The sequence below is a fragment of the Arthrobacter sp. 05T420 genome (genome assembly GCF_056396305.1).
This window is the reverse complement of sequence record NZ_JBFTLG010000024.1, coordinates 1-54,956: the sequence shown is the minus strand read 5'-3', so window position 1 is coordinate 54,956 and position 54,956 is coordinate 1. Positions and strand designations below refer to the sequence as shown.

Annotated in this window: 54 protein-coding genes (1 of these 54 running past the window's edge); 26 read left to right on the top strand and 28 right to left on the bottom strand. The window is 67.9% G+C overall.

Annotation, left to right across the window (positions count from 1 at the left end):
- The 4 genes from AC1DEM_RS20055 to AC1DEM_RS20040 all read left to right on the top strand — a co-directional run.
- Positions 1–1,382, top strand: partial view of an amidase gene (locus tag AC1DEM_RS20055; RefSeq protein ID WP_476886045.1) — the 3' portion only. Its footprint begins 94 nt before the window's first position; only the last 1,382 of its 1,476 coding nucleotides appear in the window; its start codon lies beyond the left edge, outside the window; its stop codon occupies positions 1,380–1,382.
- A gap of 375 nt (positions 1,383–1,757) precedes the next feature.
- Positions 1,758–2,879 (top strand): alcohol dehydrogenase catalytic domain-containing protein, encoded by a 1,122-nt coding sequence (locus tag AC1DEM_RS20050; protein ID WP_476886044.1) that lies wholly within the window; start codon positions 1,758–1,760, stop codon positions 2,877–2,879.
- A gap of 194 nt (positions 2,880–3,073) precedes the next feature.
- Complete coding sequence (locus tag AC1DEM_RS20045; protein WP_476886043.1) at positions 3,074–4,579, top strand: peptide MFS transporter; 1,506 nt, start codon at positions 3,074–3,076, stop codon at positions 4,577–4,579.
- A 4-nt stretch (positions 4,580–4,583) separates the two neighbouring features.
- Positions 4,584–5,438: a phosphotransferase gene (locus AC1DEM_RS20040; protein WP_476886042.1), complete on the top strand. Its 855-nt coding sequence runs from the start codon at positions 4,584–4,586 to the stop codon at positions 5,436–5,438.
- 41 nt (positions 5,439–5,479) lie between these two features.
- Here the strand turns inward: AC1DEM_RS20040 and AC1DEM_RS20035 are convergent, their stop codons facing one another.
- Complete coding sequence (locus tag AC1DEM_RS20035) at positions 5,480–6,139, bottom strand: DUF4190 domain-containing protein (RefSeq protein ID WP_476886041.1); 660 nt, start codon at positions 6,137–6,139, stop codon at positions 5,480–5,482.
- 148 nt (positions 6,140–6,287) lie between these two features.
- Here AC1DEM_RS20035 and pgm point away from each other — a divergent pair, with 148 nt between their 5' ends.
- Positions 6,288–7,937 (top strand): phosphoglucomutase (alpha-D-glucose-1,6-bisphosphate-dependent), encoded by a 1,650-nt coding sequence (gene pgm, locus AC1DEM_RS20030; RefSeq protein WP_476886040.1) that lies wholly within the window; start codon positions 6,288–6,290, stop codon positions 7,935–7,937.
- On the opposite strand, the gene AC1DEM_RS20025 is transcribed toward pgm, so the two are convergent.
- The 3 genes from AC1DEM_RS20025 to AC1DEM_RS20015 all read right to left on the bottom strand — a co-directional run bounded on the left by AC1DEM_RS20025 (position 7,927) and on the right by AC1DEM_RS20015 (position 10,701).
- Entirely contained in the window at positions 7,927–9,087 is a 1,161-nt protein-coding gene (locus AC1DEM_RS20025; RefSeq protein ID WP_476886039.1) for a GGDEF domain-containing protein, read from the bottom strand. The genes pgm and AC1DEM_RS20025 overlap by 11 nt on opposite strands.
- Positions 9,088–9,253: 166 nt before the next feature.
- Entirely contained in the window at positions 9,254–9,823 is a 570-nt protein-coding gene (locus AC1DEM_RS20020; protein ID WP_476886038.1) for a hypothetical protein, read from the bottom strand.
- Positions 9,824–10,095: 272 nt separating this feature from the next.
- Positions 10,096–10,701 (bottom strand): malonic semialdehyde reductase, encoded by a 606-nt coding sequence (locus AC1DEM_RS20015; RefSeq protein WP_476886037.1) that lies wholly within the window; start codon positions 10,699–10,701, stop codon positions 10,096–10,098.
- Positions 10,702–10,949: 248 nt separating this feature from the next.
- Between AC1DEM_RS20015 and AC1DEM_RS20010 the strand changes: the two genes are divergently transcribed.
- On the top strand, positions 10,950–12,305 hold the full coding sequence (locus AC1DEM_RS20010) for a uracil-xanthine permease family protein (protein ID WP_476886036.1): 1,356 nt from the start codon (positions 10,950–10,952) through the stop codon (positions 12,303–12,305).
- Positions 12,306–12,470: 165 nt separating this feature from the next.
- On the opposite strand, the gene AC1DEM_RS20005 is transcribed toward AC1DEM_RS20010, so the two are convergent.
- Together AC1DEM_RS20005 and AC1DEM_RS20000 are read right to left on the bottom strand one after the other, a co-directional pair.
- A complete protein-coding gene (locus AC1DEM_RS20005; protein ID WP_476886035.1) occupies positions 12,471–12,995 on the bottom strand; it encodes a hypothetical protein in 525 nt (174 codons plus the stop codon).
- A gap of 57 nt (positions 12,996–13,052) precedes the next feature.
- Positions 13,053–14,003: an SDR family oxidoreductase gene (locus AC1DEM_RS20000; RefSeq protein WP_476886034.1), complete on the bottom strand. Its 951-nt coding sequence runs from the start codon at positions 14,001–14,003 to the stop codon at positions 13,053–13,055.
- A 223-nt stretch (positions 14,004–14,226) separates the two neighbouring features.
- Between AC1DEM_RS20000 and AC1DEM_RS19995 the strand changes: the two genes are divergently transcribed.
- Together AC1DEM_RS19995 and AC1DEM_RS19990 are read left to right on the top strand one after the other, a co-directional pair.
- On the top strand, positions 14,227–14,727 hold the full coding sequence (locus AC1DEM_RS19995; protein ID WP_476886033.1) for a DUF6328 family protein: 501 nt from the start codon (positions 14,227–14,229) through the stop codon (positions 14,725–14,727).
- Positions 14,724–15,443, top strand: a complete 720-nt coding sequence (locus AC1DEM_RS19990) for a DUF6766 family protein (protein WP_476886032.1) — start codon at positions 14,724–14,726, stop codon at positions 15,441–15,443. The genes AC1DEM_RS19995 and AC1DEM_RS19990 overlap by 4 nt, the downstream gene beginning before the upstream one ends.
- A gap of 40 nt (positions 15,444–15,483) precedes the next feature.
- On the opposite strand, the gene AC1DEM_RS19985 is transcribed toward AC1DEM_RS19990, so the two are convergent.
- Positions 15,484–16,608: a glycerate kinase gene (locus tag AC1DEM_RS19985; RefSeq protein ID WP_476886031.1), complete on the bottom strand. Its 1,125-nt coding sequence runs from the start codon at positions 16,606–16,608 to the stop codon at positions 15,484–15,486.
- Positions 16,609–16,763: 155 nt separating this feature from the next.
- On the opposite strand from AC1DEM_RS19985, the gene AC1DEM_RS19980 reads away from it, so the two are divergent.
- Positions 16,764–17,528, top strand: a complete 765-nt coding sequence (locus tag AC1DEM_RS19980; RefSeq protein ID WP_476886030.1) for a histidine phosphatase family protein — start codon at positions 16,764–16,766, stop codon at positions 17,526–17,528.
- On the top strand, positions 17,512–18,438 hold the full coding sequence (locus AC1DEM_RS19975; RefSeq protein WP_476886029.1) for an NAD(P)H-hydrate dehydratase: 927 nt from the start codon (positions 17,512–17,514) through the stop codon (positions 18,436–18,438). Before AC1DEM_RS19980 ends, AC1DEM_RS19975 begins: the two co-directional genes overlap by 17 nt.
- A gap of 32 nt (positions 18,439–18,470) precedes the next feature.
- On the opposite strand, the gene AC1DEM_RS19970 is transcribed toward AC1DEM_RS19975, so the two are convergent.
- The 9 genes from AC1DEM_RS19970 to AC1DEM_RS19930 form a co-directional block, all read right to left on the bottom strand.
- Positions 18,471–19,331 (bottom strand): glycerophosphodiester phosphodiesterase family protein, encoded by an 861-nt coding sequence (locus tag AC1DEM_RS19970; RefSeq protein ID WP_476886028.1) that lies wholly within the window; start codon positions 19,329–19,331, stop codon positions 18,471–18,473.
- Positions 19,332–19,441: 110 nt separating this feature from the next.
- On the bottom strand, positions 19,442–19,690 hold the full coding sequence (locus AC1DEM_RS19965) for a hypothetical protein (RefSeq protein WP_476886027.1): 249 nt from the start codon (positions 19,688–19,690) through the stop codon (positions 19,442–19,444).
- Between the two features lie 188 nt (positions 19,691–19,878).
- Positions 19,879–20,697: an HAD family hydrolase gene (locus AC1DEM_RS19960; RefSeq protein ID WP_476886026.1), complete on the bottom strand. Its 819-nt coding sequence runs from the start codon at positions 20,695–20,697 to the stop codon at positions 19,879–19,881.
- A gap of 256 nt (positions 20,698–20,953) precedes the next feature.
- On the bottom strand, positions 20,954–21,466 hold the full coding sequence (locus tag AC1DEM_RS19955) for a YbhB/YbcL family Raf kinase inhibitor-like protein (protein ID WP_476886025.1): 513 nt from the start codon (positions 21,464–21,466) through the stop codon (positions 20,954–20,956).
- A 13-nt stretch (positions 21,467–21,479) separates the two neighbouring features.
- On the bottom strand, positions 21,480–22,433 hold the full coding sequence (locus tag AC1DEM_RS19950) for a carbohydrate kinase family protein (RefSeq protein ID WP_476886024.1): 954 nt from the start codon (positions 22,431–22,433) through the stop codon (positions 21,480–21,482).
- An 86-nt stretch (positions 22,434–22,519) separates the two neighbouring features.
- Positions 22,520–23,881, bottom strand: a complete 1,362-nt coding sequence (locus tag AC1DEM_RS19945) for an MBL fold metallo-hydrolase (protein ID WP_476886023.1) — start codon at positions 23,879–23,881, stop codon at positions 22,520–22,522.
- Positions 23,882–23,911: 30 nt separating this feature from the next.
- Positions 23,912–24,214, bottom strand: coding sequence for a rhodanese-like domain-containing protein (locus AC1DEM_RS19940; protein ID WP_476886022.1), 303 nt, complete (start codon positions 24,212–24,214; stop codon positions 23,912–23,914).
- Between the two features lie 160 nt (positions 24,215–24,374).
- Entirely contained in the window at positions 24,375–25,727 is a 1,353-nt protein-coding gene (nhaA, locus tag AC1DEM_RS19935; RefSeq protein WP_476886021.1) for a Na+/H+ antiporter NhaA, read from the bottom strand.
- Positions 25,728–25,876: 149 nt separating this feature from the next.
- Complete coding sequence (locus tag AC1DEM_RS19930) at positions 25,877–26,674, bottom strand: alpha/beta hydrolase (protein ID WP_476886020.1); 798 nt, start codon at positions 26,672–26,674, stop codon at positions 25,877–25,879.
- Between the two features lie 259 nt (positions 26,675–26,933).
- Between AC1DEM_RS19930 and AC1DEM_RS19925 the strand changes: the two genes are divergently transcribed.
- The gene (locus AC1DEM_RS19925; RefSeq protein WP_476886019.1) at positions 26,934–28,040 is read left to right on the top strand and encodes a GTP pyrophosphokinase; all 1,107 of its coding nucleotides are present in this window, start codon (positions 26,934–26,936) and stop codon (positions 28,038–28,040) included.
- A gap of 207 nt (positions 28,041–28,247) precedes the next feature.
- Here the strand turns inward: AC1DEM_RS19925 and AC1DEM_RS19920 are convergent, their stop codons facing one another.
- Positions 28,248–28,532: a DUF1540 domain-containing protein gene (locus AC1DEM_RS19920; RefSeq protein WP_390201628.1), complete on the bottom strand. Its 285-nt coding sequence runs from the start codon at positions 28,530–28,532 to the stop codon at positions 28,248–28,250.
- 192 nt (positions 28,533–28,724) lie between these two features.
- Between AC1DEM_RS19920 and AC1DEM_RS19915 the strand changes: the two genes are divergently transcribed.
- Positions 28,725–29,780 carry a bile acid:sodium symporter family protein gene (locus AC1DEM_RS19915; protein ID WP_476886018.1) on the top strand — a complete coding sequence of 352 codons (1,056 nt, stop codon included), beginning with the start codon at positions 28,725–28,727 and terminating at the stop codon, positions 29,778–29,780.
- 8 nt (positions 29,781–29,788) lie between these two features.
- On the opposite strand, the gene AC1DEM_RS19910 is transcribed toward AC1DEM_RS19915, so the two are convergent.
- From AC1DEM_RS19910 to AC1DEM_RS19900, 3 genes are all read right to left on the bottom strand, one after another.
- A complete protein-coding gene (locus AC1DEM_RS19910) occupies positions 29,789–30,361 on the bottom strand; it encodes a LacI family DNA-binding transcriptional regulator (protein ID WP_476886017.1) in 573 nt (190 codons plus the stop codon).
- Positions 30,362–30,529: 168 nt separating this feature from the next.
- Positions 30,530–31,132, bottom strand: a complete 603-nt coding sequence (locus AC1DEM_RS19905; protein WP_476886016.1) for a GNAT family N-acetyltransferase — start codon at positions 31,130–31,132, stop codon at positions 30,530–30,532.
- Positions 31,129–33,165 (bottom strand): FAD/NAD(P)-binding protein, encoded by a 2,037-nt coding sequence (locus AC1DEM_RS19900; RefSeq protein WP_476886015.1) that lies wholly within the window; start codon positions 33,163–33,165, stop codon positions 31,129–31,131. Before AC1DEM_RS19900 ends, AC1DEM_RS19905 begins: the two co-directional genes overlap by 4 nt.
- Before the next feature lie 243 nt (positions 33,166–33,408).
- On the opposite strand from AC1DEM_RS19900, the gene AC1DEM_RS19895 reads away from it, so the two are divergent.
- From AC1DEM_RS19895 to AC1DEM_RS19865, 7 genes are read left to right on the top strand one after another with little or no spacing between them, the layout of a single operon-like run.
- Complete coding sequence (locus AC1DEM_RS19895) at positions 33,409–34,506, top strand: amino acid ABC transporter permease (RefSeq protein ID WP_476886014.1); 1,098 nt, start codon at positions 33,409–33,411, stop codon at positions 34,504–34,506.
- Positions 34,503–35,354, top strand: coding sequence for an amino acid ABC transporter ATP-binding protein (locus AC1DEM_RS19890; RefSeq protein ID WP_476886013.1), 852 nt, complete (start codon positions 34,503–34,505; stop codon positions 35,352–35,354). The genes AC1DEM_RS19895 and AC1DEM_RS19890 overlap by 4 nt, the downstream gene beginning before the upstream one ends.
- A gap of 9 nt (positions 35,355–35,363) precedes the next feature.
- Positions 35,364–36,413 carry an ABC transporter substrate-binding protein gene (locus AC1DEM_RS19885; RefSeq protein WP_476886012.1) on the top strand — a complete coding sequence of 350 codons (1,050 nt, stop codon included), beginning with the start codon at positions 35,364–35,366 and terminating at the stop codon, positions 36,411–36,413.
- Positions 36,410–37,588 (top strand): LLM class flavin-dependent oxidoreductase, encoded by a 1,179-nt coding sequence (locus AC1DEM_RS19880; RefSeq protein WP_476886011.1) that lies wholly within the window; start codon positions 36,410–36,412, stop codon positions 37,586–37,588. The genes AC1DEM_RS19885 and AC1DEM_RS19880 overlap by 4 nt, the downstream gene beginning before the upstream one ends.
- The gene (locus tag AC1DEM_RS19875) at positions 37,572–38,516 is read left to right on the top strand and encodes a DUF1684 domain-containing protein (protein WP_476886010.1); all 945 of its coding nucleotides are present in this window, start codon (positions 37,572–37,574) and stop codon (positions 38,514–38,516) included. The genes AC1DEM_RS19880 and AC1DEM_RS19875 overlap by 17 nt, the downstream gene beginning before the upstream one ends.
- Positions 38,513–39,709, top strand: a complete 1,197-nt coding sequence (locus AC1DEM_RS19870) for an LLM class flavin-dependent oxidoreductase (protein ID WP_476886009.1) — start codon at positions 38,513–38,515, stop codon at positions 39,707–39,709. Before AC1DEM_RS19875 ends, AC1DEM_RS19870 begins: the two co-directional genes overlap by 4 nt.
- 10 nt (positions 39,710–39,719) lie before the next feature.
- The gene (locus AC1DEM_RS19865) at positions 39,720–41,153 is read left to right on the top strand and encodes an NtaA/DmoA family FMN-dependent monooxygenase (protein WP_476886008.1); all 1,434 of its coding nucleotides are present in this window, start codon (positions 39,720–39,722) and stop codon (positions 41,151–41,153) included.
- A gap of 194 nt (positions 41,154–41,347) precedes the next feature.
- Here the strand turns inward: AC1DEM_RS19865 and AC1DEM_RS19860 are convergent, their stop codons facing one another.
- Complete coding sequence (locus AC1DEM_RS19860; protein WP_476886007.1) at positions 41,348–42,331, bottom strand: ABC transporter substrate-binding protein; 984 nt, start codon at positions 42,329–42,331, stop codon at positions 41,348–41,350.
- Between the two features lie 284 nt (positions 42,332–42,615).
- Between AC1DEM_RS19860 and AC1DEM_RS19855 the strand changes: the two genes are divergently transcribed.
- Together AC1DEM_RS19855 and AC1DEM_RS19850 are read left to right on the top strand one after the other, a co-directional pair.
- The gene (locus tag AC1DEM_RS19855; protein ID WP_476886006.1) at positions 42,616–43,155 is read left to right on the top strand and encodes an SRPBCC family protein; all 540 of its coding nucleotides are present in this window, start codon (positions 42,616–42,618) and stop codon (positions 43,153–43,155) included.
- Positions 43,156–43,758, top strand: a complete 603-nt coding sequence (locus AC1DEM_RS19850) for a DUF6919 domain-containing protein (RefSeq protein WP_476886005.1) — start codon at positions 43,156–43,158, stop codon at positions 43,756–43,758.
- A gap of 56 nt (positions 43,759–43,814) precedes the next feature.
- On the opposite strand, the gene AC1DEM_RS19845 is transcribed toward AC1DEM_RS19850, so the two are convergent.
- Positions 43,815–44,144, bottom strand: coding sequence for an antibiotic biosynthesis monooxygenase family protein (locus tag AC1DEM_RS19845; RefSeq protein WP_476886004.1), 330 nt, complete (start codon positions 44,142–44,144; stop codon positions 43,815–43,817).
- A gap of 231 nt (positions 44,145–44,375) precedes the next feature.
- Between AC1DEM_RS19845 and AC1DEM_RS19840 the strand changes: the two genes are divergently transcribed.
- Entirely contained in the window at positions 44,376–44,696 is a 321-nt protein-coding gene (locus AC1DEM_RS19840; protein WP_476886003.1) for a GYD domain-containing protein, read from the top strand.
- Positions 44,697–44,757: 61 nt separating this feature from the next.
- Positions 44,758–45,333 (top strand): hypothetical protein, encoded by a 576-nt coding sequence (locus AC1DEM_RS19835; RefSeq protein WP_476886002.1) that lies wholly within the window; start codon positions 44,758–44,760, stop codon positions 45,331–45,333.
- A 247-nt stretch (positions 45,334–45,580) separates the two neighbouring features.
- On the opposite strand, the gene AC1DEM_RS19830 is transcribed toward AC1DEM_RS19835, so the two are convergent.
- Entirely contained in the window at positions 45,581–46,624 is a 1,044-nt protein-coding gene (locus AC1DEM_RS19830; protein ID WP_476886001.1) for an NAD(P)-dependent alcohol dehydrogenase, read from the bottom strand.
- Positions 46,625–46,768: 144 nt separating this feature from the next.
- On the opposite strand from AC1DEM_RS19830, the gene AC1DEM_RS19825 reads away from it, so the two are divergent.
- The gene (locus AC1DEM_RS19825; RefSeq protein WP_476886000.1) at positions 46,769–47,662 is read left to right on the top strand and encodes a helix-turn-helix transcriptional regulator; all 894 of its coding nucleotides are present in this window, start codon (positions 46,769–46,771) and stop codon (positions 47,660–47,662) included.
- Positions 47,663–47,685: 23 nt separating this feature from the next.
- Here the strand turns inward: AC1DEM_RS19825 and AC1DEM_RS19820 are convergent, their stop codons facing one another.
- Positions 47,686–48,105 (bottom strand): DUF7793 family protein, encoded by a 420-nt coding sequence (locus AC1DEM_RS19820; protein ID WP_476885999.1) that lies wholly within the window; start codon positions 48,103–48,105, stop codon positions 47,686–47,688.
- Positions 48,106–48,580: 475 nt separating this feature from the next.
- Between AC1DEM_RS19820 and AC1DEM_RS19815 the strand changes: the two genes are divergently transcribed.
- On the top strand, positions 48,581–49,423 hold the full coding sequence (locus AC1DEM_RS19815; protein ID WP_476885998.1) for an alpha/beta hydrolase: 843 nt from the start codon (positions 48,581–48,583) through the stop codon (positions 49,421–49,423).
- Between the two features lie 262 nt (positions 49,424–49,685).
- Here AC1DEM_RS19815 and AC1DEM_RS19810 read toward each other — a convergent pair whose 3' ends face one another.
- Genes AC1DEM_RS19810 through AC1DEM_RS19795 form a run of 4 tightly spaced genes read right to left on the bottom strand, consistent with a single transcriptional unit; the run spans position 49,686 to position 53,614 of the window.
- Entirely contained in the window at positions 49,686–50,807 is a 1,122-nt protein-coding gene (locus AC1DEM_RS19810; RefSeq protein WP_476885997.1) for an ABC transporter ATP-binding protein, read from the bottom strand.
- Between the two features lie 9 nt (positions 50,808–50,816).
- Entirely contained in the window at positions 50,817–51,644 is an 828-nt protein-coding gene (locus AC1DEM_RS19805) for an ABC transporter permease (protein WP_476885996.1), read from the bottom strand.
- A complete protein-coding gene (locus AC1DEM_RS19800; protein ID WP_476885995.1) occupies positions 51,631–52,518 on the bottom strand; it encodes an ABC transporter permease in 888 nt (295 codons plus the stop codon). The genes AC1DEM_RS19805 and AC1DEM_RS19800 overlap by 14 nt, the downstream gene beginning before the upstream one ends.
- 1 nt (position 52,519) lies before the next feature.
- Positions 52,520–53,614: an extracellular solute-binding protein gene (locus AC1DEM_RS19795; protein ID WP_476885994.1), complete on the bottom strand. Its 1,095-nt coding sequence runs from the start codon at positions 53,612–53,614 to the stop codon at positions 52,520–52,522.
- A 587-nt stretch (positions 53,615–54,201) separates the two neighbouring features.
- On the opposite strand from AC1DEM_RS19795, the gene AC1DEM_RS19790 reads away from it, so the two are divergent.
- Positions 54,202–54,956 (top strand): M20/M25/M40 family metallo-hydrolase (locus tag AC1DEM_RS19790; protein ID WP_476885993.1); only part of this gene is annotated, 755 nt, incomplete at its 3' end.

Here is a 54,956-nt window from a genome sequence, read left to right as displayed (position 1 = left end):
ACCGAATCGAAGCCCAAAACCCGCACCTCGGGGCCTTCATCACGGTCACCGCGGAACAGGCACGGAAGGACGCGGCGGCAGCGGACCAGCTCCACGCCCTCCGGAGCCGAAACGGCGGCGCCTTGCCCGCGCTGCATGGGATACCGGTCGCCTTCAAGGACCTGACGGATGTGGCAGGGGTGGTCACCACGCATGGGAGTGCCGCCCTGGAGCGCAAACCGGCGGTGGCCGACGGTGCGCTCCCCGTCGCGCTCAAGACTGCTGGGGTCATCTCGCTGGGCAAGACGCAGGTCCCGGAGTTCGGCCTGACGGCCTACAGCGAGAACCGGGTCGCTCCGCCGTCGCGTAATCCGCATGCACTCAGCCGCAGTTCTGGCGGCTCCTCTGGCGGCAGCGCTGCCGCCGTGGCGGCGGGAATGGTGCCGTTCGCCCCCGGGTCCGACGGCGGCGGCTCCGTACGGATCCCGGCCGCGGCGTGCGGGCTGGTCGGGCTGAAGCCCGGCCGGGGCCTCGTGCCGGCCGGGGAAAGCACCGGCGATCCCGCCCAGCTCGTGGTTGCCGGACCGCTCGCCCGCTCCGCCGCCGATGCCGCCCTGCTGCTCGATGCCTTGATACCCGGCGCGGCCCCTCGCGGTGCGGATCACGTAAGTGCGGACGGTCCGGCATCGGCCGGCGGGGCGCACGCCAGCTATCTCGAACTGACCGCCAGGGAGCCGCGTCGGCTGCGGATCGGGATAAGCCTCGACAGCCCCTGGGAATCGACGTTCCCGTTCATCCCGGACCGGGAGGCGCTCGACGCACTGGCCGACGGCGTCGCGCGACTTGAGGCGGCGGCCCACGAGACCTCGGCGGCCGCGATTCGCTACGACAACCGCTACCCGGACGCCTTCACCACAGCCTGGACCGCCGGGATTGGCAGCGCCCGAATCTCACCCCAGCGCGAGGCGCTCCTCACCCCACTGACCAGGACTTTCCGCAAGCGAGCGCAGCAGCGCAGCGCGGCCAACCTGAACGAATCCGTCGGATTCCTCCGGCAGTTCCAGCAGGACACGATCGCCCAGTACGCCCAATGGGACCTCATACTGACGCCGGCCCTGGCGCAAACGCCCCGCCCCGTGGGCTGGTTCACGGGCGCGACCCACGGCGGGGGCTACTGGCCGGCCGCAGAGTGGGCGGGCGACGCCGACGACGATTACCGCAAACAGTGCGAATACGCGCCGTGGTCGTCCATGGTGAACGTCTGCGGGCTGCCGGCCATCAGTATCCCGGTGCACTGGACCGGCGGCGCCCCCGGTTCGGGCCTGCCGATGGGTATCCAGCTGATCGGGCCAATGGGCTCCGAAGGTTTGCTGCTGCAGGTGGCCGCCCAGCTGGGATTCTAGCCAGGGATCCGCCGCTCACCCGGGGGACATGCCCATGCCTCACTCACGGCACGGCACATGCTCGGAGCGCAGGCCAAGCACGGGAGATGTCCGGTGCTCACCGGGGGCATGCCCATTTCTCACACCGCACCCAGGACATGGCCAGCGCTCGCTCGGGACATGCCCACCCGCTGCCACGGCCGCTGGACGTAATGCCATGATGTCCACCCGCGGGCGCCAAGAATGAGCATGTCCCCCGGTCTGGGCCCAGAAAACCCAACCGCCCGGTCACTCCGCCCGGCGTGAGCGCGGCCGCCGTCGGGCGCCCCAAATGGACGCTGGCTGCACCGGCGGCTATCGTTCACTCAAACCCGACCAGGTCGCGAAAGAGGATCATTGAAGATCACCGGTGCAGTACTTGAGGAAATCGGCCGCCCGCGCCCCTTCGCGGAATCCAGGCCCATCAGCATCTCCGAGCTGGAACTCGCGGCTCCCGGCCCCACCGAGATCCTCGTCCGGATGGAGGCCGCCGGAATCTGCCACTCGGACCTGAGCGTCGTCGACGGCAACCGGGTCCGGCCGGTCCCCATGCTGCTGGGCCACGAAGCGGCGGGCCGGATTGTGGAGGTCGGGTCCGGCGTCACGGACCTGGAGCCCGGACAGCGCGTGGTCATGTCCTTCCTGCCCCGGTGCGAGAGCTGCGCGAACTGCGCCGAGGACGGCCGGCTGCCCTGCACGGCAGGCTCGCAGAGCAACAACGACGGAACCCTGCTGCACGGATCCAGGCACCTGAGCCGCGACGGCGAGCGCGTCCACCACCATCTGGGCGTCTCAGGCTTCGCCACCCACGCCGTGGTGGACCGCGCTTCCGCGGTCCCGGTAGACGACGACATCCCCGCAGACATTGCGGCGGTTCTGGGCTGCGCCGTGCTGACCGGCGGCGGCGCGGTGCTGAACGCGGCCCGGCCCCGCCCGCAGGACAGCCTCATGGTCGTCGGCCTCGGCGGGGTGGGCATGGCGGCGCTCATCACAGCCGTCTCGCAAGGAATCTCGCGGATCATCGCCGTGGACACGCTGGATCAGAAACTCGAACACGCCCGCCGCCTCGGCGCGCACGAAACGTACACCCCGCAGCAGGTCCTCGACGCCGGAGTCAAGGCCAGGTTCGTGATCGAATGTGCCGGGAATCCGCGCGCCTTCGAGACCGCGTTTGCCGCCACCTCCCCCGGCGGCACCACAGTCACCGCCGGGCTGCCCTCCCCCGAGGCCCGCGTCCAGCTGGCGCCGCTCACCATTACGGCCGAAGCCAGGACGATCGTGGGCAGCTACCTCGGCTCCGCCGTTCCGTCGCGGGACATCCCGAAATACGCCCAGTTGTGGCGGGACGGGAAGCTGCCCGTCGAGGAGCTGATCTCGGACCGCATCGCCCTGGCCGACATCAACCGGGCCATGGACCAGCTGGCAGACGGCCACGCCATCCGGCAGATCATCATGTTCGACGCCGGCGAGACCGTCTAGGAGCCGCCGGCGACCCGATCGGCGGCGTCGGCGGCGATGCCCGGGGGAACGCCTAGGACACGGCCGCCCCGCCCAACACGACCCGCGGAATCCGCCGAAAGAGAGGCGAAAGAGAGGCAAAACACTATCCGGGTTGCTTGCCTCGGGCGTGCCCGAATGTGACAATCGCGCGTCACAATGTCACCATTAAGTAAATGAGCACAACTCATTTATCCAATCCCCCCGCTATAACGCCGGGCGATCCCTCGTTACGTCCCCCCACTAAAGCGCCGGGCGACACCTCGTTTTTTGGCCACCCAAAGATGCTGGCCAGCCTTTTCTCCGTGGAAATGTGGGAGCGCTTCTCCTTCTACGGAATGCAGGGGATCCTCCTCTACTACATGTACTTCACGGCCGCCCAGGGTGGCCTTGAGATTCCGCAAGCCTTGGCGGCCGGCCTCGTCGGCGCCTACGGTGGCGGCGTCTACCTCTCCACCATCCTCGGCGCCTGGCTCGCGGACCGGCTCTTCGGGTCCGAGCGGGTGCTGTTCGGCGCGGCCGTCCTGATCATGGCCGGCCACGTCGGGCTGGCACTCGTGCCCGGCATACCCGGCCTGATCGCCGGACTCGTGCTGGTGGGCGTCGGCTCCGGCGGCCTGAAGGCCAACGCCACCGCCCTCGTCGGCAGCCTGTACGGCGAGAAGGACGAACGCCGCGACGCCGGGTTCTCCATCTTCTACATGGGCATCAACGCCGGTGCACTGATCGGCCCGCTGGTCACCGGCTGGCTGCAGGAAAGCCAGGGCTTCCACTGGGGCTTCGGCGCCGCCGCAGTCGGCATGGCCATTGGCCTGGTCATCTACTCGCTGGGCCGCAAGAAGCTGCCCGAAGAAGCACACCGGGTACCGAACCCGCTCCCAGCCGCCCAGCGCACCCGCTACGGCCTCGTCTTCGCCGGCATCGCCGTGATCATCGCCGTCCTGCTCGTGACCGGCACCGTGAACCCCGAAAACCTGGCCATGTCCATGGCCTACGCCGCAATCGGCGCGTCGGTGCTGTACTTCGCCCTGATTTTCAGCAGCAAGAAGGTCACCCCCACCGAGCGCGGACGGGTGGCGGCGTTCATCCCGCTGTACATCGCCTCTGCCGCGTTCTGGGCCCTGTTCCAGCAGCAGTTCACCTTCATTGCCGTGTACTCGGAGGAGAAGCTGGACCGGAACCTCTTCGGCTGGGAAATGCCGGCCGCCTGGGTCCAGTCCATTAACCCGGTGTTCATCATCATCTTTGCCGGCATCATGGCCGCCCTGTGGACCCGGCTGGGCCGCAAGCAGCCCGGTTCGGCCCTGAAGTTCTCGATCGGCCTCTTCGTGATGGGCCTTGCTTTCCTGGCCTTCATCCCGCTGGCCGGCGGCGGCAAGACACCGCTGCTGGCTCTGGTTGGAATCCTGCTTCTGTTCACCCTCGCAGAGCTGTTCCTCTCCCCCATCGGCCTGTCTGTGACCACCAAACTGGCGCCCAAGGCCTTCCACACACAGATGGTGGCACTGTTCTTCCTCTCCGTGTCGCTGGGCACCACCCTGGCCGGCATCCTGTCCGGCCTGTACAACCCGCAGGACGAGCTGCCCTACTTCATCGGCATCGGCGGAACCGCGATGCTGCTGGCTGTGGGCCTGGCGGTCGCCTCGCCGGCGATCAAGAAGCTCATGGGCGGCGTACGCTGACCCGATGAATCCCGCACATCGCGTCCCGGTTGCTTCGCGCGTCTACACCCCCGCCCCCGGCGAGGCGTCCGACGTCGAACATATGCCGGCAGGCGATGTCACCCACGGTGTGGTGCGGGTTGGCGGAACCATCCGCCGCCCGCACCAGCCGCAATCATTTGCTGTGGGCGAATACCTCGACTGGCTGGTCGACGCCGGCTTTGAGGGCTCCCCGCGGTTCCTTGGCCGCGACGTACAGGGCCGGGATGTCCTGACCTTCGTGCCGGGACAATGCGCAGGGGCCCGCCCCGAAGCCTGGGCACAGTCCGAGGACCTGTTGGTCTCCGTGGCCCGCCTGGTCCGGCGGCTGCACACCGCGTCGGCGGGCTTCGTGCCGCAGGCCCACCCGTTCCCGCCGCGGCCGGTCAGGCCCAACCCCACCGACGCCGCCGGGCTTATTTGCCATCTGGACATCACACCGCAGAACGTCGTGGTCCGGGACGGCCTGGCCGCGGGTCTGGTGGATTTCGATCTCGCCGGACCCGCCACGGCATTCCACGATTCGCTCAATACCGCCATGCACTGGGTGCCGCTCCGCGACCCCTCAGACGCCTGGCCGGGCTGGGCACACCTGGACCCGTTCCACCGGCTGCGCGTCTTCGCCGACGCCTACGGCTGGACCGAGGATGAACGACGCCGGGTGCCCGGCGCCGGGACCGACGCCGCCGCGCTCAGCTACGAGCGGATGCGGCACAACGCCGCGGCTCTGGGCGGCGGCTGGGCCCGGATGTGGCAGGACGGCGTGGGCGGCCACATCAACCGCCGGCGCGCTTGGTTTGAGGCCAATGCCGGACCCCTTGTGGCCGCGCTGACACGCTGAGCCGGCGCGGCCCTCAGCCCTCAGCCCTCAGCAGGGCAAGGCTAGACGCCGTATCCGTTGTTGCGGGCGGCGGTTCCGATGACCAGCCCGAATATGACCAGAACCAGGATGGTGACGGCGATGCCCACGTACCCCATCACGAGGCCTGCGATCGCCATGCCCCGGCCTGCGGGTTCGCGCCGCAGGGCCAGGTGTCCCAGGATGACGGCGGCCAGCTGCGGGAGCAGGAAGAATCCGAATCCCACCAGCGCGGCGATGCCGCAGCACATGCTGGCGATGCTCAGGCTCTTGGGCGCCGCCGGCGCGCCGTAGTACGCGGGCTGGCCGTAGGCGTTGGGGCTGCCCGGCTGAGCGTACGGCGACGGTTGGCCGTACGGCGACGCCGGCTGGCCGTACGCCTGCTGGCCGTATGCCTGCTGGCCCGGCGAGTATGGCGTCCGATCGTTTTCGCCGTAGATCGGCGGGTACGGGCTTGAGAACTGGCCATGGTCTGGTGCCGTCTGGCCAGGCCCCTGCTGGCCCGCGTGGGGCTGCTGGGGCGACTCAGGCTGCGCGAACTGCTGCGTCGCCGATTGTCCTTGGTCCTGGCCGGCTGGCGGCGCCTGCTCTGGCGGAACGTCCGGTTGGTTGTCCGGGAGTCGCAGGGTGGGCTGGTAACCCTCCGGAGTCTCGTCTTTGCCTTGTTTTGGCTGTTCAGTCATGGCCTGTCCCCTCACGAAGTCTCTGGATCCAGCGTACCGCCGCAGGGTTGGCTTGCGACCGGGCCGTTCGGCGCGTTTTCTTTCGTCATAGGAACGGGTTTGACGCGAAACCGTGTTGCGCTCCGCCCTCGTCTGGCATGCTGGTGCCATGGCTAGCCGCGCGGGCACTGTTGCCCAACCCCAAGACCTTGTTGACCTCACTGCGCTTTTGGATGCGTACTACGACGTTTCGCCGGACCTCTCGGACCCGGGCCAGCGGGTGGCCTTCGGCACCTCCGGGCACCGGGGATCGAGCCTGAAGGCGTCCTTCAACGAACCCCACATCCTCGCTATCACGCAGGCGATCGTGGAATACCGGGCGGGCCAGGGCATCACCGGCCCCCTCTACATGGCGAAGGACACCCATGGCCTGAGCGAGCCCGCACAAAACTCCGCCCTTGAGGTGCTGGCGGCCAACGGCGTGCACGTCCTCATCGACGCCCGCCACGGCTACACGCCCACCCCCGCCCTGAGCCACGCCATCCTGACGCACAACCGGAACGCCGCTCCGGGCGCGCCGCAGGCCGACGGGATCGTGGTGACCCCGAGCCACAACCCGCCGGGTGACGGCGGATTCAAGTACAACCCCCCGCACGGCGGCCCCGCGGACACCGACGCCACCGGCTGGATCGCCAACCGCGCCAACGAGCTCCTCGAAAACGGGCTGCGCGGCGTCAAGCGGATCCCGGTGGCCGACGCCCTCGCCGCCGGGACCACCGGCAAATTCGATTTCCTCAGCAGCTACGTGGACGACCTTCCCTCGGTCCTGGACCTGAATGCGATCCGCGAGGCCGGCGTCCGGATTGGCGCCGACCCCATGGGCGGCGCGTCGGTGGACTACTGGGGCGAGATCGGTGAGCGCCACCACCTGGACCTCACGGTCGTGAACCCGACCGTAGACCCGCAGTGGGCCTTCATGACCCTCGACTGGGACGAGAAGATCCGGATGGATTGCTCCTCGCCGTCGGCGATGGCCTCCCTGATTAACCGCATGTCCGACGGCGCCAAGTTCGACGTCGCCACCGGCAACGACGCGGACGCCGACCGCCACGGAATCGTCACTCCTGACGGCGGCCTGATGAACCCGAACCACTACCTCGCCGTCGCGATCGATTACCTGTACCGGCACCGGACCGGCTGGAACCCGCAGTCTGTGATCGGCAAAACCCTGGTCTCTTCCTCGATCATCGACCGCGTGGCTGAAAGCCTGGGCCGCAAGCTCGTGGAGGTGCCCGTGGGCTTCAAGTGGTTCGTCCCCGGGCTGCTGTCCGGAGAAGGCGCGTTCGGCGGCGAGGAATCCGCGGGTGCGTCCTTTAACAAGATGGACGGGAGCGTCTGGACCACCGACAAGGACGGCATCCTGCTCGCCCTGCTGGCCTCGGAGATCACTGCGGTGACGGGCAAGTCACCGTCACAGCTGTACAAGGGCCTCACCGAGCAGTTCGGTGACCCCGTCTACGCCCGGATCGACGCCGCGGCCACCCGGGAGCAGAAGGCCGCCCTCGGCAAGCTGTCGCCGTCGGACGTCACCGCGACCGAGCTGGCCGGCGAGACGATCACGGCCAAGCTGACCGAGGCGCCGGGCAACGGCGCTGCGATTGGCGGCCTCAAGGTTGTCACCGAAAACGCCTGGTTCGCGGCCCGACCCTCCGGTACGGAGGACGTCTACAAGATCTACGCCGAGTCCTTCAAGGGCGCCGAGCACCTCAAGCAGGTCCAGGCCGAGGCGAAAGCGCTGGTGGACGGGGTTATTTCGTAGGTCCGTTGCCGGTGGCCAACTCGGCGCGGTCCCTGCCAAGCGTCTTTGCCTGGTAGAGGGCCGCGTCGGCCGAAGCCACCGCAGCGTCGAGGCCGCCCGTTCCGGAGCCGGTGCACGCGATGCCGTAGCTCACGGTGGGCAGCCGGGGAATGATTGCCGAGCCGGTTCGATGGAGCCGGGCGCTAATGTCGGCCGTGATTTCCTGCGCCCTGTCCGGCGTGACGCCAGGCAGAAGAAGGATGAATTCCTCGCCCCCGTAGCGGCCCACGAGGTCGGTGGAGCGCACGGTACCGGAGCATGCCCTGGCAAATGCCTGCAGGGCGGAGTCACCGGCCGAATGGCCGAACTGGTCGTTGATCGTCTTGAAGTGGTCCAGGTCCGCCAGGATGAGCGCCGCCGTGGTCCCGGTCCGGCGCAGGCGGCGCAGTTCGTTTTCCGCGAGATCCAGGAACGCAGAGCGGTTGAGCAGGCCCGTGAGTCCGTCCACAGTGGCGCGTGCCCGCAGGTCCCGGGTCTGTTGTTCGTAGCTGAGTTCGGCCATGGTGAAGGACGCCACCACGAGCGTGACCATCGATAAGACTGTCATGGGGACAGAGCCGAAAACTGACGTGAATACCGCACCGTCCGGTCCCTTAATCAGATAGGCGAACAGGCGGCCCAGGTAGAAAACGGCCAGGATTCCGGCGCCCACGGCGAGGGGACGGTGGACGCGGGAGTAGTCGCGGTCGAGCAAGAACAGCTCCCTGGCTCCCATGCCGATCAGCAGGCCCATGAATCCCAGGTACACCGGGCCTCCCGCCCAGACGTTGGTGGCCGGGTGGTCAAGAACTGAGGCGACGGCGGTGGCAGCAGGGCCGGCCGCGAGGAACCAGGGACGGGGTGAGGGCGCCCGCAGCGATCGTCCGCCGGCCCAGATGCTGGCCGCACCGGCCACCAGCAGGACGCTGCCGGCAGGGTTGGCCCAGACCTGGTGCACCGTGCCGTCCATCAGATACGCGGCGTTGCCGGCCAGGAACAGCGAGAGGGCCGTGCACCACCAGCCGCTGTACGGGGACCGGGTGCGCCGGAAGGTGATGAAGTAGAAGAGCATGAGCAGTGTGAGATCGACCAGCGCCAAAGCCACCCGCAGCGTCGCGGTGTCAAGCATCATTTAGTGGTCCCCCCCGGTCCGCCGTGATTTGCCCGAAATACGTCACTCCGTCGAATAAACCGTGGAATAAACCGTCGAAGCTGACCCAAGTATGGCACCCGGCCCGAGGAAGCGACCGCCGGAGTCCCGGATATGACGTGCAGGCCCTTCTATGAGCCCTTCCGGCTTACACCGGGTCTTCGGTCCACAACTTCAGGATCCGGCGGGTGGCGTGCCCGCCGTCGGGCGCCATGTCCACCAGCGCTACCCGGTCCAGCGCGAAGGTCTCGCCCTGCCGGAGCCGTTTGTCGCCGTGGTGCGAGACGTGCGGCCGGTACCCTTCCAGTGTGTAGGCGGGTGTGGAGATCCTGCCTGGCAACTGCTCCACGATCCGGACCAGCTCGTTGTGGAGGATCTGCAGCTGTTCGCTGGATTCAATCAGGTTGACCGGGATCGACCCCGCGCGCCCGAACCCGGCTTCGCCGGCCACGCTGAGCCGGCTGCCCAGGGCATCGGCCACCGGCCCGGCCATGAGGATGGCGATCTGTTCGGCAAGCGGATCACCCGACGCCGGTGGCGCGCCTGGTTCGCGTTCCGTGCCGGCTTTGTGGCGGGGTTCGGCGACGGCGAACTTGGCGACGTCCGACTTAGCGACGTCGAATTTAATTAGGGTGAGGTGCAGCGGCCAGTCATCTCGGGGAAACTCGAGCCCCTCGACGACCGGTTCCACGAAGGCCACCGCGATCAGGTTCCGCATGAGAAAAGTGTGCCACGCCGCGGCGTCCGCGAAACGGGGGGGCTGCCGCAAACAGGCAGTGCCGGCGGCGAAGGCACGGACTAAAATGGGAAGTGGCCTTGGATGTGGGCCTTGCGCTGAACCGCAGAATCACGTCCCGCGTGCCTCCGGCCTGTCCCCCATGGTGCCGGAGGCACCTCCGCGGGTGGACAGCGCCGGAGGCACCTCCGCGGGTGGACAGCGCCGGAGGCACCTCCGCGGGTGGACAGCGCCGGAGAACGGCGCCAAGGCAACTAGACGGTACGGACGACGTCCTCGTAGGCGAATTTCGGCTTGGCGGCGCCCCAGGCGTCTTCTCCGGGCTGGCCGATGTTGACCACCAGGAAGCTCTTCTGGCTTCCCTCGGGGAAGAAAGCGGTGTCGATTTTGGCGAAGTCGGCACCGGTCATAGGGCCGGCCGCGAGGCCGAGTGAGCGGACCGCAAGGATAAAGTAGCCGGCCTGCAGGTGAGCGTTGTTGTTGCCCGTGGCCGCGGCAAGGTCCGGCGCGGCGTCGTACATGGCCTTCGGGGCGTTATAGCCGGGAAGGAACGTATCCCACTGTTCCTGCCAGGCGGTGTCGTAGCTCAGGACCGCGACCAGCGGTGCCGAAGCTGTCTTGGCGCGGTTGCCGGCGGAAAGTGCGTCCACGAGCGTGGCCCGGGCTTCGTCGGAGCGCACGTAGGTGACGCGCAGCGGCTGGGAGTTGAAGGCGGTGGGGCCGAACTTGGTCAGTTCGTAGATGGCGCGGGCCTGCTCGTCAGTAACGTCGCCGGTGAAAACGTTGGCGGTGCGGGCTTCGGCAAAGATGGCGTCGACGGCAGCTGCCTCGATTACTGCTTCATCGTGGGCGATTGTCATGGGCATCCCTTTCGCTGTGGCGGCGCACTCTCGTGTGGCCGGCTTCTCCTGGTGTCCATAGTTGCAACTTCAACAGCCCGCGTCTGCTTCCCACTGCGTCCTATGACGTGCGGCACACCGCGCCGCCAGCCGGGAGGGCAATGGCCGGAAGCCAATCGCACGAGGGGACGGCCGGCAATACCCCGCGCGGTAAAGTTGCTCCGGAAGATTCCTTCCCCCTCCGCCCACATTCTCTGAAAGGCCCCGGCATGAGCATGCTCGGCACCAAATGGAAGCTCCACGGCAACGGCAAGTCCGTCCGCCCCGGTGAGGTCGTCAGGCCTGATGAGCGGCTCACCTGGCCCTTGACGGTAGGGATCGGGATGCAGCACGTTGTTGCCATGTTCGGTGCCACCTTCCTGGTCCCGATTATCACAGGCATGCCGCCAGCCACCACCCTGTTCTTCTCCGGCATCGGCACCCTGCTGTTCCTGGTCATCACGAAGGGACGCGTGCCGAGCTACCTCGGTTCGAGCTTCGCTTTCATCGCGCCGATCATGGCTTCCCAGCAGCAGTTCGGTATTCCCGGGGCGCTCGGTGGAGTGGTGTTGGCCGGCGCGACCCTCGCCGTCGTCGGCGCCGTGGTGCAGAAGTTCGGCGCCGGCTGGATCAACCGGGTCATGCCGCCGATTGTGACCGGTGCGATCGTGGCTTTGATCGGCCTGAACCTGGCGCCCGCGGCGAAGGCCAACTTCGACCTGGCCCCCGTCACGGCCTTCATCACCTTGGCCGTCATCATCGTGGTCAGCGTGCTGTTCCGCGGCATGCTGGGCCGGCTGAGCATCCTGGTGGGGGTTCTGGTGGGCTACTTGGTTGCGATGATCCGGGGCGAGGTGGACTTCTCCAAGATGGAGGGTGCCGCGTGGGTCGGCCTGCCGCATTTCCAGACCCCCGAGTTCCACCTCGGCGTCGTGGGCCTCTTCGTGCCCGTGGTGCTGGTGCTCGTGGCAGAGAACATCGGCCATGTGAAGTCCGTGTCAGCCATGACAGGGCAGAACCTCGACGGCGTGTCCGGCCGCGCGTTGCTGGCCGACGGCGCCGCCACTGTCCTTGCCGGGCTTGGCGGCGGTTCCGGGACCACCACGTACGCCGAAAACATCGGCGTCATGGCTGCCACCAAGGTCTATTCGACGGCGGCGTACTGGGTGGCCGGCGTCTTCGCGGTGATCCTGAGCTTCTCGCCGAAGTTCGGCGAACTCATCGCCACCGTCCCCGCCGGCGTCCTGGGCGGCGCGGCCACGATGCTCTACGGCATGATCGGTGTGCTGGGCGTGAAGATCTGGGTCCAGAACAAGGTGAACTTCTCCAACTCGATCAACCTGACCACGGCCGCCGTCGCCCTGATTGTCGGGATTGCCGACTACACCTGGACCATCGGCGACCTGAAGTTCACCGGGATCGCGCTGGGCTCGGCCGCGGCCCTGGTGATCTACCACGGAATGAAGGCGATCGCGAAGGTCCGGGGGACGGTGGCGGAGCCGGAAACCGAAGATCCCTCGCCGGCTGCGGCCTCGACGGCCGCGGTCAAGGCAGCCGTCAAGCGCGCCCCCAAGAAGCGCCGCTAAATAACAGCGCTAAAAGGACACCGCTAAGAAGCACCGCTTGCGCGGCAACTTCCCGCAGACGAAGGAGGCCGGACTCCGCCCACAGGCAGAGTCCGGCCTCCTTCGCTGTCAGGGCCCCGCCTTGGGGCGGCAGCTCCCGCAGCCGCGGGGGCGACGGCGCCGGGACTAGCCGGCGTCGAAGGAGTCCTTGTCATCGTCGCGGTCCTTCGGCGACTTGCTCTCCGGCAGGTCCGTGCCGGAGCCGTCCGGCAGGCCCGCCGCGTCCTGCCCTGGCTCGGAGGAGAAGGGGCGTCCGGCGTCGGGCTTTTCCGTGTTGGCCTCGTCCATCTCCGCCTCCGACGACGGCACTGCGGCCTCGGCATCCTCCTGGGCATCGGGGTCGAAGCCGGGGGTTGCGCTGGCGTTTTCTGAACTCATTTGTTCCTCCGTTCCTCCGAAGCGTCCTGCTCCGGGTTCTCCTGCACTGTCATGGTCTTCGGCACCGAACTGGCTCAGGTCCGGCGCCCCGGCCGGATACGTTTCGCCGTCGGGGCTGTCCTGGTTCAGCCCGGCGGCGTCGAAGGCCTCCTCCTCGCGGGGCTGGGCGAAGTTCCTTGCATCGCCGTCGGGCATCTCCTGCTCGGCGGTCGGCGTGCCGTAGCCGCCCGCTTCTTCGGTGACGCTCTTGGGATCCTGCTGGTTTTCAGTCATGTCATTCCTCCTGGTGCTGGAAAAGGGACTAGCTGGACTGGACGGATGAATGCGGACTCAGAGACCTTTGCCGCCGGTGACCGGAAGCACTGCTCCGGAAATGTAGGAACCGTGGTCCGAGGCGAGAAGCACGTAGGCGGCCGCGAGCTCCGCCGGTTGGCCAGCCCGCTGCAGCGGCGTGTCCTGGCCGAAGGAGGGCAGTTTCTCCGGCCATTCGGTGGCCGGAATCAGCGGCGTCCAGATGGGACCCGGTGCCACGGCGTTGACCCTGATTCCCTTGGGTCCAAGCTCCTGGGCCAGCGCCTTGGTGAAAGCCACTTGGGCCGCCTTGGTCATGGCGTAGTCGATGAGCCCCGGGGACGGGTTGAAGGCCTGGATCGAGGCTGTGGTGATGATGGAGGCGCCGGCCTTCAGTTGCGGGACGGCGGCCCGGGCGGTCCAGAGCAGGGAGTACAGATTGGTTTTGAAGACGCGGTCGAACTCTTCGGTGGACAGCGTTTCCAGGCTGTCACGGTTCTTCTGGTAGGCCGCATTCAGCACCAGGACATCGAGGCCCCCGATTTCGGCCAGCGTCGCCTCGACGATGTGCGCCGCGAAGTCCTCGCTGCGGCCATCGCCGGGGAGCAGCAGGGCCTTGCGGCCGGCCTTCCGGACCCACTCGGCGGTCTCCTGTGCGTCTTCCTCTTCCTCCGGCAGGTAGGAGATCGCGATGTCGGCTCCCTCGCGGGCGAAGGCGATCGCCACTGCCCTGCCGATTCCGGAGTCACCGCCGGTGATCAGGGCGGCTTTGCCGCTCAGGGCGCCGCTGCCGCGGTAGCTTTCCTCGCCATGGTCCGGTTTGGGCTCCATGGGTGCGGTGAGGCCGGGCTGTTTCTGGACCTGTTCCGGGAACGGGCCCGCATGGTAGCCAGCGCGGGGATCGCGCGGCTGGTCCTGCTGCTTGGGCTGGTCCTGCTGCTTGCCGCCGCTGGAGGCGCTGGCTGCCGTGCTGCTTGCGTCGTCACTCATAGTCCACCTAACCACGTTCGGTTTCCAGGGAAGCTCATCGGACGGTGCAACCGTGGCCGATGAAACATCCCAGCGAAGTAATCAGTTTCTACCCTAACCTCAAAAATCGTCAGCAGGCTTACTACCGACTTGTCTTTTAGCAACTCTCAAGCCTAGGTTGAGGGTAGGCCGCACGTTGCGGCAGGTGCACGGTTTGGTTTCAGGATTGCGCGGAGGAGCACCAATGACAGGCCCAACGGCGCCGAAAGATGACGGCAGGGACGAATCGCGTCTTGAACGGATGGACCGCAACTGGGCCGAACTGCTGCAGGAGCTCCGGGTTCTCCAGACCGGGGTCCAGCTCCTCGCCGGTTTCCTCCTGACCCTGCCGTTCCAGGTGCGCTTCCAGACGCTCGACGACTACCAGACCCGCCTGTACCTCGCCAACGTTGTCTTGGCTGCCCTTACCACGGCCACCATCCTGCTGCCCGTGAGCGTGCACCGCCGGCTGTTCCGGCAAGGGTTGAAGGCCACGCTCGTGGCCAGCGCCGACGTCATCGCCAAAGTTTCATTGGCCGGCGTCGCGCTCCTGAGCGTGGGTACCACGTCCCTGATCTTCGACGTCACCGTAGGCCGGACGGCGGGCGTGGTAGCCGGCGTCGGGCTGCTCACCGTTTTGGTCCTGCTGTTGATCGTTGTTCCCGCATGGCTACAGCGGCAGGGCCGCGAAGAGGAGTCACTATGACAGGCATTTCACATCAGCGGCACACGGCAGGCACGGGAGGAACGGGAGGAACCATGGGCAGGTGGGTCAAGAACCACGGCCTGCTGCTGGCCAATATCGGACTCTTCGTCGTGTTCTTCGGCGGCATGATTCTCAGCGGGGCGGCCAGCTACAGCGAGGACCAACTGGCCCATGGTGAACCGGCGGTGAGCATCCTGCAGTACCTCGGTACCGGGGACTTTGTGGAGGCGACGTTCGAAAACTGGGAGTCGGAATTCCTGCAGATGGGCATGTACGTCATCCTGACCGTCTTCCTGTTCCAGAAGGGGTCTTCCGAGTCCAAGCCCATGGGCAGCCCCGCCCCGCAGGACGAGGACCCCAGGGAAGCCAAGCTCAAGCCATCCACCCCGTGGCCCCTCCGGCGCGGCGGCTTGGTGCTCAAGCTCTACGAACACTCGCTCTCGATCATGTTCCTGCTGTTGTTCGTGGCGTCCTTCATCCTGCACGCGGTGGGCGGTGCTGATGCCTACAACAGTGAGCAGCAGAGCCACGGCCAGCCCACGGTAACCGTGCTGGGCTTTCTGGCGACGAGCCAGTTTTGGTTCCAGTCATTCCAGAACTGGCAAAGCGAGTTCCTGGCGGTGGCGGTCCTTGTGGGCGCCTCGGTCTACCTGCGCGAGAAGGGCTCCCCCGAGTCCAAACCCGTGGCCGAACCGCACTACGAGACCGGCGCCTAACCTGCGGGGTGGCCGGCACCGCGCCCGGCCAGCAGATGCGCTACGCGCCTTCGAGGACCTGGCTGGTGACCCAGGTGAGGTACTTTGCGGCGTTGGCGATGGCGTCCTCCGGGCTGCCGGCGACGTCCAGCAGCTGCGCCGCGGCGACTACTCCGTGCGGGGCGAGGTCCTCCGGGGTGACGAGGATCCGGCCGGCCACCACGATCACCGGAATGCCGAGCGCCTGGGCGGCGTCGGCGAGGGCGATCGGCGCTTTGCCCGTCAGCGATTGGCTGTCCATGGAGCCTTCTCCGGTGATGACCAAATCAGCCACCGCGAGTTTCGCGGCGAGCCCGGTGAGCCCGGCCACCAGCTCGAAGCCGCCTTCCAGGGCGGCGGTGCTGAAGGCCAGGAACGACGCCGGGAAGCCACCGGCCGCCCCGGCGCCGGGCACATTGACGTCCCGGCCGGTCGCCCCGCGCAGGACCGAGGCCCAGTTGCGCAGGCCGGCGTCGAGCAGCTCCATGGCATCGGCGTCGGCACCTTTTTGCGGACCGAACACGTACGCGGCCCCGTCGCTGCCGTACAGCGGGTTCTGGACGTCCACGGCGATCCTGAACTTCACCCCGGCCAGCCGCGGATCGAGGCCGCTGGTATCCACGGACGCGACCTCGGCGAGTGATCCGCCGCCGAGGGGCACAACATTGCCCGCGGCGTCCAGCGGTTTGAGACCGAGGGCCCGGAGGGCACCGCTGCCGCCGTCGCTCATGGCCGAACCGCCCACGCCGAGCACGATTTCCGTGGCCCCGGCGTCCAGCGCTGCGGCGATCAGCTGGCCGCAGCCATAACTGTGGGCGCGCAGCGAGTTGGCCGGCGTGGGCTCCATGTGCGCCAGCCCGGAGGCCTGCGCCGTTTCGATCACCGCGGTGGCCCCGCCGAAGGCGTCCGCGCGGATGGCCCACGCGGCACCGATCGGGGCCAGAATGGGGCCAACAACTGCGTTGAGCCGTTCCTCGTAACCGGCCGCAACAGCCGCCTCGAGGGTGCCTTCACCGCCGTCGGCCACCGGAAACTGGGTGGTCTCGGCGTCCGGGTAGACGCGCAGGGCGCCTTCGGCAATGGCGGCGGCGGCTTCGACGGCGGTGAGGGAGCCCTTGAACTTGTCCGGGGCGATGAGGATGCGCATGGCACTATCCTGCCAGCCCGGCGGTGCCTGACCATGCTCGACTGCCCGGCGCAGCGACAAACCCGCGCCACCGGGAGTAACGTGGCTGCCACACACATTCGGCCCGGTCCGGGCCGGCAGAGGACGACGTCGGGAACCAACGGACAGGGGGATCGATGAGCCACCACGGACACGGCAGCGTTCCGGGCGTGACCGAGCTGCTGCTGGTACGTCACGGTGAAAGCCAAGGCAACGTTGCCGCCACGCTGGCTCAACAGGCCGGTGCGCATGTCATTGATGTCCCGGCACGGGACGCGGATGTCGGATTGTCGGACACGGGACATGAACAGGCGTTGGCCCTGGGCAGGCTCCTCGCGGAGTATCCGGACGGCCGGCGCACACCGGTCTGGTCCTCGCCCTACCTGCGCGCCCGGCAGACCGCAGAACTCGCCGTCCAGACCGGCGGGTGGCAAACGGCAGTCCTGATCGACGAGCGGTTGCGCGACCGCGAGCTAGGAATCCTGGACATGCTCACCACGGCCGGGGTGGAAGCCCGGCTCCCCGAGGAGGCCGGCCGGCGGCGGTGGCTCGGCAAGTTCTACTACCGGCCCCCGGGCGGTGAGTCGTGGGCAGATGTGGTGCTGCGGCTCCGCTCGTTGCTGGCCGACCTTGACAACAAGCATTCCGGCGAGGGCGTCCTGCTGGTCTGCCACGACGCCGTGATCCTGCTCATCCGCTACATCCTGGAGGGCCTCTCGGAGCAGCAGCTGCTGGACATCGCGGCCACGTCCACCATCCTCAATGCCTCCGTCAGCCGCTTCGTCCGGCCCGACGGCAGGGGGGAATGGCTGTTGGAGACTTTCAATATGGCCGACCACCTCACGAGCGAAGGCGTCCCGGTAACCCAGCACTCGGGCGACGCGGATGTCCACCCCCGCTAAGTCCCGGCGGCCCAAGCCCCCTCAGGCCGAAGCCGTCACCCCGACGTTGCTGCGTGCCTGGCCCCTTCCCGGCGGCGGCTCCGGGAAGGATGACCGCGGCTCCGTGCTGGTCATCGGCGGCGCGCGCAAGACGCCCGGAGCGGCCTTGCTCGCCGGGGTCGCTGCCCTCCGCGCGGGTGCGGGCCGGCTGACCCTGGCCGTGGCGGATTCCGTTGCGATACCGCTGGCCATTGCCCTGCCCGAAGCTGGCGTCCTTGGACTGCCGGAAACGACGGCCGGGACCGTGGTAGGTTCCGCAGGCGGGTCCCTGGCCGCCGAGCTGGAAACAGCAGACGCCGTCCTGGTGGGGCCCGGCCTGGACGACAAGGACCAAACCACGGCGCTGCTGCGTGAACTCCTCAAAGCCACCCCGGGCAACCAGCCGTGTTTTGTCCTGGATGCCTTTGCAATGGCCAGCCTGCCGGAGCTCGAAGACGAACTGTCTCCGTGGGCCGGCCGGCTGATCCTAACCCCGAACATCACGGAGGCGGCCATCCTCCTCGGCCGGGATGTCGAGGATCTGCACCGCGAGCTCCCTGAGGTGGCCGACAAATATCACGCCGTGGTCTCCTGCCAAGGGGTGATCGCAGAACCCCGCAGCAGCGGCAGGGCTGCTGCGTCTGGGCCCGGCCTCTGGGAGATCACCACCGGGCACAGCGGACTGGGCACCTCAGGCAGCGGAGATGTCCTCTCTGGCGCCATCACCGGCCTTCGCGCCAGGGGAACGGGCAACGCGCAGGCTGCCTGCTGGGGGACGCATCTGCATGCTGCGGCCGGAGACCGACTTGCCAGCCGGCTGGGCGGCTTGGGCTACCTCGCCCGGGAGCTCAACGAGGAACTGCCGCCACTCATGATGGAACTTTCCGCCTGACGCCGGTCCCTCTCTTTTAGACCGGGACCCGTTCAAGACCAGGTCCCGCGCTCCTGGAGGACCGCCTTGAGCAGGTCCGCACGGTCCGTCACGATCCCGTCGACGCCGAGGTCCAGCAGGCGGTGCATTTCGGCGGGCTCATTAACCGTCCACACATGGACTTGCAGGCCGTGCCGGTGTGCCCGCCGGATGAAGCCGGGCGTCACCACTGGCACGGCACCGTAGCGGACCGGGACCTGCAGGGCGTGGACTCCGCGCAGTGCCCGGCGCGCCACGAGCGACATCAGCCGCGCCGGCAGCACGGGGCCCAACAGGACGAACACGGCATTGGACACGATGCCGGCCGAACCCGCGGCGGGACGGCTCAACTGCTTCAGCACTGCACGGCGGCGCCGGTCCGAGAAACTGGCCACCAGCACCCGGTCGTGCAGTCCGTGGCGCTCGATCGCCGAGGCCAGGGTGGCCACGGAATTCCAGTCCTTGACGTCGACATTGAGCCGGACGTCAGGGAAGGCCGCGATCAGCTCTTCGAACCGCGGGATCGGTTCGGATCCGCCGATCCTGGCCAGGTCCACGGTCGCGGCAGGAAGGTCCGCGATCCGGCCCCGCTCCGCCGTGATCCGGTCCAGGGCTTTGTCGTGGAAGACCACCAACACGCCGTCGGCCGTTGTGTGCACGTCCGTCTCCAGGTGCCGGAACCCGAGCTCGACGGCGGCGCGGAAGGCGGCCATCGAGTTCTCCAGTCCGTCCAGCGAGAAGCCCCGGTGGGCAAGCGCCAGGGGCGCCCGGGTGCCGGTGAAGGTTCCGGCGGGTCCTGGGGTCCTGGCGGCTGGGTCCTCGGGGCCGCCGTCGGGATGCCCGCGGGGGGCGAAGTAGGGGTGCGGTTCAGTCACTCCTGAAGCGTACCCGAGGCTCGATCTGCCGGTGCCGGGGCCGAGGGGATCGGGTCAACGGGGCCGAGAGGATCGGGTCAACGGGGCCGGCTCTGGGCGGGATCGAGGCGTCAGGAGTCGTTCTGGCGGATTTCGACGTCGTCGCTGCAGTGCAGGAGTGTGCGGCCGCGGCCGCCGTCGAGGTCCACCCAGATCATGCTGTGATCCTCCGTGACGGCGTCCACGAGGCCGCCGGTCTCGAAGCCCGGGCCCAGCCGGACGCTGACGCGGTCGCCCTGGCGCAGCTGCCTCCAGTGCCGGTCCGGCTCCACCTTGTGCAGGGGTTGTTCGTCCGTGTTGTTGATGCGGTATCTGGCCATGATGTCCCCACTATCGGTCAAACGATCTGTCGCGAGCTCCCAGCCTAGGAGGCCAAGGTGAACGCCAGTTGGCCGTCCACTGGGAATCCGGTGTCCACGCGGAGGGCCGGTTTGCGGCGGAGTGCAGGGGTGCGAGGGTGCAGGGCGCCGGCGGTGTCCGAGTGGACGTGGTCAGCTCCCGCGTGGCTTCAGGGCAACCGGACGCCGAGTTCGGCGAGCTTGGCCTCGAGGATCTGGGCGACGCCGTCGTCGTCGAAGTGCGGGGCCTGCTGACCGGCGGCCCGGATCGCTTCGGGGTGGCCGCTGGCCATGGCGTAACCGTGCCCGGCCCATCGAAGCATCTCGATGTCGTTGGGCATGTCCCCGAAGGCCACCACGTCCGCGGCGCCGATGCCGAGCGAGGCCGCATATTCGGCCAGGGTCACGGCCTTGTTCACCCCGGGCAGGGACAGCTCCAGCAGGGCCATGTTCGGCGCCGAGTGGGTCGCGGCGGCCAGGTGGGCGACGGCGGGTGTCACCTCGGCCAGGAATTCGTCGGCGGTGCCTTCCCGGACGATGGCGAGGAATTTCGCGATGGAGTCCGCCTCAGTGAGGGTGGTGTGCAGCGGGGCCGGCGTGAATTCCGCGAGCAGTTCGCTCGAGCCGTTCTCGATAAAGCCCGGTTCCAGGTGGAAGCCGGTCAGGGTCTCGGCTGCAAACAGCGCGGACGGACGCAACCGTTTGATGATGCGGCGCGCCTCGAACATGGCGTCGAGGTCCAGTGTCCGGGCCGAGAGCATGCGGTCGGCCTCGAGGTCCCACACGACAGCGCCGTTGGAGCAGATGACCGTTCCGGTGTGCCCCAGCTGGTCCTGCAGGGGGTGGAGCCAGCGCGGCGGGCGCCCCGTGACGAACACCAGTTCCAGCCCGGCGTCGCGGCAGGCGTGGAACGCGCGGACGGTCCTGTCGCTGATCTTGCCGTCATGGCCGAGGATCGTTCCGTCGATGTCACTTGCTACCAGCCGCATAGTGCCAGTCTACGTGCGCCGGGACGGTCGGCCCTCGCGGCTGTGCGCGCCGAGGTGTGCGCCGAGGTGTGCGCCGAGATCGCCGGAACGCGTCGGGTTCGCCGGAATATTCCGGCGATCTGGAGAGTTTGCGGCGACCTCGGGACGGGTTGGGCGAGTTCGGCGATCTGGAGAGTTTGCGGCGATCTCGGCGACCTCGGGGCGAGGGCGGGTTCGGCGACCTCGGGCGAGGGCGACGGCGGCGGGCCGAGGCGGCTCAGTGGCGTTCGAAGATGCCGGTAAGCGTTCCCCGGCCCAGGGTGTGCCGCGACAGCTTCGCTTCCAGGCTGCCCGGAGAAGTGTGCTCGTTGAGCCCCGACGGTGCGATGTCGAGCGCGTGCACGGTGATGACGTACCGGTGCGGCCCGTGCCCGGGAGGCGGCGCGGCGCCCAGGTAGCCGTGGAACCCGCCGTCGTTCCTTAACTGGATGGCGCCCGCGGGAAGATGCTTGCCGCCCTCGGCGCCCGCCCCTGCCGGCAGCGACGTGACGTCGGCGGGGACGTCCAGCACGGCCCAGTGCCAGAATCCGCCGCGGCCCGGGGCGTCGGGGTCGAACATGGTGACGGCATAGCCCTTAGTGCCGGCCGGGGCGCCGCTCCAGCTCAGCTGTGGGGACTCGTCCTGGCCGCCGGCGCGCATTTTGCCGCTGCGCTGGGCAGGCGGGAGAGTCTGGCCCTCCGCAAAGGATTCACTACGGACAGGGAACTCCGGAAATTCGTGGCGTGTCATGGCTGCCTTTCACTCACTGCAGGGGTTGGGCCCCCATTTCCACCCGTGCCAGCTCCGCGCGCGTGGGCGGGTTGGCGCCGGCACGGGACACGGTGACCGCCGCTGCCCGGGAGGCATGGGCGAGCAGATCGCGAAGACTTTCGGCGGAGAGTTCGCGCAGGGCCTTGCGGTTTTGTGCCCCGTCCAGGCCCAGATCCACCACGCCGGACAGCAGCGCGGCCATGAACGAATCCCCTGCCCCCACGGTGTCCGCGACGCTGATCTCCGGTGCGGGGAACTGCGCCGCACCTGCGGCGTTGATGCCCCAGGGGCCGTGGCCGCCACGGGTCACCACCACCATGGCGGGGCCCTCGGAGCCGCCCAGCGCCAGCCAGCGGCGGGCCGAATCCAGCGGGTCAACACCGGGATAGAGCCATTCGAGATCCTCGTCGGAGGCTTTCACCACGTCAGCGAGGGTTACGAACTTTTCGGCCTGCCCGCGGGCGTAGTCCACGTCCGGGATGATGCTGGGGCGGCAATTGGGGTCAAAGCTGATGGTCGCGGACGGGTGGGCGCGCTCGACGGCGGCGAGCACCTCGGCGGCGCCGGGCGCCAGCATGGTGGCGATGGATCCGGTGTGCAGCAGCGTGGTTCCCTGGAGCAGGAACGGCAGGCGCGCCGCGACGCCGGGAAGCTCCCAGGCGAGGTCGAAGGTGTAAGTGGCGGCGCCGGCGTCGTCGATCCGGGCGGCGGCCACGCTGGTGGGCAGCTCGTCGGGTCCCAGCGGGAGCAACACGGAGCTCGACTTCAGGTGTGCGGCCAGGGCCTCGCCATACGGATCTCGGCCGTAGCGGCCAATGAACTGGACGGGATGGTCCAGCCGCGCCAGCCCCACCGCCACGTTGAGGGGGCTGCCGCCGACATGGGCCTGGACGCCGGAGGACCGCTGGACTACATCAACCAGTCCTTCGCCAATAACTGTGAGCATGACCATACTCTGCCAGAGAATCCGCTCCGGCGCCGTGTGTTGCGCGCCCGCCCGCTTCCGCCGGGCTGCCCGCTCAGGCCACGGTCTCAGGCGGCCGTGGTGTCCAGCGTAATCCCGGCGGACGCGGCGTCGCCGAACCTGGCGTCGATGTGGACAACGTCTCTGCCCGCCCGCTGGAGGAGGCTGGCGGCGATCCCGGCACGGTACCCGGAAGCGCAGTGCACCCAGAGCTTCCCGGCGGGGACGTCCCCGAGGCGCAGCAACAGCTCGTGCAACGGCACGTTGACCGCACCGAGCACGCGGGCAGCGGCGAATTCGTCGGCCCGGCGCACGTCCAGGACGGTGTCCCCGGGCGGCCGGGCGGCAAGCACGCCATCCCAGCCCACGCGCGGGTAGGAGGCGAGGCGGGCCTGCGGTGCCAGGGCGTGCGGCTCGGAACCGAGCGCGGCGTCCGGGGATTCGATGCCGATCCGGGAGAGGTCGCGGATGGCGCGCTCGATGTCTTCCCGCGAGCCCACCAGAGTCAGCGGCTCACCCCACGGGAGCACCCAGCCGAGATACGTGGTGAAACTGGAGCCGGAGCCATACTCAAAACTGACGCTGCCCTTGAGGTGGCTGTTGGCGAACGCCACCCGCCGCCGCAGGTCCACCACCCACTCGCCGTCGTCCAATCGCCGGGTGAGCTCCGCGGCGTCGAGCGATTCGGGAACGGCCAGCTCGGAGGCGGCCGGTCCCTGAAGGTTGGCCGGACTCATGTGGGCGTAGTACGACGGGTGGTCCGTGAGGTTGGCGATGAGCTGGCGGACAAAGTGGTCCTCGTCAGGGTCCGTCAGCGCGTGGTTGGCGGCGAGCTGCTCGCCGATGGTGGAGGACCGGGCACGGGTGGCGGGTCCGGAGGAGCAGAACGAGCCGAATCCGTGGGTCGGGAACAGGGCGGCGTCGTGGCTGGACTCGGCGGCGAGGCGCCGGACCGAGGCGTACTGGTCATGGGTCAGGCCGACCGTGTCCGCCTCGGCAACAAGGTCGGTGCGGCCCACCGAGCCATACAGCAGGCTCCCGCCGGAGAAGACGGCCTGCTCCTCGCCGTCGTCCACGATAAACGACATATGCGTGTGCGTGTGGCCGGGCGTGGCGACCGCCTTGACCGTGAGCGAGCCCACCTGGACGGTTTGGCCGTCCGTGACGGGCGTACGCTCGAAGGCGACGGGATCGGCGGCGTTCACGAGGTAGCTGGCGCCGTGGGCGCGGGCCAGGATCAGCCCGCCGGTGATGTAGTCATTGTGCAAGTGGGTCTCGGCCACATGCGTGATGGCCACGCCGGCGTCGCGGGCGGCCGCCTCAATGCGGTCGGTGTCACGCTGCGGGTCGATCGCCAGCGCCACGGAGCCGTCGTGGACCAGATAGCTGCGGTCCCCGAGCTGCGGGGTCTCGATGACGATGACTTCCATGATCCCTCCGGTGAGGTCAGGCCGGTACGGTCAGCCCCGGTTGACGGGGTGTCCCTCGTCCTGCCACTGCATGATCCCGCCGGTGACGTTGACGGCGTCGTACCCCTGGTCCTCCAGGTAGGTGGCGGCCTGGGCGCTGCGGCCCCCGGCGGCGCACATGACGTAGACGGTTCCGCTGGCCGGAACCTCATCGAGGGACTGGACAAACCGTGAGAGCGGAATGCTCCTGGCGCCGGGAACGCGGACAGCGGCGTATTCGTCTTCCTCGCGGACATCGACGATTTCGGTGGCGTCGCCCAGGGCGGCCAGGTCCTTGACGGAGATGCTCTTCATGCCTGTTCCTTTCGCGGGCGCCGGACGGCCCGGCGCGCGTATTCCAGCTACACAATGATACCCCTTGGGGTATCACCGTTGCTCTGGACGGCACGTCCCTGCCGCACCCCCAAATCTAGTCCGTCAAGCTGGCCTGTCCACCCAGGCTGCAGGGCCCCAGCTAGCCTGCGGGACGGTCTTGCTGGTAGACGTCCGGGATGCCGTCGTGGTCCGAGTCGATCTTTTCTTCCTCTTCCGCCTGGCGGTACTGCTTGTTGCGGACCCGCAGCACGGCGGCCGCGAGGAGAGCCGCGAGCACTGTGGCCGCAAGGATCCCGACCTTCGCGTGGTCGTCGTGGACGGTGCCTTGGCCGAAGCTCAGTTCGGCCACGAGCAGCGACACCGTGAAACCTATGCCCGCAAGGATGGACAGCCCGAAGATGTCGATCCACTTGAACGAACGGTCCAGCCTGGCCCGCGTGGTCTTGGTGATGAGCCAGGTGGTGCCGAGGATCCCGGCCGGTTTTCCGAGCACGAGGGCCAGGACGATGCCCACGGCCACGGGGTCCGTCACAGCGGCACCGAGGCCCCGCCAGCCGCCGACGGCCACCCCGGCGGAAAAGAACGCGAAGGCCGGGACCGCGAATCCAGCCGAGATCGGGCGGAACCGGTGTTCAAAGATCTCCGCCAGGCCCGGTCCGGCCTCGGGCCCGCCGCTGGCTTGGGACCGCCGGACCGGGACCGCGAAGCCGAGCAGGACCCCGGCCACGGTGGCGTGGATTCCTGAGGCGTGGACGAGCGCCCACGTGGCGGCGCCGAGCGGCAGAAGGATCACCCACGCGGCCAGTGAGTGCATGCCGAAGAACCGACGGTATTTCTGCACCAGGAGCGTATACAGGCCCAACGGGAGCAGGGCCAGCAGGAGAGGCACGGGATGGAGTTCGCTCGTGTAGAAGATGGCGATGATGGTGATGGCCAGAAGGTCGTCCACGACGGCGAGGGTGAGCAGGAAGATCCGCAGCGCACTGGGAAGGTGGGAACCGATGATCGCCAGCACGGCGAGTGCGAAGGCGATGTCAGTGGCGGTGGGGATCGCCCAGCCCCGCAGGGCGTCGGGGCCGCCGAGGTTGACTGCCGCATAGATGAGCGCGGGTACGGCCACGCCGCCCACGGCGGCGGCCACCGGGACCACGGATTTGTTGAATTGGCGCAGGTCGCCCGCGACGAACTCGCGCTTGAGTTCGAGCCCCACCAGGAAGAAGAAGATGGCCAGCAGGCCGTCGGCGGCCCATGCACCGAGGCTCAGCTCCAGATGCCAGGGCCCGTAGCCGATCGTGAAGTCGCGCAGCGCGAAGTAACTCTCCGAGGCCGGGGAGTTGGCCCAGACCAAGGCCACCGCCGCCGCCGCGACCAGCAGCGCGCCGCCTACGGTTTCCTTGCGGAGGATCTCGCCGATTCGCAGGGCCTCGGCGTAGCTGCCGCGGCCGAAAACGGTGAGGCGAGGGGGTGTGGGAGGGGGTGGCGGGGCGCTCATGGAGTCCTCAAAGTGGGGTCGACGGAATCATGCCGACCAGACTTCCCGGCGCACCTTGGTCCAGTCTATTGGCATTCACCCGCCCCGGGGACGTCTGGCAGGCGGACGGGCGCGCCTTGCTGGCAGCTAGGTGGGGACCCGCGCCGGCTTCAGACCAGCAGCTGCTGCACGAGTTCACGGCATTTCCGGTAGGCGGGAGCCTTTGGATCAATGAGCGCAAAGTGGTCGCCCGGGACCTTCAGCAACTGGACCGGCGCACCGGCCGCCTTGGCTGCTCCGGCGTAGGTCTCGGACTGGCTGACCGGCACACTGTCATCCTCCGTGCCGTGAACGGCATATACGGGTACGCCGAGTGGCACCGCGCTCATGGGGTCTGCATATTTGTGCCGTTTGGGATACTTCTCCGACGAGCCGCCCAGGAAGTTGCTGACGGCGCCGTTGCTGAGGTTGAGCCGCTCGGCGGCCGCGAGGTTGAGCAACCCCGACTGGCTGACGACGCCGGTAAGCTGCACCGCGCCGTCGTCGTCGCCGCGGCGGATCAGCTGGCGGTCCGCATCCGGGGCTCCGAGCCCGGCGAGCCGACCGCGTCCCGCCGCCCAGACGGCGAGGTGACCGCCGGCCGAGTGGCCCAGGGCCACCACCCGGTCCAGCCCGAGGCCGTGCTCGTCTGCGAGCTCCCCGAGCTTGTCGATTCCGGCCAGGACGTCGGCAAAGGTGTTGGGCCAGCCTCCGCCGTTGCCGGCGCGCCGGTACTCCAGGTTCCAGGCTGCCATGCCGTGCGCGGCGAGGTCCTTGGCAAGGGGTTCCCCAAGTTCTGCGCCGTACTGCGAACGCCAGTACCCGCCATGGATCACCACCACCACACCCTTGGGCGCGGCCACCTCCGGAAGGAAGAGCTCACCCCACTGGCTGGGGTCCTCGCCATATTGGTACTTCTGCCTCTTCACAGCGTCCTCCTTGGGGCCCGGTGAACAGGCGACGGAGACTGCCCCAAGAGTCACCGCCGCTGCGGCAGCGATCATAGCCCGCCGCCGCATTTCAGCCATGTGCTGAGCCTACCTTGGGCGCCAAGCGGCCCCGCGCAGGCCGGGCCCCGCACGCCGCCCTTGAACACCGCCCTTGAACACGGCCAGACGGCGGCGGCCGCGGCAGTGCCTGCGGACCGGCTTGCGGGCAGGTGTCGGCGGTGCGCCGTAAGCTGGATCCATGGCGAGCAACTGGGACCGTTTGGACTTGAGCCTGCGCGATTCCGTGCAGGAGAACGTGGAACTGTACGAGCGGGTCCGGCCTGCCCTGAAGCTGGTCACCCGGGAGGTTCTGCTCACGCTGCGGACTATGCTCAAGGACACCGAGGTCACGCCGTTGTTCGTCACCGGCCGCACCAAGACCGTTGAGTCCTTCCGCGAGAAAATTTCCCGCACCGAAGAACCGCTGGAGCCCGGCGGGCCGCCTGTTCTGAAGTTCCCGGATCCGTTCCGGACCTTGAACGACATGGTGGGCATCCGTGTGATCACCAAGCTGCCCGCGGAGAACGCGGTAGTGGCCAACCTGATCAAGCGCCAGCGCCAGCTCTTTGACTGCCGTGGAGACCGCGAAAAGGACATCGGCTCGATCGAGTCCGGTACTTACGGCTACTCCAGCCGGCACCTGATCCTGCGGACTATCCAGAACGAGGCCGTCAAGGACTACCAGCTGGCCTTCAACCCGGAAGTCCCGCCGAACGGCAGCTACTTCTTCGAGTGCCAGATCCGCACCGTGTTCGCGCACGCCTGGAGCGAGATCGAGCACGACATCCGTTTCAAGGCCGAGGACCCGCGGGCCTGGACCCCGCACTTCGACCGCCAGTTCACGGCCACGGCAGCCATGCTGGAGACCGTGGAGAGCGCGTTCTCGGACCTGCATGAGCGCTACGAGGAGGTCCGCAGTTACTGGGATGTGGACGGCGAGGGTGGCGCGCAGCTGACGCCCAACCGGATCCGCGACGTGTGGCGGACCTTGCTGCCGCACGTGGACCGGAAGGTCGACGACGACTGGGGCTGGGCCGCGGAACTCATGGCGGCCCACGGCCTCAACCAGACCATGCAGCTCGCCGGGCTGCTCAGCGCCAACCGGATCACCGAAGTCCGCAAGGCCCTGGACCACCGCTACTCCCCCGGCCCGGACCGGCTGCTCGATGACCTGCTGCTGTGGCAGTACGGCACCGAACACATCGAGCTCACCGCCGAGCCGGCCGACGCCGTCCCGCACCCCCGCCGCGACAGTCTCCTCCGGCGGCTCAAGCAGATCGAGCGGTACCGGCTCACCCAGGGCTAGCGCGGGCCCGCGTCTGCGGATCCGGATGCCCTATGCCGCCCTTCGCTGCCTGTGTGCCTCAATGCCGCGACCTTCCCCGCTCTGTGCTGCTTGCCCTGCGCGGATTCTCCCCACCTTTGAATGTGCGACGCCGGGACTCAGCGGCGTTTCTGTGCGACACGCCGGGCATCGCCCTCAAAAGTGGGGAATTTCGACGCCACACGCGGCTTATCTGTGGGCGTAGGTGAGGCAATCCGCGTTGTCGACCCCCGGGCCCACGTGCACTTCGGGCGCTTTACACATCAGGTGATCGTTGTGGGCGCATTCGGTACGCTGGCAGGCACCGACGTCGGCCAGCACCTTGGGGAGCCCGCCGTGCACACCGATGTCGATAAACGTCGCGCAGGAGGCATGGTCTTCAGCGCCGCCGACGGTAATGGCGGCCGCGTTGCAGTGGGAGTGATCGTTGAAGGAGCAATTGTTCACGCTGCAGTCGGCTACGTGCGTCGTCATTGGATTTCCTCCATGCTCCGGCCACCCGGGACGGGCAGCGCCGTGGTTCCACGGTAGGCCGCACCAGGGCAAACAAAAAGGCCCAATCGTGTGACCTAATACCGGCCCGGGAGGTGCCAAAAATCTGACATATTCGTTCGACAGGTGGTCACGAAGTCGTCAGTCCGTGGATGCCGGTGGCACCATTCTTGGATGCTTGAGGCAACCAAAACTCCGAATACCGCCCGGGACGCGAGCGCTGCCGCCGACGTCCCGGCCAATCCCGCCCTCGCCGCCGAGGCAAAGATCGCCCGGATCGCGGTGACCATCTTCCCGATCCTCGTCGTGATGGCCGGGCTCGCCGGTTTCCTGCTCCCCGGGGCGTTCAAACCGCTCGCGCCCAGCGTGCCCTTCCTGCTGGGCATCATCATGTTCTGCATGGGCCTGACGCTGACCCCGCCAGATTTTGCCTCGGTGGCCAAGCGTCCCTGGGCCGTGGCCCTGGGAATCGTGGCGCACTACGTCATCATGCCGGGGGCCGGCTGGCTGATCGCCGTCGGCCTGCACCTCGAGCCGGAGCTTGCGGTGGGTCTGATCCTGGTGGGCTGCGCGCCGTCGGGCACTGCCTCCAACGTGATGGCGTTCCTGGCCAAGGGCGACGTCGCCCTGTCCGTGGCCGTCGCTTCGGTGTCCACGCTGATCGCCCCGATCGTGACGCCGCTGCTGGTGCTGTTCCTGGCCGGCTCGTACCTGAGCATCGACGCCGGCGGCATGGTCCAGGACATCGTCAAGACCGTCCTCCTGCCCGTCATTGCCGGCCTGCTGGCACGCCTCTTCCTCCGCAAGCTCGTGGCCAGGGTCCTCCCGGCCCTGCCGTGGGCCTCCGCGGCCGTGATTTCCCTGATCGTGGCGATCGTGGTGGCCGGCAGCGCCAGCAAACTCGTCGCCGCGGGCGGCATCGTGTTCCTCGCCGTGGTACTGCACAACGGCTTCGGACTGGGCCTGGGCTACCTGGCCGGCAAGCTGGGGCGCCTGGATGACAAGGCGCGCAGGGCCCTCGCCTTTGAAGTCGGAATGCAGAACTCCGGCCTGGCCGCCACCCTCGCCACGGCGCACTTCGGCGCGCTGGCCGCGCTGCCGTCCGCCGTCTTCTCCCTGTGGCACAACGTCTCCGGCGCGATCGTGGCCGCGTGGCTGGCCCGGCGCCCCCTCAGGGAGGAACCAACGCAGAACGCCGCTGCACTGGAGGCCGCCGCGCTGAAAGCCTAAGCGGGTTCCTAGCTCCGGAGCCTGGCGAGCAGCGCCGTGACGGCGCGCTCGGCCAGGACCTCGGGGCTGTCCGTTCCGGAGATCACATCGTAGGCGCCGTGGACACCGGGGCTGCCGGGCCCGGCGTCGTCCGCGATGAGCACCTGGGCCACGCCGCGGACGGCGAGTTCAGCCATGGTCCCGGAATCGTCGCCAGTCTCCGGCGCGCAGGTGTGGATGACGCCGTCGGCGCCGCCGGAGAGCATGAACTGCCGCCAGCCTCCGCCCAGCAGGACGACGGCCTGATAGCCGTGCTCCGGCAGGATTCCGGCCAGCACCGTGGCGATGGCCCTGTCCCGCGGCTGCTCGAGGTCCACGACGGCTACGGCCACCAGCTCCGTCCGGCCCCGGCGCATTCCCCGGGCGGCACGGTTGGCCACGTAGCCAAGTTCGCGGACCGCGGATTGCACCCGGTCCTGGGTGGCCTGGCTGATCCGGGTGGTGCCGCCGGAGCGGCCGGAGAGCACGTAGGAGACGGTGGTCAGGGACACCCCGGCCGTCTCCGCGACGTCGCGGATGGTGGGCTTGGATCCATGCCGCACTGATGACTCCCGGCTGCTTCTCCGCCGTTTCGTGGCGGCTCCTGAAAACTTCGTCCTAGGGGCGAACCCCATGTGGAACTCTAGCCCGAAGCGCCGCTCCCCGGCCCACGGCGAACAAACAAGCAACGCGGGGTCACTTAGCGCCCATCCCAAGGCCTTGGATGGGCGCTAAGTGACTCCGCGTTGGGTTGGATTCGGGTTTGGTTTGGCGAGGTCTTTGGTGAAGGGCAGCGGTCCGATGGTTTCCGGGTCGGCGGAGAGATCGAACTGGGCCTCGTAGCCGGTGTTCAGGTAAAGGTGCTTCGCCTCCGGCTGGCGGGGGCCGGTGGTCAGGTAGACCTTCCGGTAGCCGCGGCGGGCGGCCAGCGCTTCCAGTTCGGCAAGGACAAACCGGGCCAGTCCGCGGCGGCGGTGGGCCGAATGCGTCCAGATCCGCTTGAACTCGGCGGTCTGCGGGCCGTGCCGGCGGAAGGCACCGCCCGCCACGGATTCGCCGTTCTCGCGCACAATCAACAGGGCCCCGCCAGGCGCCGCGAATTCCTCCGCCGGGTAGCGGTTGAGTTCCTCCGCGGCGGCTCCGCGGCCGAAGAGGTTGCCGTAGCGGGTGTCATATTCGAGCGCGAGCTCATCCAGGAGCGGACGGACCCTGGGATCGCTCATGGGGAGGTTGAGGACCGTCAGCGTGGAGCTGCCCGCGGGCTGGGTTTCCGCCGGCGGGATTTCGATGGGCCGGGCCTCGGCGGGCGGGGTGTGTAGTGGTGGCGGTGTCATGACGGTGTCTTTCCGCCGGCGGCGGCCTGCGGCACCGGCTGGCCGATGTTGGCTGGCTCGCTGCCCGCTTGATCGTTGTTGGTCTGGCTCGATGCTGGCCTGGCCGTTGTTGGGCCGGACAGCAGGTTCAGGATGCGCCGGGCCAAGGCGTCGTTTTCCCGGAACGGTGCGGCGTTGGTGCGGGGCCGGGCGAAGGCGCCCGCGCCCCAGCCGGAGGTGCCGGGCCCGACGCCGAACAGCCGCTCGCGCCTCTCCCCCACCGGGCTGATCAGCTCGTTGTGGGCGGACACCAGGAGCCGTCCGGTCGCATGCGTGCCGTCCGCGGTCAGGAGCTGCTGCTCGGTGCCGAGCCCGGAGGTGTGCAGCTGGCGCAGCAGCGGGTTCGCGGAGCGGGCCACCGACGGCGCCGGGAGCCGGGCCTCGATCAGGGCCGCCGCTGACACGGTGAGCCCGGACTGGGCCGAGCGGGCGACGAACCGGCCCGAGTGCTCCGCGGCCTCGATCTCCAGGCCTGGGCCGATGAACTGCAGCAGTCCGGCCTGGTGGATCGCCAGCATCTCCCGCAGCCTGCGCGGCGGCGGCCCGGAGTCGACGAAGCTGAAGAAACCGTGCCACCAGCCCTGGACGTCGCGCTGCGACCGCGCGTTCAGCCGCTCTGCCGGGAGCAGTCGGCCCAGGTCCATGTAGGACTTGAGCAGGGAAATGAACAGGGCCAGCGTCTCCGAATGGTCCGGTCCGGTGCGTAATTCAAGGTCGCGGCCGATGTACGCTGCCACCGCGGCTTGGACATCTGCGTGGCCGGCGAATACCCGGTCCGCGAAGGGATAGTCCAGCCGTTCGAGGTCCAGGTGGAGCTCTGCGTCCGGGACGGACTCAGTGACCAGTCGCTGGCGGTCCTGGCTGGACCACTCCGCAGCGGAAAACCTCTCGGCGAATTCCGGCCAGCCAATCCGGACCCGCTCCGGGTAGCCGGTGAACAGCTCGCGGTAATACGCGTAGCCTGCATCCTTCGCGATCAGGGGCCACAACTGGTCGCGGAAGTCCACCTCGCCGGGCGCGTCCAGCAGCACCGCGACGGCCTCTGCGGTGAAGAACGCGGGCTCTGCCGCTGCGTCGCCGCGCAGGGCTGACGTGATCTTGGAGTGGTAGGGCACGCCGCGGCGGGACCCGGCCCACAACCGCGGCTCAGCACCGGAGGGCAGGTAGCGCAGGCCGCCGTCGGGCAACTCTTCAAACCTGCCGCCGCGACCCTCCATGAGCAGAACCAGAAGGTCCACGAACGCCAGGCCCATGCCGGAGACGATCACGTCCTGGCCGGCGGCGAGCGGTGCGTAGTCGACGTCGGTGGTGTAGCTGGGCGCCGCGTGGAACGCGCCGTGCCGGGCGGCAAAACCGGCCCACGCGGCGGACTCCTCGTCCGGCAGCGAATCCGTGTGCCCCAGGGAAGCGATCACGACGTCGGCGCGCAGCACCGCGCCGCTGGCCAGCCGGACGCGGTAGCTTTCCGGGCCCTGTTTGGGTTCACGTTGTTCCGGGCCGTCCTGCACAAGTTCGACGGCGGACGCCGTGTCCCGGTGCACCGTGACGGTGACGTCCGGCCCGAGGGCCGCGACGGAGCGCCGGAAGAACCATTCCAGGTAGACACTCTGCAGCTGCCGGGTGGGGAAGGTGGAGCCGGTGAGGGCAGCCAGCTGGCGCCGGAGTTCCGGAGTCAGCTCCGGGACGTCCGCGATGGAGCCGTCCAGGACCCCGGCGGCCCAATCCGGCAGGCCGGGGCCTTCAACCGCCGGCCCCTCGCACTGGACCGAGGCATCGGTGAACATCGTGACATCCGCCGCGGCGGAGTTGAGCATCAGCCCGGGGTGCTGTTCGTAGCGCCAGATCCTGCCGGCGCCCGGGGTGTGCGGCTCCACGACGTGGATCTGGAGCGCGCCGGCGAGCAGCTCCGGCCGGTTGGCGGCAAGGCGTTCCAGCAACCCGGCCGTGCGCGGGCCGCCGCCGATGAGGACCACGGATGGGGCATTCACTAGCATGACGGTCTCCTCGCTCTGGTACGCAGCCCTCATGCTAGGCACCCGAAACGTGGCCGGTCGAGGCGCCGGTCACGGCCGTTCACCCCACGTAACGCGGCGTAAATCGAGGCAAGAAATCGTCGTGTGACGCCGTGCGAACCTGCGTGAACGTATGCAACTTGCCGCCTTGCCGCACGTTTTCGGCGGCCCCTAGATTGGCAGCCAACCGTACCCCCACAGCAACTGGAAGAAGCGAGGTGGCGCATGAGTTCAACAGCAACCCCGGTGGCGCAGTCCGCCCCGGTGCCGGCGTCCGCCGGCACCGGAACCGCACCCGAAACCGCACCGGCCGGCACCGCCGGGCCCACAGCCGCCGCCGGCACCGGAACCGCACCGCGCGAAACGGCCGGTGCAGCGGGCCGCAAGGCAGCCACCGACTATGCCGACTACCGGCCGGTCCCGGCCCGCCACCCGTGGCGCTGGGTGGGCACCGCCGTCGTCGCCCTGGGCGTGGCGGGCATTGCCTGGTCCCTGGCCACCAACCCGCGCTGGGAGTGGGGAGTGGTGGCGCAATGGTTCACCGCGCAGTCGATTGTGAACGGCCTGCTGGAGACCCTGAAGCTGACGGCGATCTCCGGAGCCCTCGGGTTCATCCTGGGCTTCCTCCTGGCCCTGATGCGGCTTTCCGCATCCCCGCTGCTGGTCTCCGTCTCCTGGACCTTCTCCTGGATCTTCCGCTCCACGCCGCTGCTGGTGCAGATGCTGCTTTGGTACAACCTGGGCTACCTGTACGAGAAAATCAGCCTCGGAATCCCCTTCACGGACGTGCACTTCGTCGAGGCGCAAACCACCACCCTGATCAGCCAGTTCGCAGCGGCGGTCCTCGGCCTGACCCTGAACCAGGCCGCCTACTCCGCCGAGATCATCCGCGGCGGCATCCTCTCCGTGGACCAGGGCCAGCTCGAGGCTGCAACCGCCCTGGGCATTCCGGCGTGGCGGCGTTCCACCAGGATCGTCCTGCCCCAAGCCATGCGGGCCATCCTGCCCACCGCCTTCAACGAGGTGATCGGCCTGGTCAAGGGCACCTCGATTGTCTACGTCCTGGCCTACTCCGAGCTGTTCTACACCGTCCAGGTCATCTACAACCGGACCCAGCAGGTCCTGCCACTGCTGCTCGTGGCCACCCTCTGGTACGTCGTGATCACCTCGGTGCTGAGCGTCTTCCAGTACTACATCGAGCGGCACTACTCCAAGGGCGCCGTCCGCACGCTGCCCCTGACCCCGCTGCAAAAGGCCCGCAAATTCCTCGCCACGCATGCGCCGGCAACCGGCGCAACCACCCAGGAAAGGGGCACCCGATGAGCGCCGTTGCCACCCACACCCTACCGGCGCCCGCCGCCACTGACGCCGAAACCACCCGCGGCCTCGTCGAGATCACCAAGGTCCGCAAGTCCTTCGGGGCCACGGAAGTCCTCAAGGGCATCACGCTGACGGTCGAGCCCGGCGGCGTCGCCGTAATTGTCGGCCCGTCCGGGTCCGGCAAATCCACCCTCCTGCGCACCATCAACCACCTGGAAAAGGTCGACGCCGGGTTCATCGCGATCGACGGCACGCTGGTGGGTTACGAGGTCCGGGGGCGCCGGCTCCACGAGCTGCGCGAAAAGGAAATCCTGAAGCAACGCACCGAGATCGGCATGGTGTTCCAGAACTTCAATCTCTTCCCGCACCTGACCGCGCTGGAAAACGTCACCGAGGCCCCGGTCGTCGCGCCACGGGCCGGAAAACCCCGGTCGTCCAAGGCCGAGGCCCGCGAACGCGGCCTGGAACTGCTGGACCGGGTGGGCTTGAAGGACCGTGCCGGCGCCTACCCCCGCCAGCTGTCCGGCGGCCAGCAGCAACGGGTCGCGATCGCCCGGGCCCTGGCCCTGGACCCCAAGATCCTGCTCTTCGACGAGCCCACCTCGGCCCTGGACCCGGAACTGGTCAACGAGGTCCTGGACGTCATCCGCGAGCTCGCCAAGTCCGGCACCACGCTGATCATCGTCACGCATGAGATGGGCTTCGCCCGCGACGTCGCCGACACGGTGGTGTTCATGGACCAGGGCCAGATCGTCGAGCAAGGCACGCCCCAGGAGATTTTCACCAACCCGCAAGAAGAACGCACCCGGAGCTTTTTCTCCAAGGTGATCGAACCCGCTTTCAACATCTAAGGAACACCCATGGCCATCAGCTCCGCCCTCCGCACCGCCCGTCCCAGTCCTAATCCCCGGCGGAAGCGTACGGCGCTTCCCACCGTCGTCCTCATCGGCACCCTGTCGGGCACGCTGGCACTGAGTGCCTGCGCTGATCCCGGCGCCTCCGCGGCCGCCGGCGGGCACCCGGCGACGACGGCGGCGCGCAACGGCGTCGTCTACAACACCTCGCCGGACCAGCAACGCATCAGGGCCAAGAAGGATGCGGCCCTGGCCGCGGAAGTCCCCGCGCTGATCGGCAAGGACGGCAAGCTGACCGTGGCCACGACGGCGGGCGCGATTCCGCTGTCCTTCCACGCCACCGACGACAAGACCCCGATCGGCGTCGAAGTGGACCTGGCCCAGCTGGTCGCGGACAAGCTGGGCCTGGCACTGGATGTCCAGGTGACCTCCTGGGAGAACTGGCCGCTGAAAACCCAGTCCGGCGACTTCGAGGCCGTGTTCTCCAACGTGGGCATCAACGCCGCCCGTGTGAAGCTCTTCGACTTCTCCAGCTACCGCGCCGCGTACATGGGCTTCGAGGCCAAGAAGAGCTCCAGCTACAACATCAAGGGCTCCGATGACATCTCCGGCCTGAAGATCTCCGTGGGCTCGGGCACCAACCAGGAGAAGATCCTGATCGCCTGGAACAAGGAGCTGGAGGCCAAGGGCAAGGCGCCGGCGGAGCTGCTGTACTACTCCTCCGACGCCGACACCATCCTGGCCCTGTCCTCCGGGCGCACGGACCTGAACCTCGCGCCCTACCCGTCCGTCACGTACCGGGAAAACACCCGGGACGACCTCAAGGTGGTGGGCAAGGTCAACGCCGGCTGGCCGTCCGAGACACTGGTCGCCGCCACCACGCTCAAGGGCAACGGCCTGGCCCCGGCCATCACGGACGCCCTGAACTCCGCGATCAAGGACGGCTCCTACGCCAAGGTCCTGGACCGCTGGGGACTCTCCGAGGAAGCCCTCCCGGAGTCCACAACCGTCACCGAGGCCAACTTCGGGAACGCGCCTGCAGGGAAAACACAGTGAGGTTCCAGGTCCTCGACATCATCCCGCACCTGAAAAACCCCGTCACCGGGGCGATTGTCTCCACCGCGGACCGGCTCAACCAGGTGGTGGAAACCGCGCGCCGGGCCGAGGTACTCGGCTATGACAGCTTCTCGGTCGGGGAACGCCACGCGGGCGAATTCATCTCTTCCTCCCCCACCACCGTGCTCGCCGCCATCGCCGCCGTGACCACCAGGATCCGGCTGCAAAGCGGCGTGACGGTGCTGTCCGTGCTGGACCCGGTACGGGTCGCGGAGGACTACGCCACGATCGACCAGCTGAGCCGCGGCCGGCTGGAACTGGTGATCGGCAAGGGCAACGAGGTGCTGCAGTACCCGCTGTTCGGCCTGGACCTGGCGGATCAGTGGGAGCTGCTCGCGGAGAAATACGGCCTGCTCCGCCGGCTCTGGACCGAGGAGAACGTCACCTGGTCCGGGACGTTCCGCACTGCGCTGACAGAGCCCACAACCACCACGCCCCGGCCCTTCGCCGGCGCGCCGCGGGTCTGGCACGGTTCCGCCACGAGCCTGGCCTCGGCCGCCCTGGCGGCGCAGTGGGGCGATCCGCTGTTCACGGCCAATGCCATCCAGCCGCGGGAAAACTACAAGGTGCTCATTGACCACTACCGCGAGGAATATGCACGGAACGGCCACGATCCCCGGCATCAGTATCTGGGCTCCGGATCCGGCGCCGGCGGGGTGTTCATCGCTGACACCACGCAGGAGGCCAAGCGGCAGTTCGGCCCGGTCTACGAGGCCCTCACGACCGGCAGGAATGTTCCCGGGAACAACTCCCCCTACCGGGCCATCGACCACGCCGTTGCCGAAGGTCCGGCCCTGGTGGGCAGCCCGGAGCAGGTGATCGACAAGATCCTCAGCTACCACGCGCTCTACGGCCACGATCTGCAGTCCATCTCGCTGCCTACCACGCTGCCCTTCGACCGGCAGCTGGAAATCCTGGAGCGGTTCGCCCTCGAGGTCATTCCGGCCGTCCGCGCCGCCGCGCCCACCACGCTTTGGGCCGACGGCGACCCGTACGCCGGCCGCCCGGAGGCCAGCCTCGCCGGCAAGTCCGGCGGTGCCACCGAACCCGACGCCGCCGCCCGCGTCACAGCCGACCACAACAACCACAGGAGCTCCCATGTCTACACCAACTGACACCGACAGCCGCTCGGACCTGGAATTCCTGGCCGCCGCCCCGGACCGCCGGCCCAGTCCCGACGGCCGCCCCGTTGGCGGCCCAGACGTCCGTCCCGACCGGGAACTCCTGGCCGCCTGGGCGGACTGGCGTGCCGCGCACGAACGCCACCGCGCCGACCCCCACGGCTTCCTCGCCGTCACCCACTTGCACTGGCTCGATTCCTCGCCCGCCCGGCTGGATGGCGCACCGGGCACGTGGAGCGTGGAGGACGACACCGTCCGTCTGGTGTTGCGGGCTGGCGAACGCGTCCTTCGCGACGGGCAGGAACTGAACGCGGACGGGACAGGAGCCACCGTGTTTCTCGGCCCGATTCCCGAGCGCGAGGGCCTGAATCTGCGCGTGGAAGATGCCGGCGCCGGTCATACCGTGATCGAGCTCGCCAAGCGCGGCGGCCGGTATGTGGTTCGGCCGCGGCATCCCCTGAATCCGCTGCTTACCGGCTACCGCGGCACACCCGCCTTCGAACCCACCCCCGAATATGCCATTTCAGGAATATTCGTCCCGTTCGTCGAGCCGCGCCGCACCACGGTGGGCGCCGCGGTCGAAGGCATCCAGCACGTATACGAGGCCCCAGGTGAAATCCGCTTCCGGCTGCACGGTAAGGACCTGAGCCTCACCGCCTTCAACGGCCACACTCCGGGCACGCTGTCGGTGCTCTTCACGGACGCGACGTCGGGCAAGAGCACCTACGCGGCCAACCGCTCGCTCACCGTGCCGGCTCCGGGCGCCGACGGGACGGTTGCGCTCGACTTCAACCGGGCGGTGAACCTGCCGTGCGCCTACACGGACCTCGCCACCTGCCCGCTGCCGCCGGCCGAGAACCGCCTGCCGGTGGCCATCGAAGCCGGCGAACAGATCCCCTACGAACGACAGGACGCATCATGAGCACCACTCCCGCCCAGAACGCGGCACGGGGACACGGCCTGCTGGTCCTGGAACTCGACGGCGCCGGCAGCCATCCGGCCGCGTGGCGGGTTTCCCGCACAGCCCCCGCGTCCGTGCTGGACCCGGAACACCTCCGCGGCGCCGTCCTCGCCGCCGAGTCTGCCGGGTTCCACGCGGCGACGTTTTCCGACCCCGGCCTGCCGGACCCCGCACTTTCAGATCCCGCACTGCCGGATACCGATAACCCGGACCGGGACGCCGCTGCCCGGCTCAACGCCCTGCAGCGGGCCGCGTTCGCGTCTCCCGTGACGCGCAGCCTCGCCCTGATCCCGGAAGTGGACACCGTCTACACCGAGCCATTCCACCTCTCAACCCAGCTAGCCAGCCTGGACTATGTCTCCGGCGGGCGGGCCGGCTGGCTGGTAGCCGCCTCATCAAGCGCCGCCGATGCCGCCGCCGTCGGGCGGGACACTGTGCGCGGGGAGCGGCTCTCCGGGGAGGCCGCCGATTCCATCGGGGTCAGCCGCAGGCTCTGGGACTCCTGGGAGGACGACGCCGTGATCCGCGACGTCCCCACCGGGCGCTACCTCGACGTCGACAAGCTGCACTACATCGACGTCGAGAACGGCAGCTATTCCATCAAGGGTCCGTCGATCATTCCGCGGCCGCCGCAGGGCCAGCTCCCTGTGCTGGCCCCGGCCGGGCTCCTCACTCCGGAGGCTGTCGCGGCCGGGGTGGCCGACGCGCTCCTGGTCTCGGCCCCGACGCCCGGGCTCCTGGCCGCCGAGCTCGCGGCGACGCGGGCGGCACTCGTCGCCGGCGGCAGTGGGCCTGCACTGATTGCCGAGCTCGACGTCGTGCTGGATTCCCGTGGCCAGAGCGCCGCAGAGCGGCTGGCCGGGCTGAACCGCCACACCGTGTGGCAGAGTCCGCGCGCCCGGTTCGTCGGGACGGCGGCTGAGCTGACCGAACTGCTCACCGAGGTGCTGGCCTGGGCCGACGGCATCCGCCTGCACCCCGCCGTGCTGGAGACGGATCTTGAGGAACTGTCGCGGCTGGTGCTGCCAGAGTTGCGGCGGCGCGAGCTCCTGGCCCCCACCACCCCGGACGCCACGTTCCGCGAACAGCTGGGGCTGGCGCGGCCGGCCAGTCGTTACGCTGCTGCAACCAGCGCCCCCGGCACGGAAAACTAAGGAGTCCACCATGAGCCACAGCACCCACCCCGCCGCTGAATTCACCCCATCTGGATTCACCCCGTCAGGGCAGCTCCAGCTGGGCGTGTTCTTCCAGGGCGTCAACTCCGGAACGGTCTGGAAGAGCGCCGAGTCCGGCTCGCAGACCGATTTCGAATCGTTCCGGCGCATCGCCCAAACGGCCGAGCGCGGCCTGTTCGCGGCGTTCTTCCTCGGCGAGGGCCTGCGGTTACGCGAGCACCTCGGCCGACCGCACGCGCTTGACGTCGCCGGCCGTCCCGACGCGCAGACCGCGCTGGCGGCCCTGGCGGCCGTGACCACCAACATCGGCCTGGTCGCCACCCAAAACACCACGTACAACGACCCCGCAGACCTGGCGCACCGGCTCTCCACGCTGGATCTGCTTTCCGGCGGCCGCGCGGCCTGGAACATCGTCACCACGGACAACGCCTGGACCGGCGCGAACTTCCGCCGTGGCGGCTACCTGGACCATGCAGACAGGTACACCCATGCCGAGGCCTTCGTGGAAACCGCCAAGCGAATCTGGGACGCGTGGGAGGACGGCGCCATCGCGGCCTCGGCTTCCGCCGCCCGGTGGTCGGCGGAGGGGGCGGTCCGGCGGGTGCGCCACAGCGGCCAGCACTACTCCGTGGACCTCACGCCTAGGTTGCCGCGCAGCGCCCAATACCGGCCGGTGCTGTTCCAGGCCGGGGATTCGCCCGAGGGCCGGGACTTCGCCGCCCGGCAGGCGGACGTCATCTTTTCCGCGCACCCGCAGCTCGACGACGCCCTGGACTTCCGCCGCGACATCGTGGAGCGCACGCTCCGGGCCGGCCGGGGCGCCCAGGATGTGAAGATCATGCCCGCCAGCGAGTTCATTCTCGCCGCCACTCCGCAGGAGGCCCTCGAGAAGAAGGCCTGGGTCCGCAGCCTGCAGATCGGCCCGCAGCAGGCTATCGCGTACCTCGAGCAGTTCTGGGGCCGGGAGCTGCAGGGCTACGATCCCGACGGGCCGCTGCCGGACATCGACCCCGTGGTGGAAGAGACCTCCGAAACCCGCGGAAGCGGCTTCCATGGCGCGAAGGCCCGCCAACGGGCCGACCAGTGGCGGGCCGAGGCCAAGGAAAAGGGCCTGTCCATCCGGCAGTTCGTCTCGGCCAAGACCAGCCGGGGTGACTCCACCTTCACCGGGTCCTACACCGAGGTCGCGGACCGGCTCGCCGAGTATGCCCGGACCGGCGCCGTCGACGGCTTCAACGTCTCCCCGTGGCTCGTCCCGTCTGGACTCGATGACATCGTCAACCACCTCGTGCCGGAACTCCAAGAGCGCGGCGTGTACCCCACGGCGTACGCGGGCAGCACACTGCGGGAGAACCTCGGCCTGGCCACCCCGGTGCGCGCAGCCGCCGACGCCGAGACCGACTCGGTCACGGCACGGGCCTAGGCCTAGGCCTAGGCCTACACGATCCCAGCTCGTCACCAAGCAGACACAAAGAATCCCCGCCGGAGAAGTTTCCGGCGGGGATTCTTGGCTTGCGGCACCGCCCAAACAAGCAACGCGGGGTCACATCGCGCCCATAATCCCCTCCGGGACGGGCGCGATGTGACCCCGCGATGGTTTAAGCGGGCTGAGGCGGGCTAGCTCTTCGGCAGGCCTGCCGGGTTCAGCTCCGATTTCGCTACGGCCTCCTCGGACAGCCCCCAACGGTCCAGGATCTTGGCGTAGCTGCCGTCCTGAATCAGGTGGTTCAGTCCGGCCTGGGCCGCGGCGGCAAACCCGTTGTCCTTCTTGGTGGTGACCGCGATGCTGGCCTTCAGCGGCCAGCCGCCGTCCACCAGGCCCACCAGCTTGGTCTTGGCGTCGGAAGCGGCCTTGAAGGCTGCCGTGGCGTTGGGGCCAAAGGTGAGGTCCGCCCGGCCGGACTGGACGGCCAGCTGGGAGGCGGAGTCGTCGTCGTAATACTGGAACTCCACGGGCTTGAGGCCGTTCTTCTTGTTCTCTTCATCCCAGCGCAGCAGGATCGCCTCCTGGTTGGTGCCGGAGCCGACGATCACGCGCTTGCCGGCGACGTCCGGGGCCGACTCGACTTTGGTGACGCTGCTGTCGGCCTTGGCGTAGAAGCCGAGCTTGTCCTCGCGGTAGCTGGCGAAATCGAACTTGAGCTTGCGCTCCTCCGTGACGGTGACGTTGGAGAGCACTGCCTCATACTTGCCGGAATCGACGCCGAGCGGCCAGTCGGCCCACGCGGTCGGGACAATATCCGCCTCCAGGCCCAGCGACTCGGCCAGCGCGACGGCGAGATCCACCTCATTGCCCACCGGGGTCTTGTTGTCCGTGGCGTAGACGGCCAGCGGCGCCGCGAACGGACTCACCGCCACGGTCAGTTTCCCGTCCTTCCTGATGGCTTCCGGGACCAGCGCTGCGGCCGCGGCATCCACTGTGGCCTTGATGCGGTCCTGCTGCGGAGAGAGGTTGAACTGCTTGATGCCGGAGGAGGACGACGGCGCCGCGGATGTGCCGCCGGCAGCGGCGGCGCCCGGATCGGAGCAGGCCGCGAGACCCAGAACGGTGGTGGCCGCCAACGCTACGGCGACGCCGGACTTGAACGAAAGACTCGACATGGTTTCTCCTTGAAAGGGGTGGTCTGTGGTGCTGGTGCCAGCAACTATCCGGGGCGCGGGAATGCCGGTCAAAGCGCCGCGAAACCGGGTGAAACCAAGGGATACAGGCGGTAATACCCGTTCATCCGGCGTCCGCGGACGCCGCCTGGGGACGCCGGAGTGTTACCGAAGATTGCCCTGCGTGACGTGGCGGGACGGAATTGTTCACGGCCCGCCACAACTGGCCTAGCCTGCATAGAAGACCTGCAGGGTGACAGCACGACACAGGAGGGGTGAACTTGTCAGTGAGCACGGACCACAGGACGCACCGGACCACGCACCGGCTCGGCATCAACGCCCCGGCGGACCTCGTCTTCGGCATGCTGCGGGACGCCTCCCACTGGCCTTATCTCGACGGCCTGACGGTGTACTCCGAGCGGGTCAGCGGCGACGACGCCGCGCACGAGCTCCGCACGTCCTTGGTTTCGAACGGCTCGCTCAGCTCAAGCCACTGCTGGCGCGTCTTTGATGCCGCCAGCCACCGCGCGGAGTTCCACCAGTTGGACCTCGAACCCCCGCTCCGAGAACTTGCTGGCGACTGGGAGATCCGCCCGGCGGACGGGCTCTCCGTGGTCACCCTGAACCACGAGTTCGAGGTCGACGATGAGCAGCTCGCCGAGCGCATTAATGCGATTATCGATGACTACAGCAGGCGTGAACTGGAGGCGCTCCGGGTCAGCTGCGAACGGTTGTCCGTCCTCCTGCAGCACCACGCCCCGCAGACGCACCCCGCACCGCAAACCCCGCCGCACCCCACACCGCAGTCCACAGCAAAGGAGGCCTAAATGTCAGAGGACAGGTTCACAACCGAACGGGACAGCTTCGGCCGGCTTCTCGCGGACCGCGAAGTCTGGCGGCAGGCCGCCACCATCGCGGCGGCCGGCGAGCTGACCGCCCGCTGGCTCGAGGGCACCAGCGAATACCAGCCCGGAGTCTTCTCGCGCGGGTTCGACGACGAGACCAAGGCCATCGCCGCAGAGCTTGCCCTCCTCAACCGCAACGGGCTCTTCACCAAGGAATCGCAGCCTGGCGTTCAGGCCGGTGGCGTCGCGCAGCGCGCCTATGTGACGGCCTTCTGCAGCGCGGAGACGGCGTCGGACCTCCTGGCCTTGTCCACCCGAACCGGACTGGTGACGGTTGCGCATGCCCCCGGTGAGACGAGCAGCGCCTCTATCCCGGTGACCCTCCAGGACGGCGACGTGGTGACAGTGCTCGGAAGCAGCGAGGGGCCGGTTGGGGAAGACCAGCTCAGGGACTGGGCGGCCGAGACCAACGAGACACTGGCCCTGGTCCTGGCGGATGCCTGGTACGTGGAAATCTTCGATCCCGTCTGGGGCCGGAACGATCTCTTGCTGACTTCTGTGTTTGCGGCGCTGCAGGTCGAATAGCCCTGCGGGACGGTGCGCGGCCGGACAGCCGGCGGCCCCCCGATTCCCGCGGAAACTCACATGTCGGTCGCGTCCCAGCCGATGCTGGCTGCCTCGTCCAGCGTGCGCGACTCAAAATGCTCCAGGATGTCTTTCATTGCCTCGACGCTCTGCTTGAACAGGGAAGAGGCCCGCCACTGCTCAATCTGTTCCAGGGACTCCCAGGGACCGGTGCTGATGAACCTGTTTTTGACGTCGCGGTCGTGCATCAGCACCCCTTTGGCGTTGGGAAAATCCTCCTTCGTTTTCCTGGCCAGGTCCCGCCAGGCCTGCACAAAATCGTTCTCGCGGCCGGGATGCACCAGCCAGATTCCGAGCGTGTAGACAGACACGTCGATCGCCTCCATTGTGCGTTCGGGGTTGATACGGCGATTATGTTCCAGTCCTTTGGCCGGCGGTAGGGCCGGATTGCCCGGCGCGATGACCCGGGGCCCGCCAAAAGACCGTTGTACCGGGTGAAGTGGAAGGCCTAGCATGTGGGCAGGCCCCACTCTGGGGACCAGCCCCGGACCTTCCAACATTTGGAGCGGGCAGGCTTGGGAGGCCGCTGTCCTGGGCGTCACAGGATAGGAAAAACGATGAGCAAATATCTGTTCGAAGCGAATTACGTCGGCGACGGAATCAAGGGCCTCATGCGTGAGGGCGGCACCAAGCGGCGTGACGCGGTGGTCGAAGCCCTCAAATCGGTGGGCGGCTCACTCGACAGCTTTTACTACGCCTTCGGAGAGACCGACGTCGTGGGGGTCTTCGATATCCCCGATCAGGCCAACGCAGTCGCGCTGTCGCTGATGATCAACTCCACCGGCGCCGTGAACCTGCACCTGAAACCGCTCATGACTCCGGAGGATCTTGACGAGGCAGCCACGAAGACGCCGTCGTACCGGGCACCGGGGCAATAGATCAAGAACACCGTGCCGCCGTTCTCGCCGTCTCCGCCGTCGGAGCCAGTAGGCTCGGGGCATGGCACTGGGGAAGTCACAGCGGAAGTCACTTGGTGGGGGAAGACACTGGATGCGCGGCGCCGTGCTGCTGTTGGCGGTGGCCGGCACCGCAGCAGGCCTGGCCGGATGTGAATACCCCGATGACGTAGCAGACCCGACGGCGGCCCCCACCAGGGCGGGCCGGGCGGCCCCGCCGCCTCCCCCGCGGGTAGACCCCGGCCTCCCCGCGGCCGAGCAGCGCAACTTGGGCAAGCTCGAAGCAGTCCTCGGCACCCGGCCGGGCGGGCTTGTTCTCGGCGGAACGGGCGGGATTGGCGGCAGCGGATTCCGCCACTCGGCCGCTGCGGTGCCGAAGGGAACCTACACGCTCACCGCCGCCTGCATCGGCGCACCGCATGCGCTCTTGACGGTGTCCCAAGACGGCCTCCGGGGCGGGGGCAGCGCGGAGATGAACCTGGACTGCGGAGCAGTTGAGACAACGCGGGTCGAGCTGAGGGCCGGACCAGTCCAGGTTCAGGGACTCCGTCCCGGCACCGACGCCGCCGGTGCCGAAGTGGCGGGCTTCTGGATGGTCTCGGCCGCACCGGGGTCCTAGCCGGGCACCGGCTGCGGGGCCAACGGCTTTACGGCAAGCGCTCCCGGCAAGGTCAATCAGGCCACCGGCCCTGGTGTGCCGGGCCGGGCCCCGCACCGCAGAGACGGCGGGGCCCCGCACCGGCAGCATCGGAGAATTTAGCACAGCCGTATTACTCGGCGCCGTTGCATTCCTCGTCGCTCACGAGGTCACCCACTCGGACTCCGCGCCCTCGGACAGCGGCGCAGGTCCCTTGGCGGGCGCCGTCCTAGTTCAGGGTCGCGGTGTCAATCACGAAGCGGTAGCGGACGTCGGAGGCCAGGACGCGTTCGTAGGCGTCGTTGACCTTCGCGGCCGGGATGACCTCGATCTCGGCGCCCAGACCGTGCTCAGCGCAGAAGTTGAGCATTTCCTGGGTTTCGCGGATGCCGCCGATGGCGGAACCGGCGAAGGACCGGCGCCCCATGATCAGGGAGAACACGTTCACCGGGAGCGGTTCCGCGGGCGCGCCGACGTTGACCAGGGCGCCGTCGAGGGACAGCAGCTGCAGGTAGGCGCTGATGTCGATCGCGGCACTGACCGTGTTGATGATCAGGTCAAAGGTGCCGGCAAGTTCCGTGAACGTGTTTTCGTCGCTCGTCGCGTAGTAGTGGTCCGCGCCCAGGCGAAGCCCGTCTTCCTGCTTCTTTAGCGACTGGGACAGGACGGTGACGTCGGCGCCCATGGCGTGGGCGATCTTGACTGCCATGTGGCCCAGCCCGCCCAAGCCGACGATCGCAACCTTTTTCCCCGGGCCCGCGCCCCAGTGGTTCAGCGGCGAGTAGGTGGTGATGCCGGCGCACAGCAGCGGCGCGGCGACGTCGAGCTCGATGCCCTCCGGGATGGTGACTACGAAGTCTTCGGCCACCACCACGTGGGTGGAGTAGCCGCCCTGGGTGATGGTGCCGTCACGGTCGACAGCGCCGTAGGTGCCGGTGTTTCCGGCGAGGCAGTACTGCTCCTCGCCGGCCTGGCAATTGACGCACTCGCCGCAGGAGTTGACCATGCAGCCGACGCCGACGCGGTCGCCGACCGTGTGCTTGGTAACGGCGGAGCCGATCTCGGTGACGATCCCGGCGATTTCGTGGCCGGGGACCAGCGGGTAGGTCTGCGGACCCCAGTCGCCGCGGACGGTGTGGATGTCCGAATGGCAGATCCCGGCGAACTTGATGTCGATCAGGACATCGTGCGGGCCCACGTCGCGGCGCTCGATGGTGGTGAGGGCGAGCGGCTCGGTCGCGGAGGGTGATGCGTAAGCGTTGACGGTAAGCAATGAATCTCCTGCTTGTTGATCGTTGGGGGTTGTTCAACGGAACACCATCCATCAAACCCGTCTTCGCAGCGCTGAGGGAGTCACTGCTGATAGGGGTACTGGCAGGGCCTCCCTCAGCGAGCCGTAAGGCCTAACGTTGATGGCATGGACAATCGAGACGCGACCCGCGAATTCCTTGCCTCGCGCCGGGCGAAGATCACCCCCGAGCAGTCGGGGCTGCCGGTCTATGGCGCCAAGCGCCGGGTGCCGGGGCTGCGCCGCGGGGAGGTCGCGATGCTGGCCGGCGTCAGCGTCGAGTATTACACCCGGCTGGAGCGCGGAAACCTGTCCGGCGTTTCGGAAGGTGTACTGGACGCGGTGGCGAGGGCTCTGCAGCTCGACGACGCCGAACGGGCCCACCTTTTCGACCTTGCCCGGGCGGCGGCCCCGGGCAGCCGGACCCGCCGTCGACCCCGTCCCGCGGAGTCCGTCCGACGCAGCGTGCAGCTGACCCTGGACGCCATCACCAACGCGCCCGCCTTTGTGCGGAACGGGCGCATGGACATCATTGCGGCCAACCCGCTGGGTTACGCCCTGTATTCGGACATGTATGTTGGACCGGCCCGTCCGGCCAACCATGCCCGCTTCATCTTCCTGGACGGCCGCTCGCGCAGCTTCTATCCGGACTGGGAGCGTGCGGCGAGCGACACCGTCGCGATCCTGCGCACCGAGGCCGGCCGGGACCCCTTCGACCGCGGACTGACCGACCTTGTGGGCGAGCTATCGACGCGGAGCGAGGAATTCCGCACCTTGTGGGCCGCGCACAACGTGCGCCAGCACTACACCGGGCTCAAGCACTTCCACCACCCGGTGGTCGGGGAACTCCACCTGATGTTCGAGGCCTTGGATGTCTCGGCCGACGCCGGGCTGTCGCTGCTGGTCTACAACGCCGAGCCCGGCTCCGCGTCGGAGGACGCGCTGCGGCTGCTGGCCAGCTGGGCCGCGACCAACCGGCAGGTCAAGGAGGCCGACGCAACAACGACGGCGGAAAAGGCCTAAGCGCACGGCGCTGGCCGGAATGGTCACGCCCGGGCGGAAAGGCCGTCCGCGTATCCACCGGGCTGGGCGCCGGTGGTGGTGAAGTTGTTCAGCCAGGCCATGGCGTCGTCCCGGGAAGTGAAGAATTCGTGGGGGTAGCGGGTGTGCCGGCTCATTGCCGCCGCAATCACGCGATCCACGGTGCTGGATCCAAGCACGGCGATCGCCAGAACCCCTGTTGTCTGCGCGAACTCGTATCTGGCGGCCGCGCTGATCTCCACGTCCGTCATCTCGGAGAGCATCGGCATCGGGGTTCCGCCGCTGACCTGCGCTACGGCCCGCATGGCGTCCCTGGCGTCGTGGACATCTACAGACGAGCCGGGCTGCCAGACCGATGTGATGATGCCCGCGCTGACGCTCAGCACGTTCTTTCCATCAGCAGCTGCAATCTGTCCTGGCATCATCGAAACCATTGTAGGTCCGGCCATGCCAAGCCAGGGCTTTGGGGCCCGGTGCGCGTGGCGGGCCGCAAAGCCGTGGCTAATTGCGGCTGACAGGGGGCCCGCCGTCGCGCTGGCCCCAGGACATGCTCCCCGGTGCTGCCCGGCAATAAGCATGCCCCCACTGCCTGCCCCGCGGGGACATGTCCCCTTCCCGGAAGGGACATGTCCCTCGGCGCAGCCCGGGAATGGACTTAGTGAGACTATGCCCATCCCTGAGCGCCAGAGGAGGGCATGTCCCCGGGCCGGTCGCTGCCGGACGAAACCCCGCCTGCCGACTAACAGGGTGTACCCCGGTTGCCACTTGGCCTGCAGCCCGTGCCGGTATCCAGCGAAATCGTTGCCATCGGCACGGTCCGCGGGCATACTCGTGCCTGCGGGAAGTCGTCCCCGCGTCCCCCATAACGGCCCGCTAAGCACACGCGAACGGATGAGCGCCATGGCTGATATGACCAACCTTGAGCAACAGCAGGTGGACCGGGCCAACGCTTCCGGCCTCAAACCCGTCGTCTTCGTCCACGGACTGTGGCTCCTGTCCAGCAGTTGGGACCGGTGGCGGGCCCTATATGAGGAGAACGGCTACACCACGCTCGCCCCCACGTGGCCCGATGATCCCGAAAGCGTCGACGAGGCCAGACGCGACCCGGAGGTCTTTGCCAAGAAGATGGTCAAGCAAGTCACGGACCACTACCTCGACGCGATTGGCCAGCTGACCGTCAAGCCCGCCGTCGTTGGGCATTCCTTCGGCGGACTCATCGCCCAGCGAATTGCCGGAACGGGAGCCTCTGCGGTCACAGTGGCGATCGACCCCGCACCGTTTCGGGGTGTCCTGCCCCTGCCGGCCTCAGCCCTGAAGTCGGCAGCGCCTGTTCTCGCGAATCCCGCCAACGCCAGGCGCGCCGTGTCCTTGACCTTTGACGAATTCCGTTTCGGCTGGGCCAATGCCTTGGACGAGGACGAAGCCCGCCAGTTGTTTGACGATTTTCATGTCCCGGCATCAGGCGTGCCGCTCTTCCAGGCTGCAACGGCAAACCTCAACCCGTTCACCGAGGCCAAGGTTGACACGAAGAATCCGGATCGGGGGCCGCTGCTGATCATCTCCGGGGAGAAAGACCACACAGTACCGTGGGCCATCGCCAATGCGTCCTACAAGAGGCAAGAAAGAAACTCGGCGCACACAGCAATTACTGAACTACCCGAACGCGGCCACTCTCTCACGATCGATCACGGCTGGCCTGAAGTCGCCCAAACCGCCCTGGACTTCATCAAAGAGTTCGGCTGACTACTACACGGCATCGTCACCGCTTCCGGCAGGGGGCATGCCCCCTGCCGGAACTCAGCAGTGGGCATGTCCCCCTCCCGGAAGGGACATGTCCCTCCGAGCGGCTCAGGGATGGACATAGTGGGCGTATGTCCATCCCTGGCTGCCGGAGGAGGGCATGTCCCCACACGGGTGCTTTTGCGCTCTCCCTCGCACCGGACATGCTTTGCGGTGCTGTCCGGCAATGAGCATGTCCCCCAAGGCCTGTGGACCGCTCCCGGGGTCAGGACTCCAGGACCAGCAGCTGGGCCTTGTCCGGTTCCCAGCCCACCCACAGCTCCTCATCCGGCAGGATCCCGGCGGCCCGGTCGGAGCTCAGCTCGCGGAGCTGGAGTTCGTGGCCGCCGGCCGTGAGGCGGTGGCGGACCGTGGCGCCCAGATTCGTCGAGGACACCAGGGTCGCGGCGCATCTGTTGCCCGCCGAGGCCGGCGTCCTGAACTTGAGGTGCTCCGGTCGGATGGAGACGGCGTAGTTCTCGCCGCCGGCCCCGCGGTCCCGGACCTTGGCCAGACCAAGTCCGCCGAGGTCCACCACTGCCTCCTCGCCGTTTCGCTCCACGATGGTGCACGGGATGAGGTTCGTGTCGCCGAGGAAGCTGGCTACCCAGTCGGTGAGGGGGTGGTTGTACACCTCCTCCGGCGGCCCGGACTGCACGATCTTCCCGTCCTTCATCACCACGATCCGGTCCGACATGGCCATGGCCTCGTCCTGGTCGTGCGTCACGAACAGCACGGAGATGCCCAGGCCCTTCTGCAGGGTCTTGATCTCCTCCTGCATCTGCTCGCGGAGGCGCTTGTCCAGGGCTGCCATCGGCTCATCCAGCAGCAGTGCCGCCGGGTTGAAAACCAGCGCCCGGGCCAGCGCCACCCGCTGCTGCTGCCCGCCGGAGAGCTGGCGCGGCTTCCGGCCGCCCATCTTGCCCAGTCCCACCCGGTCGAGGGCTTCCTCCGCGCGCTGGCGCCGTTCCGGTCGCGGCACCTTCCTCATACGGAGCGCGAACTCCACGTTTTCCAGCGCGCTCATGTGCGGGAACAGGGCATAGTTCTGGAACACCACACCGAGGTTGCGGTCCCGGGGCGGCAGCGAGTCCACGGGCCTGCCGTCAATCAGGACGGTTCCGGCGGTGTGTTCTTCAAACCCCGCAACCATCATCATGGTGGTCGTCTTGCCGGAGCCGCTGGGGCCGAGCAGGGTCACGAACTCTCCGGGCTGAACCGTCAGGTCCAACTCGTCCACGGCAACGACGTCGCCGTAGTGCTTGCTGACCTGGCGGAGCTCAATGGCGCCCTGGGCGGCCCTGCCCGTCCCGGGAATTGATTCCGCGGAAATCACTGATGCGGTCATCGACTTTCCTTACGTTTGTGCGGACACGGCCAGCGGCAGCATCCGGGTTGAAGATCGGCGCTTGAGGACAAACATGACCTGGAGCAGCAGCCCGATTGTGGCGACGCTGACCAGCAGGGCCGACGACACCGCGATCTTCGGGGTCAGGTTGAACTGGATATCCGTGAACATCTTGACCGGCAAGGTGGTGGCGCCCGGGGACTGCATGAACAGGGACATCACCGTCTCATCGATCGAGACCGAGAACGCGAAGAGCGCCCCGGAGATCAGGCCGGGCAGGATGATGGGCAGATACACGTGCCGCAGGACGGAGAGCGATCCCGCCCCCAGGCTCTGCGCCGACCGGACCAGGGCCGGGTTGAGCCCGGCGAGGCTGGCACGGGTGGTCAGGTACACGTAAGGGGTCGCGATCACTGCGTGCGCCAGGCCGATGGGCACGATGCTGCCCACCATCCCGATCGAGATGAAGAACTGGTAGAACGCCAGCGCAAGCACCACGGTCGGCACGATCATCGGCGCGAGGATCAGACCCACCACTGCGGGCTGTCCAGGGAACTTGCGCCCGTGCAGGCCGATCGCCGCGGTTGCGCCCAGCAGCACACCGATCACGACGGCGATCGCCGCCGACTGCAGGCTGGCCGTCAGCGCGGAGGTCCAGGCCCGGTCGGCGAAGAACCCGGCCACGGCGGCGAAGGAGATCCCCTCGGGCGGGAAGGTGATGTAGCGGCTGTCATTCAGCGCGACCGGCACCACAATCGCCGTCGGAATGACGAGAAAAAGGAAGGCCGGGATGGAAAGCAGCGCCAGCAGGCGGTGCTGCGGATTAATTGTCTTCATGTTGGCCTCCCGCCTTGAGGACGCGCTGGTAGACGGCCACGAGGATGCTGACCATGACCGTCAGGATGACGGCCAGTGCAGCGGCCCCGGAGAAGTCCGTGAGCTGTCGGGCGTAGTAGTCGATCTGGTTGGCGATCATCATGTCGCCGGGTCCGCCCATGACCACGGGCGTGATGAAGAAGCCCGTGCTAATGATGAAGACCAGCAGCCCGGCCGCGGAAACGCCGGGCATGCTCAGCGGCAGCGTGATCCTGCGGAACACGGATCCCTCCCGCGCGCCCAGCGAGCGGGCCGCCAGCCCCAGCCGGTCATCGATCGATGCCAGCGAGGAGAAGATCGGGAACACCGCGTACGGCAGCAGGCAGTGCACCATGCCGACGATCACGGCGAAACGGTTGTGCAGCAACGGGATCGGCGCACCGGTAAGCCCGATTCCCTGCAGAAAGGCGTTCACTATGCCGTTGTCCTGAAGCAGGACCGCCCAGGCGAAGTTCTTCACCAGGATGCCGGTCCAGAACGGCAGGAGCACGACGGCGAACAGGATCACCCGGGTGACTGTTCCGGCCCGCCACAGGACCATGGCAATGATGTAGCCGAGCACCACCGTGACAATGGTGCTCGCCAGGCTGATAGTCAGGGTGTTGACCAGCGCCCGCACCACCAGCGGGTCCTCGAGGACCCGCTGGTAGGCGTTGTCGGCGAAGCTTGCGCCGACCAACTTGCCCAGCGGCGTCAGGAACAGCACGACGTCGAAGGCAAGGATCGGGGCCAGCAGCAGCCACCAGCCGCTGCGCCGCCGTCGTGGTGCCGCTTCAGCGCCGGGAGGCGCACCGCGGCCCCGCGGCCGCGTCCGTTCCAGAGTTGCGTTGCTCATCTCAGCTGGCCTGCCAGAGCTTGAACTGCTGCTCGGTCTTCTTCAGGTTCTGCGACCACCACTTGTCGTCCCGGACCAGGATCTTGTCCGCAAGGCGGGGGCTGGTGGGAAGCGTGTCCGCGATTTCCTTCGGCAGCTTGGACAGCGCCGGGGTGTTGGCAAGGGTCAGGTTGGTGACCTTGTCGAACGCTGCGCCGGCCTCGGCGTCGTTGGACATGAAGTTCATCAACTTGAAGGCCGCTTCCTTGTTCTTGGCGCCCTTCGGCACCACGAAGTAGTCGCCGGCGAGGACGGCGTTTTCTGCGGAGAAGTTCAGCTTTGCGCCGTCGTGGCGGGCTGCGTTGATGCGGTTGTTGAAGCTGGTGGAGAGGGAGACCTCACCGGAGGTGAGCTGCTGGATGGGCTCCTGGTTGGCGGCGTGGTAGATCAGCCGGTCCTTGCCCGGGTGCTGGCCCAATACTCTCAGGGCCCGGTCGACGTCGAGGGGGTAGATCTGGTCGAACGGGACACCGTCGGCCAGCAGGGCGGCTTCCAGGACGGAGCTGTCGGAGAGCTGGTTATACACGGAGCGCTTGGTGTTGTACTTGCCCTGGTCGAAGAACTGGGCCCAGTCCTTCGGTGCCTGCGCGTCAGAAATGACCTTCTGGTCCCACGCCATGACGAACAGGAAGCTCAGGTACTTGATGCCGTACTCGGCCTTCGCGTAACCCGGCAGGCCCTTGTCGCTGATGATGTCGTAGTCGAACTTCTCCAGCAGCCCCTCGGCCACGGCTACTTCGTACTCCGGCGCCGTGATTTCCACGAGGTCCCACTGCACGTCGCCGGACTGGACCTGGGCCTTCAGCGCGGCGAGGCTCGTGTTGGCCAGCAGCGTTGTCTGGATCCCGGACTGCTTGGAGAACGGGTCCAGGATGGTCTGGGTCAGCTGGTCGTTGTAGGAGCCACCGTAGGACGTGACCGTCACCGTCTTGTTCGCGGCGGCACTTTCGGCGGGCTTGGCCGCGCAGCCGGAGAGCGCCAGACCCGCAAACGGCGTCAGCGCTGCCGCTTTGAGGAGCTGTCTGCGGTCAAAGGGAGTGGAACGGAATGCTGTCATGGGGGACAGTGCCTCTCATGTACGCGGGCACGCCGAAAGAAGGCGCGCCGGATTGCGGGCGTGGTGGGGTGCGGTGCGGGTGGTTGCGTTGGCGCCGTGAAGGTTCAGCGCAGTAAAGAATTAGCGCAGTAAAGAAACAGGAAGTGACAGCGGCGGTTCGCGCGCGCCATCTCCTCCCCTTGGAGATCTCGAGTCCGCCTTCCGGCGGCTTTTCGGTTTCGCAACTCTAACTGTGAAGTTGCTCACTAGTCAACAGTTGTATTGCTTTAAGAAACAGTGGAATTCTGGTCCGGACTCTCCCCGAACGGGGGCTCACCTTCGCCCGCCACGCGCGATCAAGCACCTGGCACCTGTCACCTGTCATCCCACGCGCGCATCGGCCGGCCCTACCCGCAAATTTCCTCAGGAGATTCACAGCTTCAGAGGCTAGGGCAGATGCCGCCGAAGGACTGACAATGAGAGCGATCTGATAGGAGAATTTGCCGGGCGATGGCGGCCGCGACTTACTGGAGCGTCAGTGGCAAGCGTCTTGACCAATCGAGCCGGAAGCAATTGAAACTGGTTCCGACTACTGATGGGTCCCCGACATGATCACGCTGCGAAAACACCTACTTCCCTCGGTTCTCGCCCTCGTTCTGCTCTCGACCGCGGCGTGCACCCCCGGTCCCCCGTCCGGCTCCCGATCCGATTCGCCCTCCAGCGCCGCGGCGAGCAAATCTCCCAAGCCCGCCAAGTCCGCCATTCCCAGTGCTTCGGTGCCCCAGGTGGAGCCTGTCAGCGCGGCGGACGCGCGGACGGTGCTGGCGGCTTTCAAGTCCCGGAACATGGCGGGGCACATGCAGGCGCTGCAGCGCATTGCCGATGCCAATGGCGGCAACCGCGCTTCGGGCACGTCCGGATATGAGGAATCGGGCCGCTATGTGGAGGAGCAACTGCGGGCGGCCGGGTATGAACCGGTGCGGCAGACCTTCACGTTCAAAGGCGAGCGCCGGGGCAAGCCGCGGGTGGAGTCCTTCAATATCATCGCCGACACCGGCGGCGATGCCGGACACACCGTGGTGGTGGGCGCGCACCTGGACTCCGTGCGCCAGGGCCCGGGCATCAACGACAACGGCAGCGGGGTAGCGGCGGTCCTGGAGACCGCGCGGTGGATGAAGGAGGCCGGGATCAAGCCGGCCAACCGGGTCCGGTTTGCGTTCTGGGGCGGGGAGGAGGACGGGCTGTACGGGTCCCAGCACTACGTCGACGAGCTCAGCCAGGCCGAGGTCGGCCAGACCGCGGCGAACCTGAACGTGGACATGGCGGCCTCGCCCAACGGTGTGCGGTCCGTGCATGACGGGGA

Excerpts from the sequence above, each read along its gene's own strand:
- AC1DEM_RS19865 (WP_476886008.1), top strand. The coding sequence starts at position 39,720 with ATGAGCCACAGCACCCACCCCGCCGCTGAATTCACCCCATCTGGATTC.
- AC1DEM_RS19960 (WP_476886026.1), bottom strand. The coding sequence starts at position 20,697 with ATGCGGCTGGTAGCAAGTGACATCGACGGAACGATCCTCGGCCATGAC.
- AC1DEM_RS19915 (WP_476886018.1), top strand. The coding sequence starts at position 28,725 with ATGCTTGAGGCAACCAAAACTCCGAATACCGCCCGGGACGCGAGCGCT.
- AC1DEM_RS19895 (WP_476886014.1), top strand. The coding sequence starts at position 33,409 with ATGAGTTCAACAGCAACCCCGGTGGCGCAGTCCGCCCCGGTGCCGGCG.
- AC1DEM_RS20040 (WP_476886042.1), top strand. The coding sequence starts at position 4,584 with ATGAATCCCGCACATCGCGTCCCGGTTGCTTCGCGCGTCTACACCCCC.
- AC1DEM_RS19885 (WP_476886012.1), top strand. The coding sequence starts at position 35,364 with ATGGCCATCAGCTCCGCCCTCCGCACCGCCCGTCCCAGTCCTAATCCC.
- AC1DEM_RS19805 (WP_476885996.1), bottom strand. The coding sequence starts at position 51,644 with ATGAAGACAATTAATCCGCAGCACCGCCTGCTGGCGCTGCTTTCCATC.
- AC1DEM_RS19835 (WP_476886002.1), top strand. The coding sequence starts at position 44,758 with ATGGCACTGGGGAAGTCACAGCGGAAGTCACTTGGTGGGGGAAGACAC.
- AC1DEM_RS19920 (WP_390201628.1), bottom strand. The coding sequence starts at position 28,532 with ATGACGACGCACGTAGCCGACTGCAGCGTGAACAATTGCTCCTTCAAC.
- AC1DEM_RS20025 (WP_476886039.1), bottom strand. The coding sequence starts at position 9,087 with ATGATGCTTGACACCGCGACGCTGCGGGTGGCTTTGGCGCTGGTCGAT.
- AC1DEM_RS19820 (WP_476885999.1), bottom strand. The coding sequence starts at position 48,105 with ATGATGCCAGGACAGATTGCAGCTGCTGATGGAAAGAACGTGCTGAGC.
- AC1DEM_RS19925 (WP_476886019.1), top strand. The coding sequence starts at position 26,934 with ATGGCGAGCAACTGGGACCGTTTGGACTTGAGCCTGCGCGATTCCGTG.
- AC1DEM_RS19995 (WP_476886033.1), top strand. The coding sequence starts at position 14,227 with ATGACAGGCCCAACGGCGCCGAAAGATGACGGCAGGGACGAATCGCGT.
- AC1DEM_RS19800 (WP_476885995.1), bottom strand. The coding sequence starts at position 52,518 with ATGAGCAACGCAACTCTGGAACGGACGCGGCCGCGGGGCCGCGGTGCG.
- AC1DEM_RS19815 (WP_476885998.1), top strand. The coding sequence starts at position 48,581 with ATGGCTGATATGACCAACCTTGAGCAACAGCAGGTGGACCGGGCCAAC.
- AC1DEM_RS19940 (WP_476886022.1), bottom strand. The coding sequence starts at position 24,214 with ATGAAGAGCATCTCCGTCAAGGACCTGGCCGCCCTGGGCGACGCCACC.
- AC1DEM_RS19825 (WP_476886000.1), top strand. The coding sequence starts at position 46,769 with ATGGACAATCGAGACGCGACCCGCGAATTCCTTGCCTCGCGCCGGGCG.
- AC1DEM_RS19845 (WP_476886004.1), bottom strand. The coding sequence starts at position 44,144 with ATGGAGGCGATCGACGTGTCTGTCTACACGCTCGGAATCTGGCTGGTG.
- AC1DEM_RS19980 (WP_476886030.1), top strand. The coding sequence starts at position 16,764 with ATGAGCCACCACGGACACGGCAGCGTTCCGGGCGTGACCGAGCTGCTG.
- pgm (WP_476886040.1), top strand. The coding sequence starts at position 6,288 with ATGGCTAGCCGCGCGGGCACTGTTGCCCAACCCCAAGACCTTGTTGAC.
- AC1DEM_RS19810 (WP_476885997.1), bottom strand. The coding sequence starts at position 50,807 with ATGACCGCATCAGTGATTTCCGCGGAATCAATTCCCGGGACGGGCAGG.
- AC1DEM_RS19890 (WP_476886013.1), top strand. The coding sequence starts at position 34,503 with ATGAGCGCCGTTGCCACCCACACCCTACCGGCGCCCGCCGCCACTGAC.
- AC1DEM_RS20010 (WP_476886036.1), top strand. The coding sequence starts at position 10,950 with ATGAGCATGCTCGGCACCAAATGGAAGCTCCACGGCAACGGCAAGTCC.
- AC1DEM_RS19870 (WP_476886009.1), top strand. The coding sequence starts at position 38,513 with ATGAGCACCACTCCCGCCCAGAACGCGGCACGGGGACACGGCCTGCTG.
- AC1DEM_RS19900 (WP_476886015.1), bottom strand. The coding sequence starts at position 33,165 with ATGCTAGTGAATGCCCCATCCGTGGTCCTCATCGGCGGCGGCCCGCGC.
- AC1DEM_RS20015 (WP_476886037.1), bottom strand. The coding sequence starts at position 10,701 with ATGACAATCGCCCACGATGAAGCAGTAATCGAGGCAGCTGCCGTCGAC.
- AC1DEM_RS19965 (WP_476886027.1), bottom strand. The coding sequence starts at position 19,690 with ATGGCCAGATACCGCATCAACAACACGGACGAACAACCCCTGCACAAG.
- AC1DEM_RS19975 (WP_476886029.1), top strand. The coding sequence starts at position 17,512 with ATGTCCACCCCCGCTAAGTCCCGGCGGCCCAAGCCCCCTCAGGCCGAA.
- AC1DEM_RS19990 (WP_476886032.1), top strand. The coding sequence starts at position 14,724 with ATGACAGGCATTTCACATCAGCGGCACACGGCAGGCACGGGAGGAACG.
- AC1DEM_RS20005 (WP_476886035.1), bottom strand. The coding sequence starts at position 12,995 with ATGACTGAAAACCAGCAGGATCCCAAGAGCGTCACCGAAGAAGCGGGC.
- AC1DEM_RS19840 (WP_476886003.1), top strand. The coding sequence starts at position 44,376 with ATGAGCAAATATCTGTTCGAAGCGAATTACGTCGGCGACGGAATCAAG.
- AC1DEM_RS19950 (WP_476886024.1), bottom strand. The coding sequence starts at position 22,433 with ATGCTCACAGTTATTGGCGAAGGACTGGTTGATGTAGTCCAGCGGTCC.
- AC1DEM_RS20000 (WP_476886034.1), bottom strand. The coding sequence starts at position 14,003 with ATGAGTGACGACGCAAGCAGCACGGCAGCCAGCGCCTCCAGCGGCGGC.
- AC1DEM_RS19905 (WP_476886016.1), bottom strand. The coding sequence starts at position 31,132 with ATGACACCGCCACCACTACACACCCCGCCCGCCGAGGCCCGGCCCATC.
- AC1DEM_RS20020 (WP_476886038.1), bottom strand. The coding sequence starts at position 9,823 with ATGCGGAACCTGATCGCGGTGGCCTTCGTGGAACCGGTCGTCGAGGGG.
- AC1DEM_RS19985 (WP_476886031.1), bottom strand. The coding sequence starts at position 16,608 with ATGCGCATCCTCATCGCCCCGGACAAGTTCAAGGGCTCCCTCACCGCC.
- AC1DEM_RS19795 (WP_476885994.1), bottom strand. The coding sequence starts at position 53,614 with ATGACAGCATTCCGTTCCACTCCCTTTGACCGCAGACAGCTCCTCAAA.
- AC1DEM_RS19955 (WP_476886025.1), bottom strand. The coding sequence starts at position 21,466 with ATGACACGCCACGAATTTCCGGAGTTCCCTGTCCGTAGTGAATCCTTT.
- AC1DEM_RS19875 (WP_476886010.1), top strand. The coding sequence starts at position 37,572 with ATGTCTACACCAACTGACACCGACAGCCGCTCGGACCTGGAATTCCTG.
- nhaA (WP_476886021.1), bottom strand. The coding sequence starts at position 25,727 with ATGAGCGCCCCGCCACCCCCTCCCACACCCCCTCGCCTCACCGTTTTC.
- AC1DEM_RS19945 (WP_476886023.1), bottom strand. The coding sequence starts at position 23,881 with ATGGAAGTCATCGTCATCGAGACCCCGCAGCTCGGGGACCGCAGCTAT.
- AC1DEM_RS20035 (WP_476886041.1), bottom strand. The coding sequence starts at position 6,139 with ATGACTGAACAGCCAAAACAAGGCAAAGACGAGACTCCGGAGGGTTAC.
- AC1DEM_RS20045 (WP_476886043.1), top strand. The coding sequence starts at position 3,074 with ATGAGCACAACTCATTTATCCAATCCCCCCGCTATAACGCCGGGCGAT.
- AC1DEM_RS19860 (WP_476886007.1), bottom strand. The coding sequence starts at position 42,331 with ATGTCGAGTCTTTCGTTCAAGTCCGGCGTCGCCGTAGCGTTGGCGGCC.
- AC1DEM_RS19850 (WP_476886005.1), top strand. The coding sequence starts at position 43,156 with ATGTCAGAGGACAGGTTCACAACCGAACGGGACAGCTTCGGCCGGCTT.